General features: G+C 73.9%; 36 protein-coding genes (1 of these 36 only partly in view). 14 read left to right on the top strand and 22 right to left on the bottom strand.

Features of this window, described 5'->3' with window-relative positions; genetic code table 11:
* Positions 1-137: 137 nt before the first annotated feature.
* From ACZ4YY_RS20405 to ACZ4YY_RS20395, 3 genes are all read right to left on the bottom strand, one after another.
* Positions 138-983, bottom strand: coding sequence for an RNA polymerase sigma factor SigF (locus ACZ4YY_RS20405; RefSeq protein ID WP_468291796.1), 846 nt, complete (start codon positions 981-983; stop codon positions 138-140).
* A 110-nt stretch (positions 984-1,093) separates the two neighbouring features.
* The gene (locus tag ACZ4YY_RS20400; RefSeq protein WP_468292141.1) at positions 1,094-2,611 is read right to left on the bottom strand and encodes an MFS transporter; all 1,518 of its coding nucleotides are present in this window, start codon (positions 2,609-2,611) and stop codon (positions 1,094-1,096) included.
* Between the two features lie 162 nt (positions 2,612-2,773).
* Complete coding sequence (locus ACZ4YY_RS20395; RefSeq protein ID WP_468291792.1) at positions 2,774-5,587, bottom strand: AfsR/SARP family transcriptional regulator; 2,814 nt, start codon at positions 5,585-5,587, stop codon at positions 2,774-2,776.
* A gap of 467 nt (positions 5,588-6,054) precedes the next feature.
* Between ACZ4YY_RS20395 and ACZ4YY_RS20390 the strand changes: the two genes are divergently transcribed.
* The gene (locus tag ACZ4YY_RS20390) at positions 6,055-7,452 is read left to right on the top strand and encodes a Dyp-type peroxidase (RefSeq protein WP_468291789.1); all 1,398 of its coding nucleotides are present in this window, start codon (positions 6,055-6,057) and stop codon (positions 7,450-7,452) included.
* Positions 7,453-7,832: 380 nt separating this feature from the next.
* Here the strand turns inward: ACZ4YY_RS20390 and ACZ4YY_RS20385 are convergent, their stop codons facing one another.
* From ACZ4YY_RS20385 to ACZ4YY_RS20370, 4 genes are all read right to left on the bottom strand, one after another.
* Positions 7,833-9,071, bottom strand: coding sequence for a vWA domain-containing protein (locus ACZ4YY_RS20385; RefSeq protein WP_468291786.1), 1,239 nt, complete (start codon positions 9,069-9,071; stop codon positions 7,833-7,835).
* Entirely contained in the window at positions 9,068-10,330 is a 1,263-nt protein-coding gene (locus ACZ4YY_RS20380) for an AAA family ATPase (protein ID WP_468291783.1), read from the bottom strand. Before ACZ4YY_RS20380 ends, ACZ4YY_RS20385 begins: the two co-directional genes overlap by 4 nt.
* 98 nt (positions 10,331-10,428) lie before the next feature.
* Positions 10,429-11,859 carry a hypothetical protein gene (locus ACZ4YY_RS20375; RefSeq protein ID WP_468291780.1) on the bottom strand — a complete coding sequence of 477 codons (1,431 nt, stop codon included), beginning with the start codon at positions 11,857-11,859 and terminating at the stop codon, positions 10,429-10,431.
* 199 nt (positions 11,860-12,058) lie between these two features.
* On the bottom strand, positions 12,059-13,717 hold the full coding sequence (locus tag ACZ4YY_RS20370; RefSeq protein ID WP_468291777.1) for a cellulase family glycosylhydrolase: 1,659 nt from the start codon (positions 13,715-13,717) through the stop codon (positions 12,059-12,061).
* 104 nt (positions 13,718-13,821) lie between these two features.
* Between ACZ4YY_RS20370 and ACZ4YY_RS20365 the strand changes: the two genes are divergently transcribed.
* Positions 13,822-14,766 (top strand): Vgb family protein, encoded by a 945-nt coding sequence (locus ACZ4YY_RS20365; RefSeq protein WP_468291774.1) that lies wholly within the window; start codon positions 13,822-13,824, stop codon positions 14,764-14,766.
* A 622-nt stretch (positions 14,767-15,388) separates the two neighbouring features.
* Here ACZ4YY_RS20365 and ACZ4YY_RS20360 read toward each other — a convergent pair.
* Both ACZ4YY_RS20360 and ACZ4YY_RS20355 read right to left on the bottom strand, forming a co-directional pair.
* The gene (locus ACZ4YY_RS20360; protein ID WP_468291772.1) at positions 15,389-16,399 is read right to left on the bottom strand and encodes an MASE1 domain-containing protein; all 1,011 of its coding nucleotides are present in this window, start codon (positions 16,397-16,399) and stop codon (positions 15,389-15,391) included.
* 50 nt (positions 16,400-16,449) lie between these two features.
* Positions 16,450-17,319, bottom strand: coding sequence for a PP2C family protein-serine/threonine phosphatase (locus tag ACZ4YY_RS20355; RefSeq protein WP_468291770.1), 870 nt, complete (start codon positions 17,317-17,319; stop codon positions 16,450-16,452).
* A 578-nt stretch (positions 17,320-17,897) separates the two neighbouring features.
* Between ACZ4YY_RS20355 and ACZ4YY_RS20350 the strand changes: the two genes are divergently transcribed.
* The 3 genes from ACZ4YY_RS20350 to ACZ4YY_RS20340 are packed head-to-tail and all read left to right on the top strand — an operon-like array spanning position 17,898 to position 19,505.
* Positions 17,898-18,497 carry a sulfite oxidase-like oxidoreductase gene (locus ACZ4YY_RS20350; RefSeq protein ID WP_468291768.1) on the top strand — a complete coding sequence of 200 codons (600 nt, stop codon included), beginning with the start codon at positions 17,898-17,900 and terminating at the stop codon, positions 18,495-18,497.
* A gap of 1 nt (position 18,498) precedes the next feature.
* Positions 18,499-19,212 carry a ferredoxin reductase gene (locus ACZ4YY_RS20345; RefSeq protein ID WP_468291765.1) on the top strand — a complete coding sequence of 238 codons (714 nt, stop codon included), beginning with the start codon at positions 18,499-18,501 and terminating at the stop codon, positions 19,210-19,212.
* 20 nt (positions 19,213-19,232) lie between these two features.
* Complete coding sequence (locus tag ACZ4YY_RS20340; protein ID WP_468291762.1) at positions 19,233-19,505, top strand: DUF6510 family protein; 273 nt, start codon at positions 19,233-19,235, stop codon at positions 19,503-19,505.
* Positions 19,506-19,621: 116 nt separating this feature from the next.
* On the opposite strand, the gene pgm is transcribed toward ACZ4YY_RS20340, so the two are convergent.
* A complete protein-coding gene (gene pgm, locus ACZ4YY_RS20335; RefSeq protein ID WP_468291759.1) occupies positions 19,622-21,262 on the bottom strand; it encodes a phosphoglucomutase (alpha-D-glucose-1,6-bisphosphate-dependent) in 1,641 nt (546 codons plus the stop codon).
* A 174-nt stretch (positions 21,263-21,436) separates the two neighbouring features.
* A complete protein-coding gene (locus ACZ4YY_RS20330; protein WP_468291756.1) occupies positions 21,437-21,613 on the bottom strand; it encodes a hypothetical protein in 177 nt (58 codons plus the stop codon).
* Positions 21,614-21,763: 150 nt separating this feature from the next.
* On the opposite strand from ACZ4YY_RS20330, the gene ACZ4YY_RS20325 reads away from it, so the two are divergent.
* Complete coding sequence (locus tag ACZ4YY_RS20325) at positions 21,764-22,432, top strand: lysophospholipid acyltransferase family protein (RefSeq protein ID WP_468291753.1); 669 nt, start codon at positions 21,764-21,766, stop codon at positions 22,430-22,432.
* Between the two features lie 79 nt (positions 22,433-22,511).
* Here the strand turns inward: ACZ4YY_RS20325 and ACZ4YY_RS20320 are convergent, their stop codons facing one another.
* A complete protein-coding gene (locus ACZ4YY_RS20320; RefSeq protein ID WP_468292138.1) occupies positions 22,512-23,549 on the bottom strand; it encodes a LacI family DNA-binding transcriptional regulator in 1,038 nt (345 codons plus the stop codon).
* A gap of 341 nt (positions 23,550-23,890) precedes the next feature.
* Between ACZ4YY_RS20320 and ACZ4YY_RS20315 the strand changes: the two genes are divergently transcribed.
* The 5 genes from ACZ4YY_RS20315 (at position 23,891) to ACZ4YY_RS20295 (ending at position 31,653) form a co-directional block, all read left to right on the top strand.
* On the top strand, positions 23,891-24,817 hold the full coding sequence (locus tag ACZ4YY_RS20315) for a carbohydrate ABC transporter permease (RefSeq protein WP_468291750.1): 927 nt from the start codon (positions 23,891-23,893) through the stop codon (positions 24,815-24,817).
* A 4-nt stretch (positions 24,818-24,821) separates the two neighbouring features.
* Positions 24,822-25,769 (top strand): carbohydrate ABC transporter permease, encoded by a 948-nt coding sequence (locus ACZ4YY_RS20310; RefSeq protein ID WP_468291747.1) that lies wholly within the window; start codon positions 24,822-24,824, stop codon positions 25,767-25,769.
* A 92-nt stretch (positions 25,770-25,861) separates the two neighbouring features.
* Positions 25,862-27,199 (top strand): ABC transporter substrate-binding protein, encoded by a 1,338-nt coding sequence (locus tag ACZ4YY_RS20305; protein WP_468291744.1) that lies wholly within the window; start codon positions 25,862-25,864, stop codon positions 27,197-27,199.
* 73 nt (positions 27,200-27,272) lie between these two features.
* Positions 27,273-29,318 (top strand): beta-galactosidase, encoded by a 2,046-nt coding sequence (locus ACZ4YY_RS20300; RefSeq protein WP_468291742.1) that lies wholly within the window; start codon positions 27,273-27,275, stop codon positions 29,316-29,318.
* A 301-nt stretch (positions 29,319-29,619) separates the two neighbouring features.
* Positions 29,620-31,653: an RICIN domain-containing protein gene (locus ACZ4YY_RS20295; protein WP_468291740.1), complete on the top strand. Its 2,034-nt coding sequence runs from the start codon at positions 29,620-29,622 to the stop codon at positions 31,651-31,653.
* Between the two features lie 203 nt (positions 31,654-31,856).
* On the opposite strand, the gene ACZ4YY_RS20290 is transcribed toward ACZ4YY_RS20295, so the two are convergent.
* The 7 genes from ACZ4YY_RS20290 to ACZ4YY_RS20260 all read right to left on the bottom strand — a co-directional run bounded on the left by ACZ4YY_RS20290 (position 31,857) and on the right by ACZ4YY_RS20260 (position 39,666).
* A complete protein-coding gene (locus tag ACZ4YY_RS20290; protein WP_468291737.1) occupies positions 31,857-33,392 on the bottom strand; it encodes a CYTH and CHAD domain-containing protein in 1,536 nt (511 codons plus the stop codon).
* A 28-nt stretch (positions 33,393-33,420) separates the two neighbouring features.
* The gene (locus tag ACZ4YY_RS20285) at positions 33,421-34,293 is read right to left on the bottom strand and encodes an STM4011 family radical SAM protein (protein ID WP_468291734.1); all 873 of its coding nucleotides are present in this window, start codon (positions 34,291-34,293) and stop codon (positions 33,421-33,423) included.
* A gap of 10 nt (positions 34,294-34,303) precedes the next feature.
* Positions 34,304-35,641 carry an STM4012 family radical SAM protein gene (locus tag ACZ4YY_RS20280; RefSeq protein WP_468291731.1) on the bottom strand — a complete coding sequence of 446 codons (1,338 nt, stop codon included), beginning with the start codon at positions 35,639-35,641 and terminating at the stop codon, positions 34,304-34,306.
* Complete coding sequence (locus ACZ4YY_RS20275; RefSeq protein WP_468292135.1) at positions 35,638-36,453, bottom strand: STM4013/SEN3800 family hydrolase; 816 nt, start codon at positions 36,451-36,453, stop codon at positions 35,638-35,640. Before ACZ4YY_RS20275 ends, ACZ4YY_RS20280 begins: the two co-directional genes overlap by 4 nt.
* Before the next feature lie 58 nt (positions 36,454-36,511).
* Positions 36,512-37,717 (bottom strand): STM4014 family protein, encoded by a 1,206-nt coding sequence (locus tag ACZ4YY_RS20270; RefSeq protein WP_468291729.1) that lies wholly within the window; start codon positions 37,715-37,717, stop codon positions 36,512-36,514.
* A 37-nt stretch (positions 37,718-37,754) separates the two neighbouring features.
* The gene (locus ACZ4YY_RS20265) at positions 37,755-38,714 is read right to left on the bottom strand and encodes an STM4015 family protein (protein ID WP_468291726.1); all 960 of its coding nucleotides are present in this window, start codon (positions 38,712-38,714) and stop codon (positions 37,755-37,757) included.
* Between the two features lie 217 nt (positions 38,715-38,931).
* Positions 38,932-39,666: an FAD binding domain-containing protein gene (locus ACZ4YY_RS20260; RefSeq protein WP_468291723.1), complete on the bottom strand. Its 735-nt coding sequence runs from the start codon at positions 39,664-39,666 to the stop codon at positions 38,932-38,934.
* Positions 39,667-39,877: 211 nt separating this feature from the next.
* Here ACZ4YY_RS20260 and ACZ4YY_RS20255 point away from each other — a divergent pair, with 211 nt between their 5' ends.
* A complete protein-coding gene (locus tag ACZ4YY_RS20255) occupies positions 39,878-40,804 on the top strand; it encodes a GNAT family N-acetyltransferase (RefSeq protein ID WP_468291720.1) in 927 nt (308 codons plus the stop codon).
* Between the two features lie 25 nt (positions 40,805-40,829).
* Here the strand turns inward: ACZ4YY_RS20255 and ACZ4YY_RS20250 are convergent, their stop codons facing one another.
* Complete coding sequence (locus ACZ4YY_RS20250; RefSeq protein ID WP_468291717.1) at positions 40,830-42,020, bottom strand: M23 family metallopeptidase; 1,191 nt, start codon at positions 42,018-42,020, stop codon at positions 40,830-40,832.
* A gap of 9 nt (positions 42,021-42,029) precedes the next feature.
* Positions 42,030-43,094: a lysostaphin resistance A-like protein gene (locus tag ACZ4YY_RS20245; RefSeq protein ID WP_468291714.1), complete on the bottom strand. Its 1,065-nt coding sequence runs from the start codon at positions 43,092-43,094 to the stop codon at positions 42,030-42,032.
* A gap of 133 nt (positions 43,095-43,227) precedes the next feature.
* On the opposite strand from ACZ4YY_RS20245, the gene ACZ4YY_RS20240 reads away from it, so the two are divergent.
* Positions 43,228-45,585 carry a sensor histidine kinase gene (locus ACZ4YY_RS20240; protein ID WP_468291711.1) on the top strand — a complete coding sequence of 786 codons (2,358 nt, stop codon included), beginning with the start codon at positions 43,228-43,230 and terminating at the stop codon, positions 45,583-45,585.
* On the top strand, positions 45,585-46,292 hold the full coding sequence (locus tag ACZ4YY_RS20235) for a response regulator (protein WP_468291708.1): 708 nt from the start codon (positions 45,585-45,587) through the stop codon (positions 46,290-46,292). The genes ACZ4YY_RS20240 and ACZ4YY_RS20235 overlap by 1 nt, the downstream gene beginning before the upstream one ends.
* A gap of 349 nt (positions 46,293-46,641) precedes the next feature.
* Here the strand turns inward: ACZ4YY_RS20235 and ACZ4YY_RS20230 are convergent, their stop codons facing one another.
* Positions 46,642-46,853, bottom strand: partial view of a pyruvate carboxylase gene (locus ACZ4YY_RS20230; RefSeq protein ID WP_468291706.1) — the final stretch only. It continues 3,163 nt past the right edge of the window; the window shows 212 of its 3,375 coding nt (coding positions 3,164-3,375); its start codon lies beyond the right edge, outside the window — the gene reads right to left on this strand; it ends in the stop codon at positions 46,642-46,644.

Here is a 46,853-nt window from a genome sequence, read left to right as displayed (position 1 = left end):
CCCACCCAAACCCCCCCTTTGGGTCGTTCTCCCCCCTCTCCACCTTCTGTTCCCCCCCCCCCTAGGGTTTCTTTTCCTCCCCCCCCCCCCCCCCCCCCGGCCCGGGCGGGCAGAATGCAAGGACCCCTCAGGGGCGGTCAGTTCGTGGAGAGCATGCCCTCGCGCAGTCGGGCCAGCGTGCGCGACAGCAGGCGCGAGACGTGCATCTGGGAGACCCCGAGCCGTTCGCCGATCTCGGCCTGGGTGAGTTCCTCGACGAAGCGCCAGTGCAGGATCTTGCGGGAGCGTTCGTCGAGGTCGGCGATCATCGGCGCGAGGGCGTGGAAGTCCTCCACCAGCTCCAGGGCGGCGTCCTCGTCGCCGATGAAGTCGGCCAGGGCGGCCTCGCCGTCCTCGCCGGAGCCGATGGCGGCGTCCAGGGACGCGGATCGGTAGCCGTTGGACGCCAGCCGCGCCTCGACGACCTCCTCCTCGGGCAGGTTCATCAGCTGGGACAGCTCGGCGACGGTCGGCATGCGGCCCAGCCGGCTGCTCAGCTCCTCGGTGGCGCGGGCCAGCTGCACACGGGCCTCCTGGAGCCGGCGCGGCACGTGCACGGCCCAGGTGGTGTCGCGGAAGAACCGCTTGATCTCGCCCACGATGTAGGGGATGGAGAAGGAGGTGAACTCCACCTCGCGGGACAGCTCGAACCGGTCGATGGCCTTGATCAGACCGATCACGCCGACCTGGACGATGTCCTCCATCTCCTCCGGGTCCCGGCTGCGGAAGCGGGAGGCCGCGTAGCGCACCAGGGAGATGTTCATCTCGATCAGGGTGTTGCGTGCGTACTGGTACTCGGGGGTGCCCTCCTCCAGCACGTTCAGCTGCTGGAAGAACAGCCGGGTCAGTTCGCGTGCGTCCCGCGGTGCGATCTTTGCGGGGTCCGCGACCTCGGGCAGTCCGGCGCGCTGCGCCTGCGTCGTCGCTGACGTCGCGGTGATCATGGGTCCCTCCCCGGTTCGGTTTTCTTTCCCCGCCCGGCCCGCCTACCCCGGTCCCCGGCCTTCATGCGCCGTCCGGGCCGGCGGACTTTCCGTCCCGCCGTCGGAGGCGGTCAGCGGCGTACGCGGGCGGCGGTGGTCAGCTTGCGGGAGGTGGTGATCAGCTCCTGCCGCTCCTGGGCCGAACCCACCATCGGGCGGGAGCCGTTGAGCGGTACCTGGGCGCTCTCCGGCAGGAACCGCACGGTCACCAGACCGATCGCCCCGGCCACCATGAGGTAGTACGCGGGCACCAGGTCGTCGCCGGTGAGGTGCACGAGGGCTTCGGTCACCAGCGGGGTCGTGCCGCCGAACGCGGCGACGGCGAAGTTGAAGCCGATGCCCATGGCGGCGTAGCGGACGGCGGTCGGGAACAGCGCGGGCAGGGTGGCGGCGCTCGGCGCGGCGAAGCACGCCAGCAGCGTCGACAGGATCAGCACGCCGGCGACCGGCGCCCAGGTTCCCTCCGTCTTGAGCAGCAGGAAGGACGGCACGGCGAGGACGATCATCGCGACCGCCGCGACGCCGTAGACGGGGCGCCGGCCGATGTGGTCGCTGAGCCGTCCGACGAAGGTGATCAGCAGGACGATCCAGACCATGCCGACGAGCACCAGCAGGTCGGCGAAACCGCTGGATCGGCCGAGGTTCTCCGTCGCGTACGTCGGCAGGAAGCCGGTGACCATGTAGTTGGTGACGTTGTAGAGCAGCACCAGGCCCATGCAGACCAGCAGCGGCCGCCAGTGCCGTTGGACGATCGTCCTGAACTCGCTGCCCGCCGACGTCTGCGCGAGGCTCTGCTCATGGGCGTCCAACTGCTGCTGGAAGGCGGGCGATTCCTCGAGCCGGAGCCTCAGGTACAGGCCGATCACACCGAGCGGGCCGGCGATCAGGAACGGGATGCGCCAGCCCCAGGACAGCATCTGTGCGTCGGTGAGGGCGAGGTTCAGCAAGGTGACCAGGGCCGACCCCAGGGCGTAGCCCACGAAGGTGCCGAAGTCGAGCCAGCTGGACAGGAATCCGCGGCGGCGGTCGGGTGAGTACTCGGCGACGAAGGTGGTGGCGCCGCCGTACTCGCCGCCGGTGGAGAAGCCCTGCACCATGCGGGCGAGCAGCAGCAGGATCGGGGCGGCGATGCCGATGGTGGCGTAGCTGGGGATGAGGCCGATGGCGAAGGTGCCGGCCGCCATCATGATCATGGTGGTGGCGAGGACCTTCTGCCTTCCGAGGCGGTCTCCGAGGGGCCCGAAGACGAGCCCGCCGAGCGGTCGCACCACGAACGCCGCGGCGAACGTCGCGAAGGAGGAGATGACCTGGGCCGCGGGCGACGCGCCCGGGAAGAACACCTTGCCGAGGGTGGCGGCGAGGTAGCTGTAGACGCCGAAGTCGAACCACTCCATGCAGTTGCCGAGGGCGGAGGCGCCGACGGCCCGTTTCAGCAGCGGCGCCTCGACGACCTCCACGTCGTCCTCGCGGAAGGCGCCCTTGTTGCGTCGCAGCCTTCGCTTCAGGTCGTCGCGCACCTGCTCGGGCAGGTCGCCCGGGTCGTTTCCCACCGATCGCGTCCCCGACGGAGCGGACCGCGGATCGGGCATTGCACCGGCCACAGCGTTACCTCAGCGCCTTTCTCACGACGAGCTTCCCAGGGCGTTCCGTCGGGATCACGCGCTCCCGCGCCCTCCGTGGCGGATGCCCGTGTGTGTGCTTTTCACTCCTGCCCCACCGGTCGCGTCGGGTGCCGCTGGGGCGGGGTCGGGTCAGGCCAGACGCCTGCGGATCCGTTCGGCCTGGGTGTCGCGGTTCTGGGCGCGGTACAGGGTCAGGGCCCGGTGCCAGGCCGCTCGGGCACGGGAGGTGTCGCCCAGGACGTGGTGGGTCTCGGCGAGATGGGCGAGGGTGTCGGCCTCGTTGGAGGAGTCGGCGTGTTCGCGGAAGAGGACGAGGGCCTGTTCGTAGTGGTCCAGGGCCTCGGTGTGGCGGCCGGTGTGGTGGGCGATGTAGCCGAGGCTGTCGAGGGTGGAGGCGGCGTCGCCGGGGCGGCCGTGTGCCCGGTACAGCCGCAGTGCCTCCTCGCAGTGGGTGCGCGCCTGCGCGTAGCGGGCGAGTCGGGCGAGCATCCAGCCGACGGCGTTGAGCTGGTTGGCCTGCCAGACGGGGTGTTCGAGCCGCTGGTAGAGGGCGAGGGCGCGCCGGGCGTGTTCGAGGGCGCGCTCGTCGTCGCCGTACTGCTCCCAGACGCGGCCGAGGGTGCGGCAGATGTGGGCCTGGCCGGCGGTGTCGTCGGTGCGCTCGGCGAGGGTGAGGGCCCGGCCGAGGTGGTCGAGGGCCTGGCGGTGATCACCCGTCAGGGAGCGGGCGTGGCCGAGGCGCCAGTGGGCCAGTGCCAGGGGGCCGGGGTCGTCGCCGTGCCGTTCGGCGGCGGTCAGGGCGGCCTGCCAGACGGTGAGGTACTGGGCGAGGTGGTAGCCGCCCTGGTGGTAGGAGATGAGCGTCCAGGCCAGGTGCCAGACCTCGGGATGGCGGCCGGTGGTGAGGGCGAGGGACTGCACGGCGAGCAGGCAGGCGTGTTCGGTGTCGAACCACCGCAGGGCCTCGGTGGTGTCTGCGGGTCGCAGCGGGACGCAGCCGGGCGCCGGGGGCCGGGGTTGGACCGCGAAGGGCGTATGCGGGCCGTCCAGGAGCCGGTTGGCGGTGTGCGCGGTGTGGACGTGGAAGTCGACGAGCCGGGTCAGGGCCGCTTCGACGTCCTGCTCGGGGCGCCGGTGGGCGAGTTCGGCGGCGTAGAGGCGGACCAGGTCGTGCATGCGGTAGCGGCCGGGCCGGTCCTGTCGGATCAGGTGCGCGGACTCCAGTTCGGTCAGCAGCGCCCGGGTGCGGGCGGGGCCGAGGGCGGCGAGGCTCGCCGCGGCGGCGACGCCGATGTCCGGACCGGGGGCCAGGCCGAGGAGGGCGAAGAGGGTTCCGGCCGGCTCGGTGAGCGCGCGGTGCGAGGCGGCGAACGCGGCGCGCAGGTTGGCGGTGAGGTCGCCGATGTCCAGCGCGTCGAGGCGGTCGGTGGCCCGGCTCAGTTCGGCGGCGAGGCCGTCGAGGGGGAAGTCGGGGTGGGTGGCGGCGCGGGCGGCGACGATGCCGAGGGCCAGCGGCAGTCCGGCGCAGTGCTCGACCAGCGCGGCCACGGCCTCGGGTTCGGCGGCGACGCGGCGTTCGCCGAGGTGGCCGGCGAGCAGGCGGTGGGCGTCGTCCCGGCCGAGGACGTCGAGCGGCAGTGGCCGGGCGCCGTGCGTGGCGACGAGCGCGGTCAGCCGGCTGCGGCTGGTGACGAGCACGGTGCACGAGGGGCTGCCCGGGAGCAGGGGGCGGACCTGGTCGGCGTCGCGGGCGTCGTCCAGGACGACGAGCAGGCGCCGCCTCGCGACCAGGCTCCGGTAGAGCGCGGTCTGCGCGTCCAGGCCGGGCGGGAGGGAGTCGGGGTCGGCGCCGAGCGCGTCGAGGAACCCGCGCACCGCCAGAGCCGGGGACAGGGGTGGTGCGGCCGGGTCGAAGCCGCGCAGGTTCACATAGAGCTGTCCGTCCGGGAACCGGTGGGTGTGGTCGTGCGCCCAGCGCAGCGCCAGCCAGGTCTTTCCGATGCCCCCGACGCCGCCGATCGCGGTGATCACCACGGTGCCGCCGGGGCCGTCGCCCGCGGCTGCTTCCAACGCCTCGGTGAGCCGGTCCAGTTCCTTGTCCCGGCCGGTGAACACCGCGGGCGGAGCGGGCAGTTGGCGGGGGACGGTCACCGTCGGCGAGGCCGGGGCGGTCGCCGCCGCAGCCGGTCGGGGGGCGGTCGGCTCAGGGTCGCCGGCGAGGATCCGCTGGTGCAGGTCCCGCAGGGGCACCCCGGGGTCCACGCCGAGTTCCTCGGCGAGCCGGTCACGGGTGCGCCGGTAGTGGGCCAGGGCGTCGGCGGCCCGGCCGGACCCGTACAGGGCGAGCATCAGCTGGCCGGCGAGCCGCTCGTCCAGCGGGTGGTCCTCGGCCCGCGCGGTGAGGTCGGCGAGCAACGCGCCGTGGCGGCCCTGCCGCAGGGCGAGGTCGTTGCGGTCCAGTTCGGCGGCGAGGCGCTCACGGCCGAGAGCCGCGCGCTGGGCGTCGAACCAGGGCGTGTCCAGGCCGGCGAACGCCTCCGCCCGCCACAGGCCGAGCGCCTCTTCGAGCAGGGCGGCGGCACGTCGGTCGTCCTCGGCGGTCCGGGCCCGGTCCACCAGGTCGCGGAAGCGGTGCAGGTCCACCGCCGAGGCGTCGACGTCGAGCCGGTAGCCCCCGGGTTCCTTCGCGATGCGCACGCCGGCGTCCTCGGCGCCGCTCAGCGCCTGCCGCAGACGGGACAGATAGCTGTAGAGGGTGGAGCGGTACCGCTGCGGTGGACGGTCCGCCCAGACGCGGTCGGCCAGCCGGTCCACCGTGACGGTGCGGTTGGCGTCGACGACGAGAGCCGCCAGGACGCCTCGCTGCCGGAGGTGTCCGACGTCCAGCCGCCGGCCGTCGATCAGGACCTCGATGTCACCGAGCACCGTGAACCGCGCCGTCACCGCGCCGATCCCCCCGTCCGCGCCGCCTGTCCACCCGGCCTGCGGCCGGTTCTCCCCTCCACCCTGACCCGGAGATCCGGGAGATGCCCGAGGTTCGGTCGGAGTCGGCCGGAAACAGTGGGTCGAGCGATGCCCGTACGGGGGCGGGCACCTCACCCCCCGCGAGCGCCGTCGCGGCGCCGTCGGCACGACGGCCTGCGGGAGGCGGCGGCACGCGCTGCCCGGCCGGCCGGACGACCCCCGGTCCCCCGCCTGTCCCCGGCCCGGACCGGGACGAGTCGCACATCACACCGAACTGCATCAAGATGGGCATCAGGTCCTGTGCCGCGCTCATCGGCGTCCTGCCGCCACCGACCGTTCCCCGTCCTCGACGGGGCCTGCCCGGCACGGGACCGCTGTCCGCCACCGTGCGCCCCGAGGGCCGCCCGGACGGTGGCGGGATCCCGGACTCCACGAAGGGGGCTCACATGCCCGTCGACCTCAACGACCCGAACCCGCTGTCCTGGAAGGGCGCCTCCGGAGACGCCGACACCATGCTGCGGAACCTCCAGGCGAACATCCTCAAGGGGCACGTCCGCGAGCATCTGCACATCCTGCTGCTGCGGTTCGGCGAGGGTCCGGAAGCCGCCGCCGACGCCCGGGCGTTCCTGTCCGGCCTCGCCCCGCTGACGAAGTCGGCCAGAACCCACCTGGAGGAGGTCGAGGAGCACCGGCGGACCCGCGCCCCGGGCACGCCCTACGTCGGCGTGGGACTGACCCGGGCGGGCTACGCATCACTGGGCCTGGCCGACCGGGCACCCGCCGACGGCGCGTTCGCGCGGGGCATGAAGGACGAGGCGACCCGGTCCGCGCTCGGCGACCCGGAGCCCGAGCAGTGGGAGGAGTGCTACCGGCAGGAGATCCACGCGGTCGTCCTGGTGGGCGACGAGGAGGCCGCCGCGGCCGACGCCAGACTCCGGGAGGTCAAGGCGCTGCTGACCGGCTCGATCCGGGTGCTGGGCCAGGAGCGGGGCCGCGGTCAGCGCAACGCGGACGGCAACGGCATCGAGCACTTCGGCTACGTCGACGGCCGCAGCCAGCCCGCCTTCCTCACCGAGGAACTGGACGAGGAGCGGCTGCACGGGGACGGCGTCTCCGTGTGGGACCCGACGCAGCCGCTCGGACGCGTCCTGGTCCCCGACCCGGCCGCGCCCGACCCGGCCACGGACTTCGGCAGCTACTTCGTGCTGCGCAAGCTGGAGCAGAACGTCCGGGTGTTCCGGGAGGCCGAGAAGGAACTCGCCGACGCGCTGAAGCTCGACAACAGCGACCGCGAGCGGGCGGGCGCGATGCTCGTCGGCCGCTTCAAGGACGGCACCCCGCTGACGTTGCAGGCCCGGCCCGGCGCGCACAGCCCGGTGATGAACGACTTCGTGTACGCGAGCGACGGCCCCGCCGACAAGTGCCCGTTCCAGGCGCACATCCGCAAGACGAACCCGAGGGGTTCCGGCGGCTTCGGGTCGCCCGAACACGAGCGGCGCCACCTGATGGCGCGGCGCGGACAGACGTACGGGGAGCGGGTGGAGGGCGACGAGCCCGAGACCGGTGTCGGCCTGCTGTTCATGGCGTTCAACTCCGACCTGATGGACCAGTTCGAGTTCACCCAGACCAACTGGGCCAACAACGACGGCTTCCCGGCATCCCCCGAAGCGCCCCTGCCGGGACTGGACCAGGTCATCGGGCAGGGCGAGCGCCCGCCGGCGGCCTGGCCGCGGGTCTGGGGCGAGCCGGAGTCCCAGGAGGCCCCCGCCGCCCGGCAGGCCGTCACCATGAAGGGCGGCGAGTACTTCTTCATGCCGTCACTGTCCTTCCTGCGCAGCCTGTGACGGTCCCCGTCGCACGAGGGCGTCCTCACCGACGAACGAGGGCGTCCTCACCGACGGAAGGGGGCGCGCTCCCTGACGAAGGGGGCGTGCTCGCCGCCGACGGGGGTGCGCTCGCCGCCGACGGGGGTGTGCGCTCGCCGCCGCCGGGGCGACCTTCGCTGCCTGACGGGGCGTCCCCCCGCACCGAGCGGAGGCGCCCCTTCGCTGCCTGATGGGGCGTCCCCCCGCCCCGAGCGGAGGCGCCCTCACCTCACGGCGACGCGGGGCGGAGTCCTCGTCGCTGGGCTGAGGCCCCCTCACCTCCGAGGAGTCCTCACCTCCGGGCGCCTCCGCCCGCGGAGGCGTCCTCCCGTGAGCGGTCATGGGCGCCGGCCGGCCGCTCATCCTGCGATCCGGACCACGCGGGCCCACTCGGGCGGTGTGTCCGGTACGTGGTCCGGGTCGTTCTCGCGCCATCCGGCCGGCTGCCGGGGGAACAGGCCCACCACCGTCCGGCAGGGCGGTCGCACCGACGGCCAGGGGGTCTGGCCGTCGGTGAGGACCACCAGGACGTCGGGGGCGGGCCGTGCGCGCAGCGCCCGCGCGAAGCCGGTGCGCAGATCCGTGCCGCCGCCACCCACGAGTGTGAGGCCCTCCGCGCGGCACAGCGGGTGGGCGATCCGGGCCGCCGCGTCGCAGGAGAGCACCGTGACCAGGTCGCGGCGGCCTCCCACGGCCCGCGAGATCGCGGTGACCTCGAGGAGGGCACTGCCCAGTTCGGCGTCGCTGACCGACCCCGAGGTGTCGATGATCACGCAGACGCGCGGCGGCCTGCGCCTGAGGCTGGGCAGCACGGCGCCGGGCACCCCGGCCGAGCGCCGTGACGGCCGGCCGTAGGTGTAGTCCTCGCCCGCGCCGCCGCCGGACACCGCCGAGCGGACCGCCGCCCCGAGCAGCTCCCGCCAGCGCTGCGGCGGGTGGAAGGCCTCCTCCGCCCACCGCCGCCAGCTCCTGGGGGCGCTGCCGGGTCGGGCGGTGATGCCCTGCGCCACCCGGAAGCGGACCGCGTCCCGCTCCTGCGGGCTCAGGCCGTGGGCGCCGTCCGGGCCGAGGTCCCATTCCCGGTCCCGTCCGTCGGCGCCGCTGCCGCAGTCCAGCCAGGCCAGGTCCTGGGTGTGCTGCCCGAGCCGGAACCGGCGCAGGTAGTCCTCCATGAGCTTTCCCTCGGGCAGCCCCAGGGCCCCGGGGTGCACGGCGTCCTCGGGCCGCTCCAGCCCGTCGCCGAAGGCGTCGTCGTTGATCTCCAGGTCGGCGGCGATGTTCATCCGCAGCCGCTCCCCCGCACCGGTCAGCCCGCGCTCGTGGGCGACCCGGTCGCTGCGCCCGTGGTGGTCGCGCAGCAGGTGCGACACCTCGTGCACCCACACGCCGGCGAGGTCCTCCACGGCAGTCCGGTCGACGAACGCGGGCGACACGTAACACCGCCAGTGCCGGTCGACGGCCATGGTCGGCACCTGCCGCGACTCCACCGGGTGCAGGGCGAACAGCGCCGTCGCCAGGTAGGGCCGGGCCCGGGCGGCGTGCAGACGGGCGGTGAACAGCTTGTCGCGGTCCAGTGCCCCGGGCGTCCGCGCCGTCATCGCCGGGCCTTCGCCGGGACGGCGGTCCGGGCGGCGGTGCGCGCCGCCACCCGGTCGGCCTGCCGGGACAGGTCCACCGCTCCGGCGAGCCGCTCGATCGACTCCGGGACGTCCCAGTCCTCGCGGCGCAGCGAGGCGAGGGTGCCGGCGGGGACGACCACGAGGTCCGGGGCCCCGGTCTCCACCGCACGGACCAGCAGCGCCCAGGCGGCGTCCCAGCGGTCCTTCCCGGGCCGCTCGCGGACCGCCGCGACGACGGCGTCCAGGACGGCCTGTCGCAGGTCTCCGCGTTCGGGCAGGACGGCCGCCGCCGGGTCGGCGAGCAGGTCCTCGGGGTCCGGCAGGTCCATCCGGTCCAGGCTCGCCAGCAGTTCGAGGCCGGGTCCGTCCCCGACCGCGCCCCGGACGAGGAGGGAGAGCACCTCCCGGGAGGAACCGGCGGCGGTCGCGAAAGCGATCAGGTGCAGGGTCATCTCCCAACTGCGGGGCGACGGCCAGGCACCGCCCCGGCGGGTCTCCCCGCCGGGCAGCCGGTGCACGAGTCCCGGCCGGGCCGCGAGGAGCCCGCACACCGCGCGGCGCGCGAAGTCCACGGCCTCCGGCAGCCGCCCGGGGTCGAGCCGCGGCAGACTCGCCCGGGGCCATGTACCGCCGAGGCCGCGCACCACGACCTCGTGGTCGTGGGTCCACTGGAGGTGGACGAACCGGTTGGCCAGGGGCGGGCTGAGCTCCCAGCCGTCGGCCGCCGAGGAGCGCGGGTTGGCGGCCGCCACGATCCGCACGCCGGGCGGCAGCCGCAGCGCACCGATGCGCCGCTCCAGCACCAGGCGCAGCAGCGCGGCCTGGACGGCCGGCGGGGCGGTGGACAGCTCGTCCAGGAACAGCAGCCCCCGGCCGGCCCGCACCAGGCGCACGGCCCAGTCCGGCGGGGCCATCGGAACGCCCTGCTCCGCCGGATCGTCGCCGACGACGGGCAGGCCGGAGAAGTCGGACGGCTCGTGCACGCTGGCGATCACCGTCGTCAGCGGGAGGTCGAGGGCCTCGGCGAGCCGGGTCAGGGCAGCGGTCTTGCCGATCCCCGGCTCGCCCCAGAGCAGGACGGGCAGGTCGGCGGCCACGGCCAGGGTCAGCGCCTCCAGTTGGGTGTCGGGGCGGGCTTCGGTGGTGGTCTCGCGCAGCAGGGTCAGCAGGTCGGCGGCGACGTCCAGCCGGGAGGCGGCGGCCGGGTCGGCGGGGGCGAAGGGGGTGCACGTGGGCATGGGCGATCACCTTGTGGGTTCGTGAGCGGACCGAGGAGAGGGAGGAAGGGAAGGGAGACGTGCGCACGCGCGGGGGCGTTCGGAGCCCGGCCCCCGGATCAGTAGAAGGTCGCGTCGTGCGAGCCGCGCGCCCGGCTGTCGCGCGGGCGGCGTGCCCGGCCGTCGCGGGAGCGGGGCTCGTCGTCCGGGGACGTCCGGTCGAGCCCGTGTCCGGCCAGGCCCGCCCGGTAGAGCCCGTAGGCGATCCGCCCCCGTGCGGCGGCCTCCAGGGCGTCCCGCAGGGCGCCGTCGCGCAACACGGCGTCGGGGCCCAGGAGCCCTTCGACGATGGCCGACGCGCCGGCCGTGTCACCGTGCTGGAGGCGTTCACGGACACCGGTGAGGCAGTCGGGGCGGCGGTGCGCCTCGTCGACGGCCCGCAGACAGGGCAGCGGCGGTCCGCCGAGCGCGGCCAGCAGTTCCTCGCGCCGGATCTCGTCCGGGTGGTGGTCCAGCGGCGCCAGGACGCCGTCGACCAGGCCGATGTGGTGCCGGGCTCCCCGGCAGTCCACGCGGCGCGCCGGTGCCGCCGGGTCGACGGTCCGGGGCGGAGCGGTCGCCGGGTGGCCGGGGAGAAGGGCGGAGGCGACCAGGGGGTGCAGTCGCTCGGGCTCGATCGCGTCGGCGCGCACCAGGTCCAGGTCGGGCAGCGTCCAGGTCGCCGCGTCGGGCAGGACCGGCAGGGGGCGGGCGCCGCCGTCCGGGGCCGCCGCCGTGATGCGCGGTGCGGCCGGCCCGGCGCGGTCGTGGTCCGTGACCACGTCCAGGACCAGCCGGTCACGGGCGCCGAACCGCACGGCGACCCGGCCGGCGGAGCGTCCCTCGGCGCGCAGCAGGATCGCCGCCTCGGCCGCCCAGCGGTCGACGGCACAGCGGCGCCCCGGCGGCACCGCCCCGAGCAGGCCGGGGTCCACCGGGGGCCGGTGGTCCGCGGGTGACCGGTCGGCCCCGCAGCGGACCGTCAGCTCCCCGGTCCTGCGCGCGTCCCACAGGTGGCGGTGCAGGTCGAGCCGGAAGCGCCGGCCGGGGCGCGGATGGGGGTGCCGGCGGGCGTCGGGGTCGTCCCGTGAGCCGTCCCACAGCGCGAGGCTGACCCGTTGTCCGGCGTCCGCCCAGGCGGGCGGGGTGCGTACCACGAGGTGCACCGGGGGCGCGTGGTCGCGTCCGGTGTCGTAGCGGGCCAGGGTGAGGGTGAGTCCCGGGCGCAGCAGCCCGTCGGGGGCGATCCTCGGCAGGTGCCAGCGCAGCAGGTCGGGCGCAAGATGTCGCAGGTCGTCGCGGATCCGGGCCGCGAGGTCCGGGCCGTGGGTACGGGCCGCACGGCGCAGTTGGAGGTCGACGTCGAACCCGGCGGCGGCACAGGCCCCCGCCCAGTCGCCGGCCTGTCGGCGGGCGGTCGCGGTGTCGATCATGGAGGGCGGTACGGCGTACTCGCGTACGCGTCGCCAGAAGGAGAGGCGGGAGTCCCCGTGCGCGAGGTGAGTGGCCATCAGCCCTCACCTTGCGCGGACGGGACCCCCCATCTGTCAACGGAGGAGGTCGTCATCGCGGGGAGCCTAACCCGCCATGTCCCGGCCGTGCCACGGTTTATCCCCGGTCCCGCCGGCGGGTCCCGGTCACCGGTGGACGAAGGACGGCAGGGGCGGCCCGACGGCCGGACCGACCCCCGCCGCGATGCCTGACGGTCAATCAGGAAATGGTGCAGGAAGCGCCGTTGAGGGTGAACGCGGTCGGCGCGGGGTTGGTGGTGCCCTTGCCGGCGATGAAGCCGACGGTGACCGAGCCGCCCGCGGGGATGGTGGACGTGTAGGAGGCGGCGGCGACGCTCACCGAGGCGCCGTTCTGCGTGGCGGTGCCGCCCCACATGTTGCCGACGGTCTGGCCGCCGGGGAAGGAGAAGCCGAGCGTCCAGCCGTTGACGGGCGCGGTGCCCGTGTTGCGGACGGCGATCTCGCCCTGGAAGCCGCCCGGCCACTCGTTGACGGCGCGGTAGGCGACCGAGCAGGTGCCGGTCGGGGCGCCGGCGGTGGTGACGTTCACACTCGCCGAGCGGGCCGATCGGTTGCCGGCCGCGTCCCGCGCGTAGACCGCGAAGGTGTACGGGGTGGCGGCGGTGAGGCCGGTGACGGTGACGGCGTTGGTGGTGGCGGACGCCACCGAGGTCTCGGAACCGCCGCTGACGCGGACCACGTCGTAACCGCTCACGCCAACGTTGTCAGTGGCCGCGGTCCAGCCCAGCGTGACGGACGTGGCGGTCACTGCGGAGGCGACCGGGGTGCCGGGGGCGGTCGGGGCCTCGGTGTCGCCCGGGGCGCCGCCGCCGAAGACGGTGGCCTCCTCGGCGGTCTCGGCGATGCCGTCGGGGCCGTGGAAGATGCGCTGGCCCCAGGAGCTGAGGCGGCTCGGGTCGAAGTCGATCGCGAGGTCGAGGACCGGGTCGGTGTTGCCGCTCCACGACCAGGCCAGGTAGCCGAGGTCCAGCCGCCGGGCGGCCGCCATCATGGTGTCCTCGTCCGGGTCGCCCCACTGGTCGGCGGGGCCGCCGAACTCGCCGATGAGCAGGGGCAGTTTCGCGGCGACGAAGGCGTTCAGGTAGTCGTTGATCTCCGCCGCGGTGTCGAAGACGCTGTACATGTGGATCGAGAAGATCAGGTTGCCGGTGGGGTCGGCGTCGTACACGTTCCGGGCGTTGGCGCGCATGACGCCCTGCCAGTCCTGGCCCCAGTTGGGCGCGTCCACCATGATCGTGTGCTCGAGTCCGGCGGCGCGCAGCTTCTTCACGGCGGCGATCGTCGGCGCGGTCCAGCCCTCGGGGGCGGTGTTGCCCCAGGGTTCGTTGCCGATGTTGACGATGACGTAGTTCTCCTCGCCGGCCAGGACGTCCTTCAGGCCGATCCAGTAGTCGGCAGCGTGGTCGAGCGTGCCGGCCGCCGCCTCCTCGTTGTAGCCGGTGGTGTCGTGGACCTCCAGGACGCAGATCAGCCGGTTGGCCTTGCACCGGGCGATGATGCCGGCCACGTCCTGGGGGGTGTTCTTCGTCCAGCGGTGGCCGTCGGAGAGGACGACGCGGACGGTGTTGGCGCCGAGCGCCTTGACGTCGGCCAGCGACTGCGTCTCGCCGGGGTACCAGGTGTGGGCGTGGTTGACGCCGCGCATGACGAAGTCGTTGCCGTTGCCCTCGAGCAGCCGGCCGTCGCTGATGTGCAGGCCGGTGGCGAGGGCCCCGGGCGAGGACGGGCCCGCCTGGGCGGCGGCCGGGGTGAGCAGCCCCAGGGCGACGGCGAGTCCGACCAGGCCGGCCCATACGGTCCGGGTGACGGTGCGTGACGTGCTTCTTGCTCTTCTCACTGCGACTCCAGGGAGTGAGCGCCCGGTGGGGGTCCGGGCAGCGGAAAGAAGCTTGGGAGCGCTCCCATGAAGCCATCATGCTGAGTACACGTCAACCCGCTGGCATGCTGCTTCCCAGGAGTCGGCAGGCGACGACAACGGACGGAGATCCTGTGCAGCGCGTTCCCACCCCCTCGTCGGTGACGGAGTTCCCCGTGGGGGACGAGAAGGCCGGGCCCTACGGCATCACGGCCGGGCCCGACGGCGCCTTGTGGCTCACCCTGGTCCACGCCGGCCGCATCGCGCGGCTCACGCCCGAGGGCGAGGTGACGGAGTATCCGCTGGACTCGCCCGGGTGCCGGCCGACCGTCATCGCGCCCGGGCCGGACGGTGCCCTGTGGTTCACCCGGTACCACGACCACCGCATCGGCCGGATCACCGTCGACGGCGAGCTGCGGTCCTTCCCGGTGCCGACGCCGGACAGCGGCCCGTTCGGCATCACCGCGGGCCCCGACGGCGCGGTGTGGTTCACGCAGATGAACACCGACCGGATCGGCCGGATCGACCACCGGGGCGAGATCACCGAGTACGTCGTTCCCGTCCCGGGCGGCTTCCCCTCGACGATCACCGCGGGACCGGACGGCGCCCTGTGGTTCACGCTCAACCAGGGCGACGCCATCGGCCGTGTCGAGGTCGACGGCGCCGTCACGGTCCACCCCCTGCCGACCCCCGGCGCCGCGCCGGTGGGCATCACCGGTGACGGCGTCGACCTGTGGTTCGTCGAGATCGGGGCCGGGCAGATCGGCCGCATCTCGGTGGACGGCCGTGTCGAGGAGTTCCCGCTGCCCGACCGCGCGGCCAGGCCCCACGCGATCACCTCGGCCGGCGCCGGGGAGTGCTGGTTCACCGAGTGGGGCGGCAACCGCGTCGGCCGCATCACCTCCGACGGCCGGATCACCGAGTACGACCTGCCGTCACCCTCCAGCGAACCGCACGGCATCGCCGTCGGCCCCGACGGCGCGGTGTGGGTGGCCCTGGAGACGGGGGGTGTGGCGCGGCTCCGGCGATGACGACCGCGCCTGCGCCGTACCGCGCCCCCGCCTCCTGCCGCGCCGGCGGACCCACGACGACCTCAGGCGTGTCCTGAGCGGCGCGCGGCGGGCGCTCCCGCCACCCCGGCGACGTCACGTCCGGGCGGCGGGAGGCGGCAGTGCGGGTCGCGGGGTGGCCGCAGGCGGCGGGTCGGGGGTGCGGCGGCGGGCGGGGGTCTCCGGACGGTGCGTGCCGGCGGGCCGACGCGCGTCGACGGGCTTGCGGGTGTCGACGAGCGGCGGGTGTCGACCGGCGGCGGGTGTCGGCGGGCCGGGCCCGCGTCGACGGGCCGGCCGGTGTCGACGGGCCGGCCGGTGGAACCCGGCCCGCGCAGGCAAGGTCCGCCGGGTGCTGGATCGGACGGATGCCGGGCGCCCCCGGCCGGAACAGGCGAGCGCCGAGCGCCTCCCGACTGCTTCCGGCAGACGCCGAGCGCCTCGCAGCCGGACCGGACGGATGCCGGGCGCGTCATGGCCGGTTTCGGACGGACGCGGGCGCGTCACGGCCGGTTCGGACGGATGCCGGGCGCCTCGCTGCTTCCGGAGGGGGCCGGGCGGCTTCCGGAGGGGGCCGGGCGGCTTCCGGAGGGGGCCGGGCGCGTCACGGCCCTCGGGGTGGTGGGTCGCCGTCCGGATCCTTCGGGGGGCGGCCGTGGGGGTTGTCCCCCGCGGTGAGGTGTTCCAGGACCTCCACCAGTTCCTGGCAGGCGCGTTCCACGGAGCGGCGCGTGTTGCGCTGTTCCACGATGACGGCCGACAGCAGCAGCGCGGTCAGGGCCATCGTTCCGTTGAAGGCCTGGAGTTTGATCATGACTTCGACACGGGACAGCCGGGCGAACGGGCCGACCTCGTCCGTGGCCGCGACGGTGGCCAGGACGGAGGTGAACAGGGCGCACACCATGCTGCCCGCGAGCTGGAAGCGCAGGGCCGCCCAGATCAGCAGCGGGTAGACGAGGAAGAGCAGGCTGATGTGGCTGTGCGTGGCGAAGGGGACCAGGGCGACGGTGATGAGGGCCAACCACGACGCCTCCCCCCAACGCGCCAGGACCGGCGGGCTGCGCAGGCCGTACAGGAGCAGCAGGACGGGCGTGACGAGCAGGACGCCCATCGCGTCGCCGACCCACCAGGCGAGCCAGACGGGCCAGAAGCTGTCGGCGGCGAGTTCGTCGGTGAGGACGAGCACGCCCACCCCGACGGTGGAGCTGAGCAGCATGGCCGTCAGAGCCCCGAGGAACACGAGGGCGAGTCCGTCGCGCAACCGCGCGAGGTCGGTGCGGAAGCCCACCTTGCGGAGCATGAGGTACGCGCAGACGGGGGCGGCGGTGTTGCCCGCGATGTTGACGAGCACGACGGGCCGGAGGGAGGTGAGCGACAGGATGACGAACAGCGCTCCGAGCGCGATGCCGGCCCACGCCCGGAGGCCGAGGAGCAGCAGGCAGGCCACCGCGACGCCGGAGGGCGGCCAGATGGGTGTGAAGACGGCGCCGTCGACGACGAGCTGCCGCAGCAGGCCGAGCCGCCCGGCCGCGTAGTAGCAGCCCGCGACCACCATCGTCTCGACGGCGAGGACGGCCGGCCGGCGCAGTTCGCTGGTACCCACCACAGCAGCCATCAGACACCGGCGCGAGACGGTCGGCGAGGTGGGAGGCGCCCCGTCCGGCCCTATGGCTGAACCAGCCCCCCGTACACCCCCGCCCGGCGCGCGTACTCCCCGATGACCCCGTCGTGGCCGACGACCAGGACGGCCGCGTCGTCCTCGTGGCCGACGCGTTCCGCGCCCTTGATGACGGCGGCGGCCAGGGAGCCCGCGTCCATTCCGGCGACGGCGGCGATGCCGGCGAGCCGCACGACCTGGTCGAGGCCCTCCTCGACGCTCATGGAGGGCCCCTCCACCACGCCGTCCGTGAGCAGGACGAACACGCCGCCCTTGGTGAGCCGGTAGCGGGTGACCGGGTACTCCATGCCGTCCTGGACGCCGAGCGGCGGCCCCCCTTCGTCCTCGGCGACGCCGGACTTGCCGTCGGCCGTGGCCCACACGCACGGGATGTGGCCGGCCCGGGCGCTCTCCAGCACGCCGGTGGTGGGGTCGAGGCGCATGAAGGTGCAGGTGGCGAAGAGGTCGCTGCCCAGGGAGAGGAGCAGGGCGTTGGTCCGGGCGAGGAGTTCGCCCGGCTCGCTCGTGACGGAGGCGAGGGCCCGCAGGCCGACGCGGACCTGGCCCATGAAGGCGGTCGCCTCGATGTTGTGGCCCTGGACGTCACCGATGGACAGGCCGATACGGCCGTCGGGCAGGGTGAAGGCGTCGTACCAGTCGCCGCCGACGTTGAGGCCCTGGTAGGCGGGCATGTACCGGACGGCCAGACGCAGGCCGCGGGCCGCGGGCAGGGCCCGCGGGAGCATGCCGCGCTGCAGGGCGATGGCGAGCTCGACCCTGGAGCGCTGGAGCTCCGCGCGCTCGCGCGCCTGGGCGGTGAGCGAACCGAGTCTGGCCAGCAGCTCGTCGCCGTCGTCCGTGGTGCGCTTGCGGGCCATGGATCACTCCGGAGAGGACGGTAGCCCCTTCGGGGCGAATGTCATATTCCGCGTTTAATGGATGATAGCGACTCGGGGGTGGGGTCAGACAGTGCGGAGCCGGGCGGACCGGTGGAACCGGCAGGGTCCGTGACGAGCGGGCCCGGATCGGCGGATCGGCGTCCTGTCCACCCTCAACGCGGCCGTGCAGACCCGTCTCCCGGCCGGGTCAGGGCCCGTGGCCTGACCGTGTACCTGCTCGTCTTCCAGGGCGGCCGGGCGCCGGCGGCGCCGCTGTCGGCCCGGGCCGGCCCGGGAGCCCTCGTCGGCCCCGGGGCCGGGCCAGGTGGCCTCCGTCGGCCCGGGTCCAGGCCCGGACGCCCCCGTCGGCCCGGCTCGAGGTCGAGACCGCGCGTGCGCCTCTGGGCCAGGCGCGGTGCACGTCGGGCGATCCGTGTGCGTCCGGCACCCCCGGCGTGCCGGACGCCGACGCCCGGAGCGGGCCCGCGGGCCACCGGGTGGTGAACGGGCCCGCGCCGCCCGACACTGGCTACGGAACCTCGCGCGCTCCCCGGCGGACGCGCCCAGGAGATGACACCGTGAACTCCTTCTCCCCCGGCTTCCGGGGCCGTGCCCGGCGGTTGACCGACAGGCTGCCGCCCGGTCAGTACCCGACCGAGTCGTTCCCCGTGCTCTCGGCCGGACCCACGCCGAAGGTCTCCGTCGAGACGTGGCGGTTCACCCTGACCACGGAGGCCGGCGCGACGCACGCGTGGACCTGGGAGCAGATGATGGCGCTGCCGCAACAGGAGACGGTGCGGGACATCCACTGCGTGACCCGCTGGTCGAAGTTCGACACGCGGTGGCGGGGCGTGCCCGTCGACGCCTTCTTCGAGGACGTGGAGACGGCCGCCGGCTTCGTCGTCGTCGGCAGCCACGGCGGGTACACCACGAACCTGCCGCTGGAGGACCTCCTCGACGGCCGGGCCTGGATCGTCCACACCTACGACGGCCGGCCCCTGTCGCCCGAGCACGGCGGCCCGGCCCGGCTGCTGGTACCGCACCTGTACTTCTGGAAGTCGGCCAAGTGGGTGCGTGACATGCAGCTCACGCACGAGGACGAGCCCGGATTCTGGGAGAGCGCCGGCTACCACGACCACGGCGACCCGTGGCGCGAGCAGCGCACCTGGGGCGACTGACGTGCCCGTCGCCTGGCGCCCGGCGCGGCTGGTCGAACGGCGCCCGCAGAACGCGACGGGCCGCACCCTGGTGTTCTCGGTGGCCGGCTGGCCCGGCCATCTGCCCGGGCAGCACGTCGACGTCCGGCTGACCGCCGACGACGGCTACCGGGCCGTGCGCAGCTACTCCCTGGCCGCGCCGGCCGACGCCACCCACCGGATCGAACTGGGCGTGCGGGCCGTGCCCGACGGCGAGGTCTCGCCGTACCTCGCGGACGACCTGCCGGTCGGGGCCGAGGTGGAGGTGCGGGGGCCGCTCGGCAACTGGTTCGTCTGGCGGCCGGGGCGGACCGAACCGGTGCTGCTGGTGGCCGGCGGCTCCGGGATCGTCCCGCTGGCGGCCATGGTCCGCGCCCACCGGCAGTCCCGTGCGCGCGGGCCGTTCCGCCTGCTGTACTCGGTGCGCGACGCCGACGACGTCTGGTACGCCGGGGAACTCGCCGACGGGCACCCCGGCCTGGACGTCCGGATCCTCTACACCCGCACCGCCCCGCCGGACGCCGACCGCTCCCCTGGCCGGGTCACGGCGGCCGACCTCGCCCGGGCGACCGACGGGCTGCCGACGGCCGGCCCGGTCTACGTCTGCGGTCCCACCGATTTCGTCGAGACCGTCGGCGATCTGCTGACCGACCTGGGCCGCGACCCGGCGACCATCCGCACCGAACGCTTCGGCTGACACCCCGACCTGGAGGATCCGTGGCCGACACCACCGCCCACCTCGACGGAAACTGCCTCGCCGGACCGCTCTCGGAGATCCTGGCCGTGGAGCCGACCGCCGCGTGGTGGCGCTGCCCGGAGTGCGCCCGTTCGGGGCCGCTCGCCGAACTGCACGTGTACGGTCCCGAGCCGGGGCTCACCGCCCGCTGCCCCGGCTGCGCGCACGTGGCGCTGCGGCTGGTGCGGCGGGACCGGTACGTGTGGCTGACGCTGGGCGGGGGCGGCGTGGCGTTCCGCTTCGCCGTCGCCTGACCCCTGCCCCGCCGTCGTCCGGCCCCACCTCGCGACGTCGGCCCCCACCTCGCCACGCCGTCGCCCGGCCCCGCCCCGCCGTCGTCCGGCCACCGCCGACCCGGACGGTACGGCGGTCAGCCGCCGAGCGCCGCCATGACGACGTCCTTGGCCTCCTCCTGCACCTGGCGGAGGTGGTCGGGGCCCTGAAACGACTCGGCGTAGATCTTGTAGACGTCCTCGGTGCCCGAAGGACGGGCGGCGAACCAGGCGTTGGCCGTGGTCACCTTGATGCCGCCGATGGCGGCGCCGTTGCCGGGGGCCTCGGTGAGGACGCCGGTGACGGCCTCCCCGGCGAGGGTGTCCGCGGTGACCTGGGCCGGCGAGAGCCTGGCGAGCAGCGCCTTCTCCTCGCGGGTCGCGGGGGCGTCGATGCGGGCGTAGGCGGGCTCGCCGAAGCGGGCGGTCAGGGCGGCGTAGTGCTCCGACGGCGTCCTGCCGGTGACGGCGGTGATCTCGGAGGCCAGCAGCGCGAGGATGATGCCGTCCTTGTCGGTGGTCCACACCGAGCCGTCGCGGCGCAGGAACGATGCGCCGGCCGACTCCTCCCCGCCGAAACCGAGGGAACCGTCGGCCAGCCCGTCCACGAACCACTTGAAGCCGACGGGCACTTCGACCAGGCGGCGGCCGAGGTCGGCGGCGACCCGGTCGATCATCGAGGACGACACCAGGGTCTTGCCGATGCCGGTGTCGTCGGGCCACTGCCCCCGGTGGGCGTAGAGGTAGGAGATGGCGGCCGCGAGGTAGTGGTTGGGGTTCATCAGGCCGGCGTCGGGGGTGACGATGCCGTGCCGGTCGGCGTCGGCGTCGTTGCCGGTGGCGATGCGGAACCGGTCGCGCTGGTCGATGAGGGACGCCATCGCGTACGGCGACGAGCAGTCCATGCGGATCTTGCCGTCCCAGTCCAGCGTCATGAACCGCCAGGTGGGGTCGGTGAGCGGGTTGACCACCGTCAGGTCGAGCCGGTGCTGTTCGGCGATCCGGCCCCAGTAGGCGACCGAGGCCCCGCCGAGCGGGTCGGCCCCGATGCGGACGCCGGCGGCGCGGATCGCGTCCAGGTCGAGGACGCCGGGCAGGTCGGACACGTAGGTGCCGAGGAAGTCGTGACGGCCGGTGCCGGGAGCGGCGAGCGCCCTGGCGTACGGGATGCGGCGGACGTCCTTCAGGCCGGCGGCGATGATCTCGTTGCCCCGGTCCTGGATCCAGGAGGTGGCGTCCGATCCGGCGGGGCCGCCGCTGGGCGGGTTGTACTTGAAGCCGCCGTCGGCGGGCGGGTTGTGCGACGGGGTGACGACCACGCCGTCCGCGAGACCCGTGGTGCGGCCCTTGTTGTGGGCGAGGACGGCGTGCGAGACGGCCGGGGTCGGCGTGTAGCCGTCGGCGCTGTCGATGAGCACCGTCACGTCGTTGGCGGCGAACACCTCCAGCGCGGTGACCCGGGCGGGCTCGGACAGGGCGTGGGTGTCGGCGCCGAGGAAGAGCGGGCCGTCGGTGCCCTGTGCGGTGCGGTACTCGCAGATGGCCTGGCTGGTCGCGGCGATGTGGTCCTCGTTGAACGCCGTGTTCAACGACGAGCCGCGGTGCCCCGAGGTGCCGAACGTCACCCGCTGCGCGGGGTCCGCCGGGTCCGGGTGCAGCGCGTAGTACGCGGTGACCAGCCGGGCGACGTCGACGAGGTCCTCGGATCCGGCCGGCCCGCCCGCTCGCTCGTGCTGCATGTACCCGCTCCTCCATGTGGTCGACCAAAGCGTTGCGGCTCTCATCTTCCCCTGCGGCGTAGGGCGGCCGCGAGGGCGGGTGTCCGACGGGCGGACGGGCGGACGGGCGGGGCCTGGTCCGGGGCGGGGTGGACGGATGCCCGGCGCACGGGCATCCGCTCCCCGGGCGCCGTGTCAGCGTCGGCGGCCCCGCACCGCCCAGCCGCTGCCGATGCCCGCGACGTGGAGGGCGAGCAGGGTCAGGGCCAGGAGCATGATGTTGGTGGAGGTGAAGGCGTCGTTGGTGGAGATCTCCGCCGCGTTGATCAGGAAGGCGATGAAGAAGCCCACCGCCGCGATGATGGCCAGCACGGTGTCCGTCCCTTCGGGGTGTCGGCTCGTTTCCGGGTCGTTGTCCTCTCCGGATGCCCGGCCCGGGGCTGAGTAGCCGTACTCAGGCGGGAGGGGGCCGGTGCCGTGACACTGACGGGACCCGGACCGTCCCGACCGAAGGGCCCTCTCGTGCTCAGCCGTGCCGCCTCCGCCCTGATCCCGTTCTTCGGGCGCCTCACCGTGACCAGCGACCTGCGCACCCGGCCTCCCGCGGGGACGATCTTCGTCGCGAACCACGACTCGCCGGCCGATCCCGCGGTCGTCCTGGCCGCGCTGCGGCGGCTGGACGTGGAGCCGACCGTCATGGCGACGGCCGGGCTGTGGCGCGTTCCGGTGCTCGGGCGGGTGCTGGTCCGCGGAGGCCACATCCCCGTCCACCGGGGGTCGGCGCGCGCGGCCCGGGCCCTCGACGCGGCCGCCGAGGCGCTCGCCGGGGGCCGGCACGTCCTCCTCTACGGAGAGGGCCGACTGCCGGACCGCACCGACGCCGCCCCGGGCCCGCCGGAGGCGTTCCGCACCGGACTCGCCCGTCTCGCACGGGCCTCCGGCGCGCTGGTGGTGCCGGTGGGACACGCGGGCGCCCGCCGCATCTCCTCCGGTCCGACGGCCAAGCAGTGGGCGGGCGCCGTGACGGCACCCCTGCGCCGGCCGCGGTGTCACGTGCACGTCGGCGCGCCCCTGCGGCTGCCCGCCGAGACGGCCCCCGGTACGACGGCAGCACGCCACGCGGTCACGGCGGCCTGGCGGACGGCGGTCCGCCGGGTGGACGGGCACAGGGCGGAACACCTGCCGCGGTGACGCCCTCGAGCCGTGACGCCCTCGAGCCCCGCCCGCTCCTCCGTCGGGGAGGTGGCGCGCCCCGCCGCGCACGTCCTGCTCAGCCCGACGGCGACGGCTCGCTCGTCGGCCACTCGCCGGGCGGGACCGCGTCCGCCGGTGGCGGCGCCGTGCTCTGGCGCAGGACCAGCCGCGTCGGGACCAGCGTGGTGCCGCGCTGGGGGCCGTCGCGGCGCATCTTTCGCAGGACGGCCTGGACGCAGAGCCGGCCGACCTCGGCGAAGTCCTGGTGGAGGGTGGTGAGCGGGGGCAGGAAGGAGCCGGCCTCGGGGATGTCGTCGAAGCCGATGACGCTGACGTCCTCGGGGACCCGCCGGCCGCGTTCGTGGAGGGCGCGCAAAAGGCCCAGGGCCATCTGGTCGTTGGCCGCGAAGACGGCGGTGCAGTCCGCGCGCGCGGCGAGTTCGAGCCCGGCACGGTAACCGGACTCGGCCGACCAGTCACCGCGGACGACGGGCGGCGCGGGGCGGCCGGCCTCGGTGAGGGCGCCGCGCCAGGCGTCCGCGCGGCGCTGCGCGGCGAACGAGCCCTCGGGTCCGGCCAGGTGCCACACCGTGAGGTGGCCGAGGTCCAGCAGGTGCTGCACGGCCTCGCGGGTGCCGCCCGCCTGGTCGGTGTCGACGACCGTGTAGTGGCTCCCGGCGTCGGAGTCGACCACCACGACCTGGACGTGCGGCGGCAGCGTGACGGTGGCCGCGTCCAGCAGATGGACCTCCATGATGACGATCACCGCGTCGACGGCGAGTTCCTCCAGGCGGGAGAACGCGCCGCGCACCTCGTCCTGGGTGGGAACGGCAACCGGCAGCAGCGTCACCGCGTACCCCTCCGCCGCGGCGGAGGTGGCGATCGCCTCGAGGGTGCGCACGTTGCCGGTGGTGGAGAGGGTGAAGGTGATGACGCCGATGGTGCGGAACTCGCCGCGCTTGAGCGCGCGGGCCGCGCTGTTGGGCCGGTAGCCCAGCTCCTTCATGGCGGCCAGCACCTGCTGCCGGGTCTCCTCGTTCACCCCGGCGTACCCGTTGGAGACGCGGGAGACCGTCTGCGACGAGACGCCGGCGAGGCGGGCGACGTCCGCCATCGAGGCCGTGGCGCGGGAGCGGGTGCGGGGGCGGTCCACGGCGCCGGGCCCGCCCGTGGCCGGGCCCACGGCCGGGCCGATCCCCTTCGCCCGGGCTCTTTCAGCCATGTCCATGCGTCGTCCCCACCTCTCTTCCGCCCGGGGTACCACGGTGTTGCCGGGGGACCCTTGACCATCGTTATCGGGGCAGTGTAGACATGCCGCCATCAGATGTTTACGTAAACATAACAGCCCATCGCCCCCTTCGAGTGGCCGATGTTTACGTAAACATCATGGCGGTGCGGCACGGCACGTCGGGTGCGGCACCGCGGGGTTCCAGGACTGCACGAGCGAGGAACGACATGACGACGCTGCAACCGCCGGCGGCCGCCGAACCACGGCCGGCACCCCCTCCGGCGCAACGGGACCGCCGCTCCTGGGCGGGGTGGGGGTTCATCGGTCCCTTCGTGGCCGTGTTCGCTCTGGTCTTCCTGGCCCCGATCGTGTACTCGATGTACCTCAGCCTCTTCCGTGACCAGCTCATCGGCGGCACCACCTTCGTCGGCCTCGACAACTACACGCAGGCGCTGAAGGACGAACAGTTCTGGGACTCGCTCGCGCGGGTGTCGCTCTTCCTCGCCGTCCAGGTGCCGATCATGCTCGGCATCGCCCTGCTGGTGGCCCTGGCCCTGGACAGCGGACGGCTCTACGGCAAGAGCTTCTTCCGCATCACGATCTTCCTGCCGTACGCCGTGCCCGCCGTGGTGGCCACCCTGATGTGGGGCTTCATGTACGGCACGAAGTACGGCCTGGTGGGCGATGTCAACGAGGCCTTCGGCGTCTCCCTGCCCGACCCGCTCTCGCCCGACCTCGTCCTGGCGTCGATCGGCAACATCGTCACCTGGGAGTTCGTCGGCTACAACATGCTGATCTTCTACTCGGCGCTGCGGGTCGTCCCGCACTCGCTGTACGAGGCGGCCGAGATCGACGGTGCCGGTCAGTGGCGTGTCATCACCGCCATCAAGCTGCCCGCGATCCGCGGAGCCCTCGTCATCGCGACGATCTTCTCCATCATCGGCAGCTTCCAGCTCTTCAACGAGCCCAACATCCTGCGGCCGTTGGCGCGCAACGCCATCACCACGGACTACACCCCGAACTACTACACGTACTCGCTGTCCTTCAACGGCCAGCAGCACAACTACTCCGCGACGGTGGCCATCATCATGGGCGTGATCACGATGGTGATCGCCTACGTCGTGCAGCTGCGCGGCATGCGCAAGGGAGCGTGACCCGATGAGCAGCCCTCTCACCACCGACTCCCCCGCCGTTCCCGCCCAGCGTCCCGGCGGCGCCGGGACCGCGCCGCGGCTGCGCAGCCCGCGCCGGCACAGCCCCGGCAAGCCCCGGCGCAGTGTGCTGCTGACGGTGCTGACGTCCCTGATCGTCCTCTACACCGTGGTGCCGCTGATCTGGCTGGCCATCAACGCCACCAAGACGCAGGCCGGGCTGGCCGACTCCAACGGCCTGTGGTTCAGCGACGACTTCGCCCTGTGGGACAACATCCGCGACACGTTCACCTACGACGACGGCGTGTTCTCGCGGTGGCTCCTGAACACCCTGCTGTACGTGGTGCTGGGCGCCGGCGGCGCCACCCTCCTCGCGGTGCTCGGCGGTTACGCGCTGGCGAAGTTCGAGTTCCCCGGCAAGCGCGGCATCTTCGCCGTGGTCATCGGTGCCGTCGCCGTCCCCGGCACGGCCCTCGCGGTGCCCACCTTCCTGATGTTCAGCAAGATGGGTCTGACCGACACCCCGTGGGCGGTGATCATCCCCTCGCTGGTCTCGCCGTTCGGCCTGTACCTGATGTGGGTCTTCGCCTCCGAGGCCATCCCCACGGAACTGCTGGAGGCCGCCCGCATCGACGGCGCCGGCGAGGCGCGCACCTTCTTCCGGGTCGCCCTGCCGCTGCTCGCCCCCGGCATCGTGACGGTCCTGCTGTTCACCACGGTCGCCACCTGGAACAACTACTTCCTGCCGCTGATCATGCTCAAGGACTCGGACTGGTATCCGCTGACCCTGGGCCTGAGCGTCTGGAACTCCCAGGCGGAGACGATCGGCGGAGACGTGATCTTCAACCTGGTGATCACCGGTTCGCTGCTCACCATCCTGCCGCTGATCGCCGCGTTCCTGTTGCTGCAGAAGTACTGGCAGTCCGGGCTCGCCGCCGGAAGCGTCAAGGAGTGACCCGCGGCCCGCACGGGCCGCCCTCCCAGCCCCCCATCGCGCACCTCCCCCACCCTCACCTGTCCCACCCACGAAGAAGTGGAAGCACCTTCATGCGCAGAAAGACCAGCCGCCTGCTGCGCGGCATAGCCCTCCTGTCCACCCTCGCCCTGGGTGCCACCGCCTGCGGGGGCTCGGACGACGGCTCCGACCAGAAGGCGGTCTCCGCCTCGGACGTCCAGGCGGCCCTGCAGAAGGGCGGCACGGTCACGGTGTGGGCCTGGGAGCCCACGCTGAAGACGGTCGCCGCCGACTTCCAGAAGAAGTACCCCAAGGTCAAGATCAACCTCGTCAGCGAGCGGTCCGGCGACAAGCACTACACCGCCCTGTCGAACGCCATCTCCGCCGAGAAGGGCGTGCCCGACGTCGCGCAGGTCGAGTACTTCGCGGTGAGCCAGTACTCCCTCACCAAGGGCCTCACCGACCTGGCCCCCTTCGGCGCGGACAAGCTCGCCTCCAAGTACACGCCGGGTCCGTGGAACGCCGTGAGCGAGGACAAGGCCGTCTACGGCCTGCCGATGGACTCCGGTCCGATGGCGCTCTTCTACAACAAGAAGGTCTTCGACAAGTACAAGATCGCCGTCCCGACCACCTGGGACGAGTACGTCGACGCGGCCCGCAAGCTGCACAAGGCCGACCCGAAGGTCTACATCGCCAACGACGCCGGCGACGCCGGCTTCACCACCAGCATGCTGTGGCAGGCCGGTTCGCGTCCCTACAAGGTCGACGGCACCAAGGTGAAGATCGACTTCTCCGACGCGGGCGCCAAGAAGTACACCGACACCTGGCAGAAGCTCATCGACGAGAAGCTCCTCGCGCCCATCAACGGCTGGACCGACGACTGGTACAAGGGGCTGGGCGACGGCACCATCGCCACGCTGGCCACCGGCGCCTGGATGCCCGCCAACTTCGTCACCGGTGTGCCGAACGCGGCCGGTGACTGGCGCGCGGCCCCGATGCCGGCCTGGACCAAGGGCGACAAGGCGAGCGCGGAGAACGGCGGCAGCTCCCTGACCGTTCCGGCGCTGAGCAAGAACAAGGAACTCGCCTACGCCTTCGTCGAGTACGCCAACGCCGGTGACGGCGTGCAGACCCGCGTCAAGCAGGGCGCCTTCCCGGCGACCACCGCGGAGCTCCAGTCGACCGCGTTCCAGAGCACCAAGTTCGACTACTTCGGCGGGCAGGAGGCGAACAAGATCTTCGCCGACTCCGCCGCCAACGTCGCCGACGACTGGTCGTACCTGCCCTTCCAGCAGTACGCCAACTCGATCTTCAACGACACCGTCGGCAAGGCCTACGTCTCGGGCACCAAGCTGCCGGACGGTCTGAAGGCCTGGCAGGACGCCTCGATCAAGTACGGCTCCGAGCAGGGCTTCACGGTCGAGAAGTAAGCGAGCCGCAGACGCCGGGCGGCGCGGCCCACCGCCGCGCCGCCCCCGTGCACCACACCCCGGAAGGACCGCCATGATCTCCACCCTCCACTCCCGCCAGCGTCGCGGGGCGGACGGTGATCCCGCCCCGCGACTGGCCTACGGCGCCGACTACAACCCCGAGCAGTGGCCGAGGGACGTGTGGGAGGAGGACGTCCGGCTGATGCGCGAAGCCGGCGTCACCGTCGTGTCCGTGGCGATCTTCTCCTGGGCCCGCATCCAACCGAGCCCGGACACCTGGGACTTCGGCTGGCTCGACGAGGTCATGGACCTGCTGCACGCGGGTGGGATCGGCGTCGACCTCGCCACCGCGACCGCCTCCCCGCCGCCCTGGCTGACCACCGCCCACCCCGAGGTCCTGCCGGTGACGGCGAACGGCGAGACGGTGTGGCCGGGGGCCCGGCAGCACTGGCGGCCCACCTCCCCCGTCTTCCGCGAGCACGCCCTGCGCCTGGTCCGCGAGATGGCGAACCGGTACAAGGACCATCCGGCGCTCGTGGCCTGGCACGTCTCCAACGAACTGGGCTGCCACAACATCTACGACTTCTCCGACGACGCGGCCCGCGCCTTCCGCGTCTGGCTGCGCGCCCGCTACGGCACTCTGGAGGCCCTCAACCACGCCTGGGGCACGGCCTTCTGGTCGCAGCGTTACAGCGACTGGGAGCAGATCCTGCCGCCGCGCCTCGCCGCCTCCCACCCCAACCCGACCCAGCAGCTCGACTTCAAGCGCTTCTCCTCCGACGCGCTGAAGGACCATCTGCGCGCCGAGCGGGACATCCTGCGGGAGATCACTCCCGACGTACCCGTCACCACGAACTTCATGGTGATGGGCGGCACCAAGGGCATGAACTACCCGGACTGGGCGCAGGAGATCGACTTCGTCTCCAACGACCACTACGTCCACCCCGGTCCCCAGGACCGCGACGAGCTGTCGTTCTCCGCGAACCTCGTCAGCGGTATCGCGGGCGGCCGGCCGTGGTTCCTGATGGAGCACTCCACCAGCGCCGTCAACTGGCAGCCGGTCAACGTGGCCAAGCGGCCCGGCGACCTGGCCCGCGACTCGCTGCTGCACGTCGCACACGGCGCGGACGCGGTGTGCTTCTTCCAGTGGCGGCAGTCGGCGGCCGGCGCCGAGAAGTACCACTCGGCGATGGTCCCGCACGCCGGCGCGGACAGCGACCTGTTCCGCGCGGTCGCCGGTCTCGGCGCCACGCTGCGGACCCTCGCTCCGGTCGCGGGCACCGAGCGGGAGCCCGCCGCGGTCGGCATCCTCTTCGACTGGGAGTCGTGGTGGGCCAGTGAGCAGGACTCCCACCCCACCTCCCTGCTCGACTACCGGCAGGAGGCGCTCGACTGGTACTCGGCGCTCCTCGCCCTCGGGGTGCGCGCCGACCTCGTCACCACCCGCGCCGACCTCTCCCGCCACCGGATGCTGATCGCCCCGGTGCTGCACGTGGTGCCCGCCGGGCTCGCCAAGGAGCTGACGCGCTACGTCGAACAGGGCGGCCACCTGGTCACCACGTACTTCTCGGGCGTCGTCGACGAGAACGACCACGTCTGGCTGGGCGGCTACCCGGGCGCCCTGCGGGAACTGCTCGGCATCCGCGTCGAGGAGTTCGGGCCGCTCCTGGCCGGGGAGAGCGTGGAGCTGGACGACGCCTCCACGGGCAGCCTGTGGACCGACCGGATCACCCTCGCCGACGCCGGCACCGAGGTCCTGGCCCACTACCGCACCGGTGTGCACGCGGGCCGGCCCGCCGTCACCCGGCGCCCGTCCGACGGCGGTTCGGCCTCCTACGTCTCCACCCGCCTCGGCGTCGACGGGCTCGCCTCACTGCTGCCGCGCCTGCTGGAGCCGGCCGGGGTCGGCAGCGAACTGCCGGCCGACGTGCGCGGACGGGTGGAGCTGACCGTCCGCCAGGGTGCGTCGGGCCGCTTCCTGTTCCTGGTCAACCGGACCGACGACACCGTGCATGTGGCCGGGCTGGGCGGCGACGTCCTGCTCGGCACGGCCGACGGGGGCGGCGCCGTGGTCCTCGCCCCCCGGGAGGTCGCCGTGGTGCGACAGCCCGCCGTCTGAGGGGTCCTTGCACCATGAGCGCCTGATTCAGGCCGCGTGGTCCGGTGCCGCGCACCGCAAGGCGCCGGAGAGCCCTCGTAGCGGAGCTACCAGGGCTCTCCGGCAACGCCGCGAGGTGCGGTACCAGACCGCGCGGCCCAGGCGGGCACAGCGCACGGACCCCTGAGCCCGCGCACGCAGACCTTCCCCGCACCCCCCACGACTCCTCGGCACGGCACCCATCCGTACCGGGGGCCATCCCCTTCCGCCCTGGCGGCGGGAGGGGCCCACGCAGCGACCGCACCGCAGTTGGGAGCACACGATGGCACGCCGTACCCGCAGCAGACGGTCCCTCGGGGCCGCCGCACTCACCGCCCTGGCCACCGGGGCCGCCCTGCTGAGCGTCCCCGCGCAGGCCGAGGCCGCCGCCTCGGTCACCGTCCAGCCGGACCCGTCCTACCAGCAGGAGAAGTTCGAGGGCTGGGGCACCAGCCTGGTCTGGTTCGCCAACGCCACCGGCGACTACCCGCCGGCGATCCGGGAGAAGCTCGCGCGTCTGCTCTTCGACGACAGCGGCCTCGCGCTGAACATCGCCCGGTACAACATCGGCGGCGGCAACGCCCCGGACGTCAAGGACTACCTGCGCGCCGGCGGTGCCGTCGAGGGCTGGTGGAAGGCCCCGGCCGGCACCACCCGCGAGGACACCGACTGGTGGAGCGCCGACGACCCGGCCGACTGGAACAAGAACGCCGACGCCACCCAGCGCTGGTGGGTGGACCGCATCAAGAAGGACATCACGCACTGGGAGACGTTCAGCAACTCCCCGCCCTGGTTCATGACCGTCAGCGGCTACGTCTCGGGCGGGTTCGACGCCACCGCCGACCAGTTGAAGACCGAGTCGGTCGACGACTTCGCCGCCTACCTGGCGGGCGCGACGAAACGGCTGGAGAAGGCGCACGGCATCAAGGTCGCGACCGTCGACCCGTTCAACGAGCCGAACACCGACTACTGGAGCACCCGTCTCGGAGCGGACGGCGAGCCGGTCGGCGGCCGTCAGGAGGGCGCCCACATCGGGCCCGGCCTCCAGGAGAAGGTCCTCGCCGCCCTGGCGCCCGCGCTGAAGAAGGCCAAGACCAAGGCGCAGATCTCGGCGATGGACGAGACCAACCCGAGCATCTTCGCGCAGAACTGGAACGCCTACGCGCAGGCCTCGCGCGACCTGGTCGACCAGATGAACGTCCACACCTACGGCACCGGGCAGCGCACCACCGTGCGCGACCTCGCCAAGGCCGCCGACAAGCCGCTGTGGATGAGCGAGGTCGAGGGCGACTGGGGCGACGGGCAGAGCTTCACCGACATGCGGCCCGGTCTCGGTCTCGCCCAGCGGATCGTCGACGACCTGCGGGAGCTGGAGCCCAAGGCCTGGGTGTTCTGGCAGCCGGTCGAGGACTACGACAACATGAAGCCGGGCGGCGAGTCCGCCAAGGGCGGCAACTGGGGCAGCATCCAGATGCCGTTCAGCTGCACCTCCGCGGACACGCTGGAGACCTGCCCGATCTACACGAACACCAAGTTCGACACCGCGCGCAACTTCACGCACTTCATCAAGCCCGGCGACAAGCTGATCAAGGTGAACGACACCTCCAGCGCCGCCGCCGTGACCAAGGACGGCAAGGGCCTCTCGCTCGTCCACGTCAACAGCACCACCGAGGCCCGCACGGTCACCCTCGACCTGTCGAAGTTCCGCAACGTGACGCGCGACGCGCTCGTCACCCCGGTCGTCACCAGCGCCGACGGCAAGCTGGAGCGGCAGGCACCGATCCGGGTCAGCGACCGCAGGGCGACGTTCACCGTGCCCGCCCAGTCGGTGACCTCCTTCGCCGTCCGGGGCGTCTCCGGCGTCGCGAAGGACGCCCCGCTGATCAGCAAGGGCCACACCTACACGCTGACCGGCGTCCAGAGCGGCAAGGCCGTGACGGTCGCCGCGAACGGCACGAACCTGGTCATCGGCACCGGCAACGACAGCACCGCCCAGCAGTGGCAGCTCGACGCCCGGTACGGCGAGACCGGCGCGCGCCAGCGGTACGTGTTCGCCAACCCGGCCGAGGGCAAGCGCCTCGCCGTCCGCGACAACGTGCCCGTGGTGGAGCCCGACACCGGCGAGCGCGATGCGGCCACCGAGTGGATCATGTCGACCACCGGTGACGGCACCTGGACGCTGGTGAACGCGGCCACCGGCCGTCTCCTCGAGGTCGGGGGACAGGCGACGCACGAGGGGGCCGCCGTCACGACGTGGCAGGCCAACTCCGGCGCCAACCAGCGCTGGCGGGTGACGGACGTGACCACCACGGACTGACCCGCTTCGGCGACACCGCTGACACCTGTGCCCGCACCGCGTCCTGCGCGGTGCGGGCACAGGCATGCGGGTCCGAGGCGCCGGTTCGCCGCGCGGGCGTGCCGACCGAGGCGCCGGTCTGCCGCGTGAGCGTCCGGGCCGCGATGTGCCGGTCTGCCGCGTGAGCGTCCGGGCCGATGTGCCGGTCTGCCGCGTGAGCATGCTCAGGAGCGCAGCGCCCTGCGCAGCCGGCCGCGCGAGGCCCGCTCCCACAGTGTGGGCAGTTCCCGCTCGTGCGCGGCGGCCGAGGCCTGCTCCAGGCCGTGGAGCAGACCCCAGGTGAAGCCGGGCTCGCCGGCGGCGTGGGCGGCGACGGCGTGGCGGCGCAGGGTGTCGCGGGCGACCACACTGTCGTGGTGGTCGCCGAGCGCCGTCTGCACGGCCTTGGTCTCCTTGGCCAGCCGCTTCGCGGCCCCGCCGAGGGCGGGACGGGCCGCCTCGGCGGCGTAGCGCAGGCGCTTGGCGCCCTTGCGGGCGTGGTGGAGTGCGGCGTCGCGTTCCGGACCCGGGGGTGTGCCGAGGGCCCGTTCCACACGTCCCGCGAGCCGGTCGTACTCCTTCAGGATGGCCTTGGGCAGGACCTTCGCCGGCTTGCGGGTCGCCCTGGGGCGCAGCGGCGGGTGGGTGGTCAGCCGGTGCAGCGACTCCAGGAGAGCCACGTAGCGGGGCGAGGTGAGCGCGGCGAGGGAGCGTTCGCGGGCCTCGGCCGAGCGGGCGGCCTCCCAGGCCTGCAGGCGGGCGGAGGCGGGGCCGAGGACGAGTTCGCCGGGCAGTTCCTCCAGTGCCGTGCGCAGCCGCTCCCCCAGCACCTCCTGGTCGCGCTCGGCCCCGAGTTCCGCGCCGAGCCACCTGAGCTCCGCGCGGATCGGGTCGGTGACCTCGCGGTCGAAGAGGGAGCGGTACGAGCGCAGAGAGCTGCGCAGGCGCCGGCAGGCGACCCGCATCCGGTGCACGGAGTCCGGCAGCGCGCGGCGTACCGCCGGGTCCACGTCCACGAGGGTGCGGACCTGCTCGTCGATGTAGGCGAGCACCTGCTCGCCCGCCGAGCCCCCGGCCACCCCGGCGGGCCGGTCCGCTGCGGACTCCGTGTCCCCGGCGGTCTCCGTGAGGGCGCGGGTCAGCTTGGAGGGCGTCCGCAGCCGGGCGTAGCCCTCCTTGCCGAGGGCCTTGTCGACGCGCTTCAGCAGGCGCTCGTCGCCGTCCTCGACGAGTTCGACCTCCAGCTCCGCCCAGTCCGCGTGCCCGCCGTCGGAGCGCAGGGATTCGGCCCGCACCTCGTCCAGGACGACCTCGGCGAGGAGGGCGCCGTCGGAGTCGACGAGTTCGCGTACGGCCCGGTGGGAGCGGATGCGGACCACCGGCTCCAGGCGGGCGCCGCGGGTGCGGGAGAGCGTCAGCTCGCGCAGCCGGTCGGGGATCTCCTCCTGGAGGGGGGCGCGGACCTCCTCGCGGGTGTCGTCGTCCAGCGGCAGCTTGAGGTGCCAGCCGGAGTCGGAGCCGCCCGTGCGGCGGCGCAGGGTCGCGGCGCTGCGGGTCAGCCGCAGGTCGGCGGTGTCGTAGTAGACGGCGTCCAGGTCGTGGGTGCCCACATCGATGAGGGAGGTGCCGCTTCCCGCACCGGTCAGGCCGGACAGCCTGGGGAAGCCACCCGAGCCCGGCACCTCGTACTTGCGTTCGGTCTCCCGTGTCGACTGGGTCATGTATTCCCGGTTGACCCGCTGCGCCGAATCAAACCTGCGCCGGATCGAACCTGTCGGTGCCGGCCGCGGGAACGCGCTCCAGGACGCCGCCGGCGAAGACGTCGTACAGGGGCAGCGTCTCGAGGTGGACGTAGCCGATGTGGCAGTCGCAGACGGCCAGCGGGCAGGGGCGGGGGCGCAGGGCGGCACGGTAGGAGCCGTCGTAGAGGTTGCCGAGCCCGGTGCGGACGAAGTGGCAGCGGCGGACGGTGCCGTCCCCGTCGACGGAGATCACGGACTCGCCGGTGCGGCAGGGCAGGCCCGCGCTGGGGTGCGGGTGGCGGCTGTAGGGAAACAGGGGGTCGAGGGCGGTCCACGGGCCTGCCTCCTCGTCCGTGTAGGTGTGGCCCTCGGCGGCGTTGATCCACAGGTAGACGTGGCCGGGCAGGTCTGCACGCAGACGGCGGGCCGCGTCGAGGTGCTCGGGCAGCCCGACGACGCCGACGCTGAAGCGGACGCCGCGCCCGGCGAGGTCGCGGCACTTGGTGAGGAAGCGGTCGTAGGGGGTCTGGCCGGGGTGGTAGGTGCACCACAGGGCGAGGGTGTCGAGGTCGGCCCCGGCGAGCCAGTCGGTGCGGCAGCTGAGGTTGGTCTGGATCGCCACGCGCCGGATGTGCGGCAGGTGGGACAGCTCGGTGAGGGTGCGCCGGTACCAGGAGCGGACCAGGCCCTCGCCCCAGGGAGTGAAGAGGATCGAGAGGCGGTCCTCGGTCTGCGCGGCGGCCCACCGCGCGAACCGCTCCAGGGCGGCGCGGTCGGCGCGCAGCTGGGCGGTCGTGTCGCGCCGCTTGGCGAAGGGGCAGTACGGGCAGTCGTAGTCGCAGGAGGCGAGGGGGCCGCGGTACAGGAGAGTCAGGTCCATGGCGGGCCGGTCACTTCCGCTCGTAGGCGGCCATCGCGGCGCGGACGGCCGGGGAGAACAGCTCGGGGCCGATGGCGTCGGAGTGGGCGAGGCCCTCGGGGGTGAGCCGGAGGGTTCCGGGGTCGTCGTCGGTCAGCCAGCCGCGGTCGGCGAGGCGGGCGAGTTCGGGGCCGAAGTCGTCGGCGGGGCCGCTGCCGAAGCGGGCGCGGTAGCCCTCCAGGGGCAGGCCGTCGGCCTGGAGGAGGGACTGGAGGAGGTGGCGGCGGCGGGGCTCGTCGCCGTCCATGCGCCGGCCGTACTCGGCGCGGGCGAAGTCGGCGGCGGGCCGACGGACGTAGGCGTCGACGATCGCGCGGATCTCGCGCATGTCGACGGCGTAGTCGAACGAGTAGTGCAGGCCGGCCGTGTAGGAGCGGGCGCCGCAGCCGAGGCCGATCATGCCGTCGGTCTGGCAGGCGTGGTCGTCGGCGCCCTGGGGCGGGGCGTCGGCGCGGCGGAACATGCGCATGGACCGCTGGGTGTAGCCGTGCGCCAGGAGGTGGTCGCGGCCGGCGCGGTACAGGCGCAGCCGCTGCTCGTCCCAGGCGGGGTCGGGCCCGGTGCGGCGGCGGTCGAGGCCGGTCAGGGGGCGGACGTAGAGGGGGTAGAGGTAGAGCTCCTCGGGGCGCCAGGCGAGGGCCGCGTCGAGGGAGTGCCGCCAGGTGTGCTCCGTCTGGCCGTCGATGCCGTAGATCAGGTCGATGTTGAGGACGGGGACGCCGGCCTCGCGGACGCGGGCGAGCGCCGCCTCCACGTCGGCGCGCCGCTGCGGGCGCACGGCGGACCGGGCCTCGGAGTCGACGAAGCTCTGCACGCCCAGGCTGAGCCGCGTGGTGCCGCGGGCGGCCAGCACCGCGAGCCGGTCGGCGGTGGCCGTGGCGGGTGAGGCCTCGACCGACAGCGGTACGGCCCGCAGGTCGGCGCCCATGCGGTGCTCGGCTATGTCGCACAGGCGCTCCAGTTCGGGCGCGGTGAGGAAGGTGGGGGTGCCGCCGCCGAATGCCGCGGTGGCGAAGCGGACCCGGTCGGTGTCGCCGAGGGCCTCGCGGACGGCGTCCGCCTGGCGTTCCAGGGCGTCCAGGTAGGCGCCGGTCAGGCCGTCGGGGGCGCCGATGCGGGTGAAGAGGTTGCAGAACCCGCAGCGGACCTCGCAGAAGGGGATGTGCAGGTAGAGGGAGAGCGCGTCCTTGGGTTCGTTCGCCCACAGGGCGCGCAGGGACGGGCGGTCGGCCAGCCCGCGGTAGGCCGTCTTGTGGGGGTAGGCGTAGACGTAGTGCCGGTAGGGGCTGGTGAGCTGGGCGGTGGTCATCGGGCGGCCTCGGCGCGGTCGAGGAAGAAGTGGGCGTACGGCACGGTCCACACGCAGGGGTGGCCGAGGCGGTGGCCGGTGTAGCCGTCGTCGCCGTAGGCGGTGCCGTGGTCGGAGCAGACGACGGCGAAGCAGCGGCGGCGGCTGCTCACGGCGGCGAACAGCCGCCCGATGTGCCGGTCGACGTACTCCAGCGCGGCGGCGTGCGTCTCCCGGCTGTCGCCGGCCTCACGGGTCGCGCCCGGCAGGTGGAACCAGTTCGGCTGGTGCAGCGCGGAGACGTTGACGAAGAGGAACAGCCGCTGTGGCTCGGGGAGTCGGCGCACGACCTCCTCGGCGCGGGCCACCTGGTTCTCGAAGGACCGGGGCGAGGTGACGCCGAACTCCGGTGACCAGTGGGACTCGTCGAACAGTCCGGGCAGCACCGAGCCCAGCGGGCCCTGCTTGTTGAAGAAGCCCACTCCCCCGACGCACACGGTGTGGTAGCCCGCCGCGGCCAGGCCCGAGACGAGGTCAGGAGTGTCGTACACGAAGGTGCCGCCGGCGGTGGTCTCGCTGCCCGCGAAGCTCGCCGCGAACAGACGCGGGTGCGGTCCGGGGGCGGCGGGGGTCGGCAGGAAGCCGGCGAAGATCGCCTGGTGGGAGGCGTAGGTGAAGCTGCCGGGGGCGTGCCGCTCCTCCCAGCGGCCGCCCGGGAGGTGGCGGGTCAGGTTCGGGATGCGGCCGGCGGCGGCCAGCTCGGCGGCGACGTCGAAGCGGAGGGTGTCGAGGGTGACGAGGAGCAGGTCGTGGCTGCCGACGACCTCGTTCATGTCCGGCTCGCCGCCCGGCGCGGCCGACGCGGTGGGAGCGCTTGCGGGCGGGAGCGGCTCAGTCGTGGGGACGGGCGAGGGCATGCGGACTTCCTGTTCTGTTTCCGTGCGGGTGGAGCCGGTGGTGCGGGTGGTGCGGGTCCTGGTGGTCGGGTGACGGGGTGTGGGCGCGCAGTGCGGCGGTCACCTGGGCGGCGTAGGTGTCCAGGCCCTCCGCTCCGCTTCCGGGCAGGCCGGTGAGACGGGGCAGCAGGTCGCCGAAGGCGTTGACCTCGCCGACCGCGGCTCTGCGCCAGCCGACGGCCGGCAGGAGGTCGACGCCGACGCAGAGGGTGCGCGGGAAGCAGGCCGCGGCCCGCTCGCACACGCCGAGCACGTCGGCCCAGCGGGCGCCCGCCGCCTCGACGGCCCGCCGCGCCGCGTCCAGGTCGCCGCGGCTGCCGCCGAGATGCAGGTTGGTCAGCGGGGTGCGGCTGGTGCGGACCACGGCGTGGGTGGCCCGGCCGGCCACGACGACGACCCTGAGGTCGGCGGCGCGACCCTCCTGGGAGGCCTTCGGCAGCCAGCGTTCGACGTGCAGTCCGTCGGGGGCGAGCGCGTCGACGACGGCCGCGATGTCCCGCTCGTGTTCGTAACGGCGCACCTTGAGCGAGTTGTACAGGCCGCCGTCCGGCGCGCGCTCCACGGAGGTCGTGGCCCTGATCCGCCCGGCCCCGCCCGACTCCACGGCGAGCACACCCGACGCCGACGAGCCGTGCGCCGGCTTCACGAACAGCCGCGGCATCCGGTGCTCGCGCATCAGCGCCCGTACGTCGTCCCAGCCGCGCACCGGCGCCGCATCCGGGCCCGAGGTGGGTGAGGCGGGGACCGGCACGCCCGCCGCGTCGAGGACCCCGTGGCATCGCCGCTTGTCGAACAGCACGGCCAGGTCGTCCGGGTCGTCGAGGCGGACACCGCCGCGCAGGGTCTTCAGCGCGGCGGTGAACCCGGCGTACCAGCGGGCCGAGCCCTCCACGCGGGTGGGGTCTCCGGTGCCGCGCAGCAGCCGGTCCACCTCGGCGTTCTCCCCCGGTGAGTCGATCCGGACGATCTCCTCGGGTCCGAAGTCGGCGCCGCCCGCGCGCAGGACGTCCGTCCACGCCACGACCCGCGGGGCGGGTACGCCGGACGCGCGCACCGCGTCGGCGAAGAGGGCGACCCGGCGGTTCTCGGGGTTGCCCACGACCGCGAAGCGCGGCCGCGGGTCAGGCGCGGACGGCGCCATGGCGTCTCCTCGGGGGGTGCGGTGCACGGCGGCCGGGTCACTCGCCCACGGCCACGTACCGCCACACCGTGCCGTCGTCCTCCTCGTCCTCGTTCGCGTCGTCGCGGTCGAGGTGGACCTCGACGCCGGCGGGTTGCAGGGTCTGCCGGATCCGCTCCAGGAGGGGCTCGCGGATGTAGTGGTGGTGCAGGTCGAGCGACCTGAGGTGGGTGAGGGGCTGGCCGCCGAGGAGGGCGGCGGCGCCCTCGTCGGTCAGCACGCCCATGGACAGGTCGAGCGCCTCCAGGCGGGCGGTGACCGGCGCGGAGGCGACGGCGGCGGCGACGGCGTCCTGGATCTCGCTGTTCCGCAGGGCCAGATGGCGCAGACTCGGCAGGCGGGTGCCGGAGAGGATGCCCTCCAGGTCGGCGGCCTCGCTGTCACCGCCGTACTCGGACGTGCCGAGCCACAGGTCGAGGTGCTCCAGTGCGGGCAGGTCGCTGGCGCCGACGCCGCGGACGACGGCCGCGGGCAGACCGCCGCTCTCCATGGTCAGCCTGCGCAGCCGGGCGTGGCGGACGGCGGGGAAGCGCAGGCCGGACCCGCCGCGCACGCCGAACTCCTCCAGCTCGGGGAAGGCGGTGAGCAGGGGCGTGACGTCGGTCTGGTTGATCCAGGAGATCTCGCACTCCTCCATGACCATGTCGCCGACGAAGACCGCCCGCAGGGCGGGGAAGCGGTCCTTGGCGGCCACCAGCGCCTCGATGACGGCGGAGGGGTCGGTGTCGTACGCCTCCTTCCAGGCGCCGACGATCAGGGCACGCACCCGGGTGGTGTCGACGGCCGCGCAGAAGCGGGTGAAGGCGTCCGGCCACTCCTCGTCGGCGTCGTACACGTCGCTGGTGATCCGCCAGGCGAAGGAGTCCGCCTCGGGCAGGTCGTCCGTGCGCTCGCCGGGGCCCGGGAAGGTGTACGCGGGCAGCCCGTGCAGCGCGTCGAGGTGATCACCGATGGTCATGCGGCTGCTCCTGTGCAGAAAAGGGAGGCGTTCCGTGATGACCGCAGTTGTACCAACAGGCACTGACAACACCCGGCGGCGGGGGCACCGTTCGGCCCGTTGTCAGTGGCGGCCCCCACCGCCTGGACGTTCGGGCTGCCCGCGCGCACCTACGCGCCGCTGCGCGAGACGTGATCCGCCGTCGCGGCCGCGGCCCGGGCCGCCCGGGGCCCGCAGCTCAGCTCTCGGTGTCGGGAAGGCGCGACAGGAGGTCCGCCACCTGCCGGCGGACGACGTCCCGGCCCTGCGCGGGCAGGGCGCCGAAGTCGGTCCCTTCCAGGGCGTGCAGGACCTGGTCGGTGTCGGTGCCGACGTCGCAGGGCGTGCTGTCGCCGAGGACCTCGTAGCCGTCGCGGACGGCGACCCGCAGCCGACGGCCTCCGTCGCCGTCGACGTGCACGGCGGTGGCGACGACGAAGGGCGGCGGCCCGCCCGCCTCGGCCGGCAGCTTGCGGTAGCCGCTGGCCAGGGGGTCCCGCCAGCGCAGGTCGAGCAGGAGGGGACGCTTGGCGACGACCTCGGCGAGGTCCGTCTCGTGGACGCGGTCGGGTTCGAGCACGGTGGCCCGGGCGTTCAGGACGAGTGCCGCCGGCAGCAGACAGCGCAGGGTGCTGCCGACGATGTTGCCGCCGACGGTGGCCGTGCGGCGCACGGCTCCGGTGCCGACCGTGCCGGCGGCGCCGCGCAGCACCTCCGGCATGTCGGCTCCGATGCGGTGGAGCGTCACGGCCGCGCCGAGCGTGCCCTGCCGGACGACGTTGGCCTCGGGCAACTCACGCAGGGAGACCGCCTGTTCGGGAAAGCCGTCGCGCTGCCAGGTCGCCCACACGAGGGTGGCACCGCCGATCGGCACGGCTCCCTCGGCCAGACACCGCTGGGTTTCGGATATGGAGGTGGGAAGACGCAACAACACGGCAATCGACCTGCCTTCCCGGGAAGTTGGCGATGAGGACCGAAAGCCCTCAGCCAGATGACCAATGGCCAGACCGAATTGTGCCCATGCCCGTGGGGGCGCGTACAGGGCTCACATCGGCGCCATGTGCGCCCTCGTGCTGGGCGGCGGTCCTGGCCGTCCGGGGGGAAATTGCGTTGCGGTCGCCCCTGCCTCCCCGGACCCTGACCGCATGTCCTATCTCCTGCGCCCCGCCGCGCTCGACGACGCGCCGATCGTCACCGGCCTGCTCAACGCGATCGACGAGATCGAGATCGGCCGCCCCGAGACCGATCTGCACACCGTCGAGGCGGACCTGAAGCATCCGGAGACCGATCTCTCGCAGGACTCCTGGCTCGCCTTCGACGGGGACCGGCTCGTGGCCTACGGGCTGCTGTGGGACGAGTCGGGCGGTGAGCGCGTCGACATCGACCACTACGTGCTGCCCGAGCACCAGCGGGCCGGAGTGCTGCTGCTGGAGGCGATGGAGGCCCGCGCGCTGGCCAGGGCCCGGGGGAACGGCGCCGACCGGGCCGTCGTCCACCTGCATCTGAACGTGCGGCCCACCATCGACACCGACCTGCTGCGCACCCGCGGCTGGACGGTCGTACGGCGCTATCACGTGCTGCGTCGACCCGTCGATCCCGCGACGGATCTCGCTCCGGCCCTTCCCGACGGCGTCCGGGTGCGCGCCTGCGCCACCGAGGCGGACCGTCGGCGCGTGCACGCGCTGCACCAGGCGAGTTTCGCCGCGCACTTCGACTTCCAGCCCCGCGGCTACGAGCAGTGGCTGCACGACGTCGACGCGACGGGACTCGACTGGTCGCTGGTGTGCATCGTCGAGACCGACGACCTGGGGGACGCGGGGTTCCTGCTGGCGCGCGACGACCGCGAGGCCATGGGGTGGATCCGGAGCATCGGCGTCCGCGACGCGGCCAGGGGCCGCGGCCTCGCCGGGCTGCTGCTGCGGCACGCCTTCGCGGCGTTCGCCGCCCGGGGGCGGGACACGGTGGGACTGGGCGTGGACACCTCCAACGCCACGGGGGCCCCGCGGTTGTACGCGCGTCACGGGATGACCGTCCACTACGCGGTCGACACCTGGGAGGCGGTCCTCGCCTGACCGGGCGGTGAGCGACCGCACCGGCTCAGTCGCCGAGGGCCAGCCAGGGGCGCGGGTCGGCGTAGTAGCCGTCGTGGACGACCTCGAAGTGCAGATGGGGGCCGGTGGACAGGCCGGTGGAGCCGACCCGGCCGAGCGGTGTGCCGGCGCGGACGGTCTGTCCGACGGTGACCTCCAGGGTGGAGAGGTGGCTGTAGGTCGTCTCCAGCCGCCGGCCGTCGAAGACGCCGTGGTCGACGACGATCCGGTTGCCGTAGGCCCTGGTCATGGCGGCGAAGACGACCCGCCCGTCGCGGGCGGCGGAGACGGCCGCCCCCTGCGGCGCGCCGAAGTCCACGCCGGTGTGGAGCTTGGTGACACCGGTGAGGGGGTGCTCGCGGGCGCCGTAGGGCGAGGTGATGAGCGAGGTGGAGACGGGCGGGGCCAGGATCGCGTCGGCGGGGCTGCCGCCGGTCGGCCGTTCCCGGTCGAACGTCGCGTAGCGGGCGACGAGCGCCTTCACCTCGGTGAGATAGGTCCGCGCCCCGTCCGGCACCCGGCCCGCCTCGGCGACCGCCCCGGTCCCCACCGCGAACGCGGCGAGGGTGAGGTCCACCAGGTCCCCGGTGACGGTGCCGTCGGTCCTGAGGCCGGTGACCTCGCCGGCGAGGGAGCAGTCCTGACGGCCGAGCGCCATGACGGCGTCGGCGGGATCGCGCGGCGAGGACCGCCCGTTGCCGTCGTCGTCGCGGCCCCATGTCCGCCACTCGGCGTCCGTGAAGCCGGCGATGCCCTGCTCCCCCGACAGTCCACCGGTGTCGTTCCGCCAGCCGGAGAGCTGGTCGATCTGGGCGGCGAGGACGGACGGCGTGACGACGGTGCAGGTCGCGGCGGCCTTGCGCAGCCAGGGCCCGTACGTGTCGTCGATCCCGTTCACGGCGCTTCGCCGCTGGTCCGCGCCCGTGTCCCCGTCCAGCGGGAGGCCGCCCGTCAGGGCGAGGAATCCGGCCACGGCCGACAGGGTGACCAGTCCGGGCAGCACCAGCAGTGTGAAGGCGCCCGGCCCGCGCCGGCGGGCGCTCGCCGGCACCGGCCGCGGCTGCGCCAGTCCCCCCGGTGCCGGCCGTGACCCGGGCGGGGTCGCGGGCGGACCGGTCCGCAGGGGGCTGTCGTCGCTCGCTCCGTCGGCCGTTGCGGGAGGATCCTCGTGCTCACGGGCGGACGCTGTCGTACTCACGGGCGGACGCTAACGCGTCGTCCGGCTCAGGTCATCGGACGCAGAGGCAGAGGGCCCCGGACTCAGGGGCAGACCTCGGGCGTCCATCGGACCCCGCCCACCAGGAACGTAGGGGACCGGGAACCCGGGCACGGGCCCGTGGACGTACACGGGCGGCGGGACCGGTGTCGGCACGGGGGCGGTGCGCACCGGCGGGCGGCGGCGGGCGAGCCACAGGACGGCCGCGGCGTACAGGGCGATGCCCACGACGTCGACCACGACGAACGGCCACGGCATGTCGGCGGCGGTCTCCTCGCTGTCGAGGCCGCCGACGACGGCGGCCAGGGCGCCGAAGGCGAGGAGGTTGTTCACGACGTGCAGGCCGATGGCCGCCTCCAGACCACCGGTGCGCACGGTCAGCCAGCCGGCCACCACGCCGAACACGGTCAGGTCGACGAAGCCCCACGGGGTGCCCCAGCCGTGGCCGGCGGCGAACAGAACCGCCTGGAACACGACGGCCCACCACGGCGAGCGGAAGAAGGCGCCCACGGCCTGGGTCAGCCAGCCGCGGAAGACGTACTCCTCGGCCGCCGCCTGCAGGGGGACGAGCAGGAGCAGCACCACGAGAGCCGGAGCGAAGGCGTCCCAGCCCGCCCACCGTGACGGCGGTGTGCCGTCGTCCACGGGCAGCAGGTACATCACCCCGGTGGTGAGGAGCAGGACGGGCACGGCCGCCAGCACACAGAGACCGAGCCACCGCCCCCGCAGACCGCCGGTCACCGAGGAGACCGTGCCGGCCGGGCGGCGGCCGATCCAGCGCACGGCGAGCAGCACCACGGGGATGCCCGCGGCCAGCAGCGACAGATCGACCGCGGTGTCCGCGAGCGGTCCGAACTCCACCTCTCCGTCCGCCCCTTCGCGGTAGCCCCCCAGGGTCCCCAGGGCGGAGACCAGGCCGTACAGCAGGCCGACGCCGAGCGTGTACGCCACGATGACGAACAGCGTCTGCAACAGCGGGCGCCACCAGCGGTGACGTCCCGAGACCCGGGCCAGCCGGTGGTAGGCGAGGGGTTCGGCGAGGTGCGGAGGTGTCATGGGCTCCAGCCTCGCGTCCGGTCCGCGCCCTCGCCTCGCCCCCGGGCAGGAACGGCGTCTCCATCGGAGGGTGGAGAGCGGCCTCCTCCCGGGGACCGGTGTCCCACCCCGGGGCCCTAGGCTCGTCGGCGACATGGAGACGACACGCACCTGGCTGCTTCCCGCCCTGCTCGCCGCCGCCCAGACGGCGTCGCTGTGGTTCTCGGACGCGCTGTCCGGCGCCCACCTGCCCCACACGGCGGCGCTGGTCGGCGTCGTGTGCGCCCAGGCCCTCGAGACGGCGGCACTGGGCCGGCGCCGCCGGGACCCGGTGCTCGCGCTGGCGGGGGCGCTGGCCGCGCTCGTGCTGGGACAGACGGCCTTTCCCGACGGCTACCTGGGGCTGGGCGCGCCGGTCGCGTTGTACTCGGTCGCGGTGCATCGTCCGCCGGTGGCGGCCGTCCGGGCGGTCGCCGCGGTCGTGGGCGTCGAGTGGCTGCTGTCGCTGGCCCGGGTGGGATGGCGGCCCGTGCTCGCCGCGGAGTGGGCGCTCGCCGCACTCGTGTACGTGGTCTGCGCCGGCCTCGGCGAGGCGCGCCGCCAGTGGCTCGGGGGCCGCTCGCGCGCGGCCCGCCGGCTGGCCGGGGCGGAGGAGGCCGGGCGGCGGGCGGGCGAGACCGAACGGCAGCGACTGGCCCGGGAGTTGCACGATGTGAGCGCCCATCACCTGACCTCGGTGGTGATCACGGCCGACGCGGCGCGCAGACTGGGCGGGAGCAGGCCCGACATGACCGCCGAGGCGCTGGCGTTCGCGGAGCGCACCGGTAGCGAGACGCTGACGGCGCTACAACGCCTCGTGGGGCTGCTGCGGGACGCCGACCGTGCCGACCCGCGTCCGATGACCGCGCGCATCGAGGAACTGATCGCGGGATTCGGGCGGTTGGGGCGCCCCATCGCCACCGCGCTCCCCGCTGACCTGGCCGGCCCGGCGGCGGAGGCGGTCCACGGGATCGTCCGCGAGGCCCTGACGAACGCACTGCGGCACGCGCCGGGAGCCGCGGCGTCGGTGAACGTCCGGCGCGGGCCGGGCGTCCTGGAGCTGACCGTGGACAACGCTCCCGCGCGCGGGCCGGCGTCGCCCGACGTGGGCGGCCTCGGTGCGGGGCGGGGGCTGGCGGGGATGCGGGAGCGGGCGGCGGCCGTGGGCGGGGAGCTGACGGCCGGTCCCCGGCCCGGCGGGGGCTGGCGGGTGCGGGCCACGCTGCCCGACGGCGCGGGTCCGCGGCTCGCGCCCGAGGAGACTCACCGGCGCGATGTGCTGCGCGAGCAGCGGCTGGCCGACCCCGCCCTGGTGTTCGCGGCCGCCGCGCTGCCCCCGGCGTTCGCACTGGCCGTCGCGGAGGACTGGACGGGCGCGAGCCTGCGCGGTGCGGTGCCCGGGCTGCTGGTGCTGACCGGGACGATGATCGTCCACGCGGTGCCCCTGCTGTGGCGCCGACGGGCCCCGTGGGCCGCGCTGCTGGGCGTCCTGGTGTCGTCGTGGCTGTGGCCGGCGGCGGTCGCGGTGGCGTCCGTGCCGCCGCGGGTCTCGCAGTTCTTCGCCGTCGGCGGGACGGCGGAGCTGCTCGCGGTGTACGCGGTGGCGGTCTACGGCCGCGGGGCCGCCCGCACCTGGCCGGCCGTGGGCGCGGCGGCGCTCTCGCTTGCCGGGGCCCTCGTCGCGACGGCGGGCGCGGACGGCGAGCTGACGCAGGACGGCACTCCCGTGTGGATCCTCGCCGTCGTGCTGTGCGTGGCCGTGGGCATGGCGCTGGCCCTCGTGTCGGGCTGTGTGTGGGGTGCCGGGCTCGTGGTGCGGCGCCGGCGGTTGCGGGTGCTGGCCGACGAGGACTTCGCGCTGGCGGGTTCGCTGTGGCAGGCGGAGAGGGCGGCGGACGCCGAACGGCGCCGTCTGGCCGGCAAGCTGCGCGACGCGGTGCTGCACCGTACGGCGGTCCTGGTCGAGCGGGCCCGGCAGGGCCGTCTGGAGGAGGTGGCCGCCGAGGCCCGGTCGGCGCTGGCCGCGATGCGCGAACTGCTGCACGGCCTGGGCGAGTCGGAGGAGCCGGGGCCGCGGCTCGCCCCGGCGCCCACGCTCACGGACCTGGACGCGCTGTGCCGGAGTCTGCGCGCGGCCGGCCGGGACGTCACCCTGCGGGGGCTGCCGCAAGCCGCGCGGGACGTGCCGCCGTCGGTGGCGTTGTCGGCGTACCGGATCGTCGAGGCGGCGCTCGGCGCGGGCGACCGGGGCCCGGCCCGCGTGACGTTGCGGCGACGCCGGGACGCCCTGCGGGTCACGGTGACCGGTGTCCGGCTGGCCGTGGCCGGCCCGGTCGCCGAACGTCTGAAGGTGCAGGCCGGCGCTGCGGCGGGTCGGATCAGCTGCGAACCGGCCGGTATCGTACGCGTGTCGCTGTCGGCCCGGCCGGGTCCGGCGCCCGTCCAGGAGGTGTCCCCGTCGCCACACGTGTGATGGTCGTCGACGACCAGGCGGTGGTCCGTGCCGGATTCGCCGCGATCGTGGACGCCGAACCGGACCTGACCGTGGTCGCCGAGGCCGGTGACGGGGCGTCGGCGGTGGAGCTGGCCGCCGCGACGGCCCCCGACCTGGTGCTGATGGACATCCGCATGCCGGGCATGGACGGTCTCACCGCGACCCGGCTCGTCACCGCGCTGGAGTGCCGCCCGCGGGTGCTGGTGCTGACGACGTTCGACCTCGACGCGTACGTGTACGAGGCGTTGCGGGCCGGGTCGTCGGGGTTCCTGCTCAAGGACGCGCAGCCGGAGGACCTGCTGTCCGCGATCCGGGTCGTCGCCGCCGGGGAGGGCATCCTGGCCCCGACGGTGACGCGCCGTCTGATCGACCAGTTCGCGCGGGGCGCCCCGCAACCGCCGTCCGTGACCGGCGCGCTCGCCTCCCTCACGCCCCGGGAGCGGGAGGTGCTGCTGCACATCGCCTCCGGTCTGACCAACGCCGAGATCGGGTCGGCGCTCGGGGTGACCACCGGAACCGTGAAGACCCACGTGAACGCGTTGCTGTCCAAGCTGGGGCTGCGCGACCGCGTCCAGGCCACCATCCTGGCGTACGAGAGCGGGCTGGTCAGGCCGCGGGGCACGTCCGACACGCCGGGGCTCGACGAGCCGGACCGCACGGCGGCGGCTTCCGCCCGCCCACGGTGAGCGTCACCGCGGCCGGGGACGCACGGCGTGGGCGTCACGGCGGCCGGGGACGCACGGCGTGGGCGTCACCGCGGCCGGGGACGCACGGCGTGGACGTCACGGCGGCCGGGGACACACGCGGTGAGCGTCACCGCGGCCGGGGACGCCCACGCTTCGCCGCCCTGCGACCTGATCGAAAACGACAGGCCACGGGTGTTTCGAAGGTCCTGTGCGGTGCCCGCGGTGTCCGGTGCGTGCTCTCGGCGTGCCGGACGGAAGCGCTCGTACTGGGTGTACTCGGGCTTTCGGCCGTGCGGCGAGAGGGCGTGCCGGGCGCCGTGGGTGCTGTGCGGGACGTTCGGAACACCCCCTAGCCGATCTCGACCAGCAGGTCGCCGCCCTCCACCTGCTGGATCCGGTTGATGGCGAGCCGGCTGACCCGGCCGGCCTTCGGGGCGGTGATGTTGGCCTCCATCTTCATCGCCTCGATGGTCGCCACCGTCGCCCCGGCCTCCACCTCGTCGCCCTCGGAGACGGTCAGGGTGACGACTCCCGCGAACGGCGCGGCGACGTGGCCGGGGT

The sequence above is a fragment of the Streptomyces sp. NPDC030143 genome (genome assembly GCF_055573695.1).
The sequence above is the reverse complement of the archived record's forward strand: the minus strand, read 5'-3'. Positions and strand labels throughout refer to the sequence as shown.

Coding starts and splice junctions, on each gene's coding strand:
- ACZ4YY_RS20405 (WP_468291796.1), bottom strand. CDS start 983: ATGATCACCGCGACGTCAGCGACGACGCAGGCGCAGCGCGCCGGACTG.
- ACZ4YY_RS20400 (WP_468292141.1), bottom strand. CDS start 2,611: ATGCCCGATCCGCGGTCCGCTCCGTCGGGGACGCGATCGGTGGGAAAC.
- ACZ4YY_RS20390 (WP_468291789.1), top strand. CDS start 6,055: ATGCCCGTCGACCTCAACGACCCGAACCCGCTGTCCTGGAAGGGCGCC.
- ACZ4YY_RS20385 (WP_468291786.1), bottom strand. CDS start 9,071: ATGACGGCGCGGACGCCCGGGGCACTGGACCGCGACAAGCTGTTCACC.
- ACZ4YY_RS20380 (WP_468291783.1), bottom strand. CDS start 10,330: ATGCCCACGTGCACCCCCTTCGCCCCCGCCGACCCGGCCGCCGCCTCC.
- ACZ4YY_RS20375 (WP_468291780.1), bottom strand. CDS start 11,859: ATGGCCACTCACCTCGCGCACGGGGACTCCCGCCTCTCCTTCTGGCGA.
- ACZ4YY_RS20365 (WP_468291774.1), top strand. CDS start 13,822: ATGCTGCTTCCCAGGAGTCGGCAGGCGACGACAACGGACGGAGATCCT.
- ACZ4YY_RS20360 (WP_468291772.1), bottom strand. CDS start 16,399: ATGGCTGCTGTGGTGGGTACCAGCGAACTGCGCCGGCCGGCCGTCCTC.
- ACZ4YY_RS20355 (WP_468291770.1), bottom strand. CDS start 17,319: ATGGCCCGCAAGCGCACCACGGACGACGGCGACGAGCTGCTGGCCAGA.
- pgm (WP_468291759.1), bottom strand. CDS start 21,262: ATGCAGCACGAGCGAGCGGGCGGGCCGGCCGGATCCGAGGACCTCGTC.
- ACZ4YY_RS20320 (WP_468292138.1), bottom strand. CDS start 23,549: ATGGCGGACGTCGCCCGCCTCGCCGGCGTCTCGTCGCAGACGGTCTCC.
- ACZ4YY_RS20315 (WP_468291750.1), top strand. CDS start 23,891: ATGACGACGCTGCAACCGCCGGCGGCCGCCGAACCACGGCCGGCACCC.
- ACZ4YY_RS20310 (WP_468291747.1), top strand. CDS start 24,822: ATGAGCAGCCCTCTCACCACCGACTCCCCCGCCGTTCCCGCCCAGCGT.
- ACZ4YY_RS20305 (WP_468291744.1), top strand. CDS start 25,862: ATGCGCAGAAAGACCAGCCGCCTGCTGCGCGGCATAGCCCTCCTGTCC.
- ACZ4YY_RS20300 (WP_468291742.1), top strand. CDS start 27,273: ATGATCTCCACCCTCCACTCCCGCCAGCGTCGCGGGGCGGACGGTGAT.
- ACZ4YY_RS20295 (WP_468291740.1), top strand. CDS start 29,620: ATGGCACGCCGTACCCGCAGCAGACGGTCCCTCGGGGCCGCCGCACTC.
- ACZ4YY_RS20290 (WP_468291737.1), bottom strand. CDS start 33,392: ATGACCCAGTCGACACGGGAGACCGAACGCAAGTACGAGGTGCCGGGC.
- ACZ4YY_RS20285 (WP_468291734.1), bottom strand. CDS start 34,293: ATGGACCTGACTCTCCTGTACCGCGGCCCCCTCGCCTCCTGCGACTAC.
- ACZ4YY_RS20280 (WP_468291731.1), bottom strand. CDS start 35,641: ATGACCACCGCCCAGCTCACCAGCCCCTACCGGCACTACGTCTACGCC.
- ACZ4YY_RS20275 (WP_468292135.1), bottom strand. CDS start 36,453: ATGAACGAGGTCGTCGGCAGCCACGACCTGCTCCTCGTCACCCTCGAC.
- ACZ4YY_RS20270 (WP_468291729.1), bottom strand. CDS start 37,717: ATGGCGCCGTCCGCGCCTGACCCGCGGCCGCGCTTCGCGGTCGTGGGC.
- ACZ4YY_RS20265 (WP_468291726.1), bottom strand. CDS start 38,714: ATGACCATCGGTGATCACCTCGACGCGCTGCACGGGCTGCCCGCGTAC.
- ACZ4YY_RS20255 (WP_468291720.1), top strand. CDS start 39,878: ATGTCCTATCTCCTGCGCCCCGCCGCGCTCGACGACGCGCCGATCGTC.
- ACZ4YY_RS20245 (WP_468291714.1), bottom strand. CDS start 43,094: ATGACACCTCCGCACCTCGCCGAACCCCTCGCCTACCACCGGCTGGCC.
- ACZ4YY_RS20240 (WP_468291711.1), top strand. CDS start 43,228: ATGGAGACGACACGCACCTGGCTGCTTCCCGCCCTGCTCGCCGCCGCC.
- ACZ4YY_RS20235 (WP_468291708.1), top strand. CDS start 45,585: ATGGTCGTCGACGACCAGGCGGTGGTCCGTGCCGGATTCGCCGCGATC.